At 60.7% G+C, this 55,602-nt stretch carries 55 protein-coding genes (1 of these 55 only partly in view); 27 read left to right on the forward strand and 28 right to left on the reverse strand.

The genetic code is table 11. The features are described from left to right. On the forward strand, positions 1-961 hold a 961-nt coding region (locus GVN17_RS21610), incomplete at its 5' end, for an NAD(P)/FAD-dependent oxidoreductase (protein ID WP_166597291.1). 140 nt (positions 962-1,101) lie between these two features. Here GVN17_RS21610 and GVN17_RS21615 read toward each other — a convergent pair. Next, positions 1,102-2,319, reverse strand: coding sequence for an MFS transporter (locus GVN17_RS21615; protein WP_166597292.1), 1,218 nt, complete (start codon positions 2,317-2,319; stop codon positions 1,102-1,104). Positions 2,320-2,547: 228 nt separating this feature from the next. Next, a complete protein-coding gene (locus tag GVN17_RS21620; RefSeq protein ID WP_218576350.1) occupies positions 2,548-3,957 on the reverse strand; it encodes an amidase in 1,410 nt (469 codons plus the stop codon). A 158-nt stretch (positions 3,958-4,115) separates the two neighbouring features. Here GVN17_RS21620 and GVN17_RS21625 point away from each other — a divergent pair, with 158 nt between their 5' ends. After that, positions 4,116-4,679: a TetR/AcrR family transcriptional regulator gene (locus GVN17_RS21625; protein ID WP_166597293.1), complete on the forward strand. Its 564-nt coding sequence runs from the start codon at positions 4,116-4,118 to the stop codon at positions 4,677-4,679. Positions 4,680-4,710: 31 nt separating this feature from the next. Here GVN17_RS21625 and GVN17_RS21630 read toward each other — a convergent pair whose 3' ends face one another. Both GVN17_RS21630 and GVN17_RS21635 read right to left on the reverse strand, forming a co-directional pair. Beyond that, positions 4,711-5,190 (reverse strand): LEA type 2 family protein, encoded by a 480-nt coding sequence (locus GVN17_RS21630; protein WP_166597294.1) that lies wholly within the window; start codon positions 5,188-5,190, stop codon positions 4,711-4,713. Between the two features lie 52 nt (positions 5,191-5,242). Next, positions 5,243-6,727: a nucleobase:cation symporter-2 family protein gene (locus tag GVN17_RS21635; RefSeq protein ID WP_166597295.1), complete on the reverse strand. Its 1,485-nt coding sequence runs from the start codon at positions 6,725-6,727 to the stop codon at positions 5,243-5,245. Between the two features lie 380 nt (positions 6,728-7,107). Between GVN17_RS21635 and GVN17_RS21640 the strand changes: the two genes are divergently transcribed. The 4 genes from GVN17_RS21640 to GVN17_RS21655 all read left to right on the forward strand — a co-directional run bounded on the left by GVN17_RS21640 (position 7,108) and on the right by GVN17_RS21655 (position 11,337). Beyond that, on the forward strand, positions 7,108-7,404 hold the full coding sequence (locus tag GVN17_RS21640; protein ID WP_166597296.1) for a helix-turn-helix transcriptional regulator: 297 nt from the start codon (positions 7,108-7,110) through the stop codon (positions 7,402-7,404). Positions 7,405-7,523: 119 nt separating this feature from the next. Beyond that, entirely contained in the window at positions 7,524-8,957 is a 1,434-nt protein-coding gene (locus GVN17_RS21645; RefSeq protein ID WP_166597297.1) for an NAD-dependent succinate-semialdehyde dehydrogenase, read from the forward strand. Between the two features lie 167 nt (positions 8,958-9,124). Then, a complete protein-coding gene (locus tag GVN17_RS21650; RefSeq protein ID WP_166597298.1) occupies positions 9,125-10,594 on the forward strand; it encodes an MFS transporter in 1,470 nt (489 codons plus the stop codon). 155 nt (positions 10,595-10,749) lie between these two features. Then, the gene (locus GVN17_RS21655; protein WP_166597299.1) at positions 10,750-11,337 is read left to right on the forward strand and encodes a LysE family translocator; all 588 of its coding nucleotides are present in this window, start codon (positions 10,750-10,752) and stop codon (positions 11,335-11,337) included. Here GVN17_RS21655 and GVN17_RS21660 read toward each other — a convergent pair whose 3' ends face one another. Both GVN17_RS21660 and GVN17_RS21665 read right to left on the reverse strand, forming a co-directional pair. Then, positions 11,338-12,162: an AraC family transcriptional regulator gene (locus tag GVN17_RS21660; RefSeq protein WP_166597300.1), complete on the reverse strand. Its 825-nt coding sequence runs from the start codon at positions 12,160-12,162 to the stop codon at positions 11,338-11,340. Positions 12,163-12,168: 6 nt separating this feature from the next. Next, a complete protein-coding gene (locus GVN17_RS21665) occupies positions 12,169-13,812 on the reverse strand; it encodes a phosphoethanolamine transferase (RefSeq protein ID WP_166597301.1) in 1,644 nt (547 codons plus the stop codon). 289 nt (positions 13,813-14,101) lie between these two features. On the opposite strand from GVN17_RS21665, the gene GVN17_RS21670 reads away from it, so the two are divergent. Continuing rightward, positions 14,102-14,713 carry a glutathione S-transferase N-terminal domain-containing protein gene (locus GVN17_RS21670; RefSeq protein ID WP_166597302.1) on the forward strand — a complete coding sequence of 204 codons (612 nt, stop codon included), beginning with the start codon at positions 14,102-14,104 and terminating at the stop codon, positions 14,711-14,713. A gap of 121 nt (positions 14,714-14,834) precedes the next feature. On the opposite strand, the gene GVN17_RS21675 is transcribed toward GVN17_RS21670, so the two are convergent. Continuing rightward, positions 14,835-16,763, reverse strand: coding sequence for a transglycosylase SLT domain-containing protein (locus tag GVN17_RS21675; protein WP_166597303.1), 1,929 nt, complete (start codon positions 16,761-16,763; stop codon positions 14,835-14,837). 442 nt (positions 16,764-17,205) lie between these two features. Here GVN17_RS21675 and GVN17_RS21680 point away from each other — a divergent pair, with 442 nt between their 5' ends. Further along, a complete protein-coding gene (locus GVN17_RS21680) occupies positions 17,206-19,125 on the forward strand; it encodes an ATP-binding cassette domain-containing protein (RefSeq protein WP_166597304.1) in 1,920 nt (639 codons plus the stop codon). A gap of 132 nt (positions 19,126-19,257) precedes the next feature. On the opposite strand, the gene GVN17_RS21685 is transcribed toward GVN17_RS21680, so the two are convergent. After that, positions 19,258-19,701, reverse strand: coding sequence for a universal stress protein (locus GVN17_RS21685; protein WP_166597305.1), 444 nt, complete (start codon positions 19,699-19,701; stop codon positions 19,258-19,260). Positions 19,702-19,811: 110 nt separating this feature from the next. Here GVN17_RS21685 and GVN17_RS21690 point away from each other — a divergent pair, with 110 nt between their 5' ends. The 7 genes from GVN17_RS21690 (at position 19,812) to GVN17_RS21720 (ending at position 28,202) form a co-directional block, all read left to right on the forward strand. Then, entirely contained in the window at positions 19,812-20,249 is a 438-nt protein-coding gene (locus GVN17_RS21690; RefSeq protein ID WP_166597306.1) for a hypothetical protein, read from the forward strand. Positions 20,250-20,823: 574 nt separating this feature from the next. Continuing rightward, complete coding sequence (gene fadB, locus GVN17_RS21695) at positions 20,824-22,971, forward strand: fatty acid oxidation complex subunit alpha FadB (protein WP_166597307.1); 2,148 nt, start codon at positions 20,824-20,826, stop codon at positions 22,969-22,971. Positions 22,972-22,994: 23 nt separating this feature from the next. After that, positions 22,995-24,170 (forward strand): acetyl-CoA C-acyltransferase FadA, encoded by a 1,176-nt coding sequence (gene fadA / locus GVN17_RS21700; protein ID WP_166597308.1) that lies wholly within the window; start codon positions 22,995-22,997, stop codon positions 24,168-24,170. Positions 24,171-24,273: 103 nt separating this feature from the next. Further along, on the forward strand, positions 24,274-24,510 hold the full coding sequence (locus GVN17_RS21705; RefSeq protein WP_166597309.1) for a DUF1653 domain-containing protein: 237 nt from the start codon (positions 24,274-24,276) through the stop codon (positions 24,508-24,510). Positions 24,511-24,620: 110 nt separating this feature from the next. Beyond that, a complete protein-coding gene (topA, locus tag GVN17_RS21710) occupies positions 24,621-27,224 on the forward strand; it encodes a type I DNA topoisomerase (RefSeq protein ID WP_166597310.1) in 2,604 nt (867 codons plus the stop codon). Positions 27,225-27,368: 144 nt separating this feature from the next. Then, positions 27,369-27,890 (forward strand): DUF6586 family protein, encoded by a 522-nt coding sequence (locus GVN17_RS21715; RefSeq protein ID WP_166597311.1) that lies wholly within the window; start codon positions 27,369-27,371, stop codon positions 27,888-27,890. A 75-nt stretch (positions 27,891-27,965) separates the two neighbouring features. Beyond that, positions 27,966-28,202 (forward strand): hypothetical protein, encoded by a 237-nt coding sequence (locus tag GVN17_RS21720; RefSeq protein WP_166597312.1) that lies wholly within the window; start codon positions 27,966-27,968, stop codon positions 28,200-28,202. Positions 28,203-28,320: 118 nt separating this feature from the next. Here the strand turns inward: GVN17_RS21720 and sulA are convergent, their stop codons facing one another. Beyond that, complete coding sequence (gene sulA, locus GVN17_RS21725) at positions 28,321-28,824, reverse strand: SOS-induced cell division inhibitor SulA (protein WP_166597313.1); 504 nt, start codon at positions 28,822-28,824, stop codon at positions 28,321-28,323. 11 nt (positions 28,825-28,835) lie between these two features. After that, positions 28,836-29,444: a transcriptional repressor LexA gene (lexA, locus tag GVN17_RS21730; RefSeq protein WP_166597314.1), complete on the reverse strand. Its 609-nt coding sequence runs from the start codon at positions 29,442-29,444 to the stop codon at positions 28,836-28,838. Between the two features lie 252 nt (positions 29,445-29,696). Between lexA and GVN17_RS21735 the strand changes: the two genes are divergently transcribed. The 3 genes from GVN17_RS21735 to GVN17_RS21745 all read left to right on the forward strand — a co-directional run bounded on the left by GVN17_RS21735 (position 29,697) and on the right by GVN17_RS21745 (position 32,257). Beyond that, positions 29,697-30,407: a TetR/AcrR family transcriptional regulator gene (locus GVN17_RS21735; protein ID WP_166597315.1), complete on the forward strand. Its 711-nt coding sequence runs from the start codon at positions 29,697-29,699 to the stop codon at positions 30,405-30,407. A gap of 101 nt (positions 30,408-30,508) precedes the next feature. Then, positions 30,509-31,507 carry a beta-N-acetylhexosaminidase gene (gene nagZ, locus GVN17_RS21740; RefSeq protein ID WP_178115756.1) on the forward strand — a complete coding sequence of 333 codons (999 nt, stop codon included), beginning with the start codon at positions 30,509-30,511 and terminating at the stop codon, positions 31,505-31,507. Between the two features lie 9 nt (positions 31,508-31,516). Further along, positions 31,517-32,257 (forward strand): S-methyl-5'-thioinosine phosphorylase, encoded by a 741-nt coding sequence (locus tag GVN17_RS21745; RefSeq protein WP_166597317.1) that lies wholly within the window; start codon positions 31,517-31,519, stop codon positions 32,255-32,257. A gap of 36 nt (positions 32,258-32,293) precedes the next feature. On the opposite strand, the gene GVN17_RS21750 is transcribed toward GVN17_RS21745, so the two are convergent. Continuing rightward, entirely contained in the window at positions 32,294-32,947 is a 654-nt protein-coding gene (locus GVN17_RS21750; protein ID WP_166597318.1) for an HAD-IA family hydrolase, read from the reverse strand. Between the two features lie 174 nt (positions 32,948-33,121). On the opposite strand from GVN17_RS21750, the gene GVN17_RS21755 reads away from it, so the two are divergent. Beyond that, positions 33,122-33,844: a tellurite resistance TerB family protein gene (locus GVN17_RS21755; RefSeq protein WP_166597319.1), complete on the forward strand. Its 723-nt coding sequence runs from the start codon at positions 33,122-33,124 to the stop codon at positions 33,842-33,844. Positions 33,845-33,856: 12 nt separating this feature from the next. On the opposite strand, the gene GVN17_RS21760 is transcribed toward GVN17_RS21755, so the two are convergent. The 8 genes from GVN17_RS21760 to GVN17_RS21795 all read right to left on the reverse strand — a co-directional run bounded on the left by GVN17_RS21760 (position 33,857) and on the right by GVN17_RS21795 (position 39,427). Further along, positions 33,857-34,069: a YXWGXW repeat-containing protein gene (locus GVN17_RS21760; protein ID WP_166597320.1), complete on the reverse strand. Its 213-nt coding sequence runs from the start codon at positions 34,067-34,069 to the stop codon at positions 33,857-33,859. Between the two features lie 88 nt (positions 34,070-34,157). Continuing rightward, complete coding sequence (locus GVN17_RS21765; protein WP_166597321.1) at positions 34,158-34,631, reverse strand: periplasmic heavy metal sensor; 474 nt, start codon at positions 34,629-34,631, stop codon at positions 34,158-34,160. Next, entirely contained in the window at positions 34,628-35,062 is a 435-nt protein-coding gene (locus tag GVN17_RS21770) for a hypothetical protein (RefSeq protein ID WP_166597322.1), read from the reverse strand. The genes GVN17_RS21765 and GVN17_RS21770 overlap by 4 nt, the downstream gene beginning before the upstream one ends. After that, on the reverse strand, positions 35,052-35,666 hold the full coding sequence (locus GVN17_RS21775; RefSeq protein WP_166597323.1) for an RNA polymerase sigma factor: 615 nt from the start codon (positions 35,664-35,666) through the stop codon (positions 35,052-35,054). Before GVN17_RS21775 ends, GVN17_RS21770 begins: the two co-directional genes overlap by 11 nt. Before the next feature lie 102 nt (positions 35,667-35,768). Continuing rightward, complete coding sequence (locus GVN17_RS21780) at positions 35,769-36,089, reverse strand: YXWGXW repeat-containing protein (protein WP_166597324.1); 321 nt, start codon at positions 36,087-36,089, stop codon at positions 35,769-35,771. A 332-nt stretch (positions 36,090-36,421) separates the two neighbouring features. Beyond that, a complete protein-coding gene (locus tag GVN17_RS21785; protein WP_166597325.1) occupies positions 36,422-37,366 on the reverse strand; it encodes an ABC transporter substrate-binding protein in 945 nt (314 codons plus the stop codon). A 325-nt stretch (positions 37,367-37,691) separates the two neighbouring features. Continuing rightward, positions 37,692-37,916 carry a DUF6555 family protein gene (locus GVN17_RS21790; protein ID WP_062382299.1) on the reverse strand — a complete coding sequence of 75 codons (225 nt, stop codon included), beginning with the start codon at positions 37,914-37,916 and terminating at the stop codon, positions 37,692-37,694. A gap of 365 nt (positions 37,917-38,281) precedes the next feature. After that, positions 38,282-39,427, reverse strand: coding sequence for an aldose epimerase family protein (locus GVN17_RS21795; RefSeq protein ID WP_166597326.1), 1,146 nt, complete (start codon positions 39,425-39,427; stop codon positions 38,282-38,284). 331 nt (positions 39,428-39,758) lie between these two features. Between GVN17_RS21795 and GVN17_RS21800 the strand changes: the two genes are divergently transcribed. From GVN17_RS21800 to araH, 5 genes are all read left to right on the forward strand, one after another. Further along, the gene (locus tag GVN17_RS21800) at positions 39,759-40,451 is read left to right on the forward strand and encodes a FadR/GntR family transcriptional regulator (RefSeq protein WP_166597327.1); all 693 of its coding nucleotides are present in this window, start codon (positions 39,759-39,761) and stop codon (positions 40,449-40,451) included. A gap of 53 nt (positions 40,452-40,504) precedes the next feature. Further along, positions 40,505-41,383, forward strand: coding sequence for an SMP-30/gluconolactonase/LRE family protein (locus GVN17_RS21805; protein WP_166597328.1), 879 nt, complete (start codon positions 40,505-40,507; stop codon positions 41,381-41,383). Between the two features lie 165 nt (positions 41,384-41,548). Beyond that, positions 41,549-42,553, forward strand: coding sequence for a substrate-binding domain-containing protein (locus GVN17_RS21810; RefSeq protein ID WP_166597329.1), 1,005 nt, complete (start codon positions 41,549-41,551; stop codon positions 42,551-42,553). Between the two features lie 97 nt (positions 42,554-42,650). Further along, positions 42,651-44,177, forward strand: coding sequence for an L-arabinose ABC transporter ATP-binding protein AraG (gene araG, locus GVN17_RS21815; protein WP_166597330.1), 1,527 nt, complete (start codon positions 42,651-42,653; stop codon positions 44,175-44,177). A 39-nt stretch (positions 44,178-44,216) separates the two neighbouring features. Then, positions 44,217-45,185, forward strand: coding sequence for an L-arabinose ABC transporter permease AraH (araH, locus tag GVN17_RS21820; RefSeq protein WP_166597331.1), 969 nt, complete (start codon positions 44,217-44,219; stop codon positions 45,183-45,185). Between the two features lie 115 nt (positions 45,186-45,300). Here araH and GVN17_RS21825 read toward each other — a convergent pair whose 3' ends face one another. The 7 genes from GVN17_RS21825 to GVN17_RS21855 all read right to left on the reverse strand — a co-directional run bounded on the left by GVN17_RS21825 (position 45,301) and on the right by GVN17_RS21855 (position 52,169). Continuing rightward, positions 45,301-46,605: an amidase gene (locus tag GVN17_RS21825; RefSeq protein WP_166597332.1), complete on the reverse strand. Its 1,305-nt coding sequence runs from the start codon at positions 46,603-46,605 to the stop codon at positions 45,301-45,303. Positions 46,606-46,673: 68 nt separating this feature from the next. Continuing rightward, positions 46,674-47,138, reverse strand: a complete 465-nt coding sequence (locus GVN17_RS21830) for a helix-turn-helix domain-containing protein (protein ID WP_166597333.1) — start codon at positions 47,136-47,138, stop codon at positions 46,674-46,676. Positions 47,139-47,482: 344 nt separating this feature from the next. Further along, positions 47,483-48,094, reverse strand: a complete 612-nt coding sequence (locus GVN17_RS21835) for a membrane integrity-associated transporter subunit PqiC (protein WP_166597334.1) — start codon at positions 48,092-48,094, stop codon at positions 47,483-47,485. Then, the gene (locus GVN17_RS21840) at positions 48,091-49,773 is read right to left on the reverse strand and encodes an intermembrane transport protein PqiB (protein WP_166597335.1); all 1,683 of its coding nucleotides are present in this window, start codon (positions 49,771-49,773) and stop codon (positions 48,091-48,093) included. The genes GVN17_RS21835 and GVN17_RS21840 overlap by 4 nt, the downstream gene beginning before the upstream one ends. Continuing rightward, complete coding sequence (locus GVN17_RS21845) at positions 49,766-50,380, reverse strand: paraquat-inducible protein A (RefSeq protein WP_166597336.1); 615 nt, start codon at positions 50,378-50,380, stop codon at positions 49,766-49,768. Before GVN17_RS21845 ends, GVN17_RS21840 begins: the two co-directional genes overlap by 8 nt. Beyond that, the gene (locus GVN17_RS21850) at positions 50,377-51,009 is read right to left on the reverse strand and encodes a paraquat-inducible protein A (RefSeq protein WP_166597414.1); all 633 of its coding nucleotides are present in this window, start codon (positions 51,007-51,009) and stop codon (positions 50,377-50,379) included. Before GVN17_RS21850 ends, GVN17_RS21845 begins: the two co-directional genes overlap by 4 nt. A gap of 281 nt (positions 51,010-51,290) precedes the next feature. Then, a complete protein-coding gene (locus tag GVN17_RS21855) occupies positions 51,291-52,169 on the reverse strand; it encodes a LysR family transcriptional regulator (protein ID WP_166597337.1) in 879 nt (292 codons plus the stop codon). 120 nt (positions 52,170-52,289) lie between these two features. Between GVN17_RS21855 and GVN17_RS21860 the strand changes: the two genes are divergently transcribed. Further along, complete coding sequence (locus GVN17_RS21860; protein WP_166597338.1) at positions 52,290-53,462, forward strand: mandelate racemase/muconate lactonizing enzyme family protein; 1,173 nt, start codon at positions 52,290-52,292, stop codon at positions 53,460-53,462. Positions 53,463-53,557: 95 nt separating this feature from the next. Here the strand turns inward: GVN17_RS21860 and GVN17_RS21865 are convergent, their stop codons facing one another. Then, positions 53,558-53,806, reverse strand: a complete 249-nt coding sequence (locus tag GVN17_RS21865; protein ID WP_166597339.1) for a hypothetical protein — start codon at positions 53,804-53,806, stop codon at positions 53,558-53,560. Positions 53,807-54,066: 260 nt separating this feature from the next. Between GVN17_RS21865 and GVN17_RS21870 the strand changes: the two genes are divergently transcribed. Beyond that, positions 54,067-54,420: a hypothetical protein gene (locus GVN17_RS21870; protein ID WP_166597340.1), complete on the forward strand. Its 354-nt coding sequence runs from the start codon at positions 54,067-54,069 to the stop codon at positions 54,418-54,420. A gap of 94 nt (positions 54,421-54,514) precedes the next feature. Further along, a complete protein-coding gene (locus GVN17_RS21875; protein WP_166597341.1) occupies positions 54,515-55,009 on the forward strand; it encodes a hypothetical protein in 495 nt (164 codons plus the stop codon). Positions 55,010-55,057: 48 nt separating this feature from the next. Here GVN17_RS21875 and GVN17_RS21880 read toward each other — a convergent pair whose 3' ends face one another. Then, a protein-coding gene (locus GVN17_RS21880) for an ABC transporter substrate-binding protein (protein WP_166597342.1) crosses the window boundary here: on the reverse strand, positions 55,058-55,602 show its 3' portion. It continues 205 nt past the right edge of the window; 545 of the gene's 750 nt are visible here — the last part of the coding sequence; its start codon lies beyond the right edge, outside the window; the stop codon is at positions 55,058-55,060.

Consider the following 55,602-nt stretch of genomic DNA (forward strand, 5'->3'; position numbering starts at 1 on the left):
CATCGCCACCGGTTCGACACCCGTGGAAGTGCCGACGCTGCCGTTCGCGGGAGCGGTCATTTCGTCCACCGAAGCGCTGTCGCTGGCAGAGATTCCCAAGCGGCTGGTGGTGGTGGGCGGTGGCTACATCGGTCTGGAACTGGGCACGGCCTACGTCAAGTTAGGGGCAAAGGTGACGGTGGTCGAGGCCACCGCGCGCATCCTGCCGCAATACGACAAGGACCTGACGGCGCCGGTGTCCGCGCGCCTGGCGGCACTGGGCGTTGAGGTCTTGACCGAATCCAGAGCGGTGGGGTTGACGGAGGGCGGCGGGCTTTTGGTGGACACTCCCACTGGCCAGCGGGCGCTGGAGGCCAACAAGATTCTGGTCACCGTGGGCCGCACGCCACGCACCACAGGCTGGGGGCTGGAAAAACTGTCGCTGCGCATGAACGGGCGATTCATCCAGATTGACGACACCTGCCGCACGTCCATGAACGGGGTGTACGCCATCGGCGACGTGACCGGCGAGCCGATGCTGGCGCACCGAGCCATGGCGCAAGGCGAAATGGTCGCGGAAATCGCCGCCGGGCACAAAACACAATGGGACCGCCGCTGCATCCCGGCGGTGTGTTTCACCGACCCGGAAATCGTCACGGTGGGCCTGTTGCCGGGTGAAGCGGTGGCGCAGGGGATCGACATCCTCAACGCCAGTTTTCCGTTTCAGGCCAATGGCCGTGCCATGACTACCGAACGCGAGGACGGCTTCATCCGCGTTGTGGCGCGGGCGGACAACCACCTGCTGCTGGGTCTACAAGGCGTGGGCGCGGGCATATCGGAATTGTCGGCAGCGTTCGCGCTGTTGATCGAAACCGGTGCGCGGCTGGAGGATGTGGCGGGGACGGTGCATGCGCACCCGACCCAGGGCGAGGCCTTGCAGGAGGCGTGCCTGCGGGCACTGGGCAAGGCGATTCATCTGTGATGGATTGATCGGGTAGGAGGGAGCGAGAGAACGCGCAGTCAGGGCCAGTCCGTGACTGCGCTTTTTTTGCCTGGTCAGGCCCTGCCCAGGCTCGGGAGGAAGCCCAGGCCCAGCGTCAATCAACCGAGCCGGTATAGGCTTCAGTCTGGATGGCGATGATGCCGCCAATGAACGACGCCGGTGATCAGGGCGACGATCAGCAGCGCCGTCAGATACACGAGGCTGGTGTCGAAAAGGCCGAAGTGCCCCACGCCGAAGCCGGCGATGATCGGCGGCAGGCTGAGCGACAGGTAGCAAGCCACGAAAATGGCCGCGAACAATTCTGCGCGCTCATGGGCATCGGCCAACGGCGCCAGGGTTTGCAGGACCGCCGAGAACCCGGCGCCCGAACCGATGCCCGCCACCACGGTGCCTACGAAGAACGGCAACACACCGCTCCATGACAGCGCGCCAATGAGGATCGCCAGCCCCATGACGATGCCCAGTGCTCCCAGCGCCGCGCACAACGACGGGGAAAACAGGCGGCCCATGACCGCAGCCGCCACGGCTGCCGGGCCACAGAGCGCCGCGACGGTCAGGCCATTGAGCCCGGCGCTGTCGACCTTAAACACGCCGTGCAGGATCGACGGTGCCAACGACATGTACAGCCCGCACAGCGCCCAGATCGAAAGCAACAATGGCACGCTTCGAACGTAGGCACTCCGGGCGCGAGGCGTCACCGACACGCGAGGCATCAACGACGCCAGGGCGCCCGCCCGCCGACTTGAGGTTTCCGGCACGCGGGCAACGCCCACTGCGGCCAGCGGAAACACCACCGCCAGTGCGACGAACACGGTCACTTCTGGATGGCCAATCCAGTACATCGACAGCCCGGTGATCAATGAGCCCGTCGCCAACCCGGCCAGAGGCGCGATGCTGCTGAACAAGGCACCCGCCTTTTTCTGATGAATGGGTGCGGCTTCGACCACGGCGGCGGACAACGCGCCGCTGGCAATCCCCGTCGCCAGGCCCTGAAGACAGCGGGCGAAGATCAATTGCTGGATGTCACCGGCGTAGGCGAACAGCACCATCGCCAGCGTCTGCAGCAGTAGCGCGCCGACGATTACCGGTTTGCGGCCAATGTGATCGGACAGCGAGCCCGCGCTGAGCAGGGCGACCAGCAGGGTGATGGCGTAGGCGGAAAACGCCACGGTCAACAGGCCGGACGAAAACCCCCACTGATGTTGGAATACGACGAACAGCGGTGAAGGGGTGCTGGCTGCAAAAAAGTAAGCGAACAGCACCGTGGCCAGCAAAGGAAATGCGAACGCCCTGGCAGGGCGGACGAGCGATGGAGAGGGGTTACCGAGGTCTGACATTCCGGTCTCCTGAGCAGTGGACAAGGTTTAGTTTTCGAACGCGAATGGAGGGGTGAGTCATCAGCGACAGGCATGATATTACACATTAAATATAAGGCGTGTGTTCAAGGCGCCTGTCAGGCGTGAAATGAAATTGCCTGGGAGCATCGAGTGCGTCCCAGGCGGTGGGCTTCAACGTGATTGCTGAAGGATGACGTTCACCTGCGCGTTATACGCGCAGCGCCTGAGTCACAGGCTCGGCCAGGTATCCCCCAGACCACCACGACGTTCGAGCAACGCACCCAGTTGCAGGATCACGTCTTCGTTCAACCAGCGAGAGACCAGTTGGACGCTGATCGGCAGGCGCTCGGAACTCAAGGCGAACGGCACCGACAGCGCGGGCAGGCCGGTCAGGTTGAACGCCGAAGTGGCGCTCATCACGTGCAGCCACGAGACGGTCTGACCGTTGACGATCAGTTCTTGCGCGCCATGCGGCGTGGCGGTCATCGGGGTCACCGGGCACAGCAGGACATCGTACTGATCGAACCACGCGGCGAACGCTGAACGCAGGGCTTCGGCCTTGCGCAAGGCGGCGTTGAAGTCAGTGAACGAAGGGTCCGGCGAATCGTAGATGCCTTGGCCTACAGCGTGCAGATCGTGTTCGCGACCTTTGGCCAGTTTGCGGATTTCCGGGGCCAGTTCGGCGTAGACCATCAGCATCAGCGGGGAGAGCGGATCGTCGAGGAACGGCAGCGTGACTTCCTCGACGTCGCACCCGAGGGCCGCAAGTTGTGACGCGGCGGCTTTCACGGCGGCGGTGATTTCAGGATCGACCGGGCCGAACGCCGCGTCCGATACCCAACCCACACGAATGGTTTGCCCGGAAATGCGCGCCGTATCGGCGATCGCGGTTTTCGCGTGCACGGCATAACCGTCAGCGCCATCAGGGCCTTTGAGCAGCGAGTAGGCGAGGGCTACGTCGCGCACGGTTCGGGCCATCGGACCGACGTGCCACCATTGCGAAGTGACGGTTGGGAAGTGACCGCTGTAAGGAATGCGGCCGTGGGTGGCTTTCAACGCCGCGATGCCGGTGAAGGCGGCCGGGCCACGGACCGAAATGGCGACGTCACTGCCAATGCCCAGCGGCGACATGCCCGCAGCGATGGCGGCGGATTCGCCACCGGACGAGCCGCCCGGCGTGCGGTCCAGATTCCACGGGTTGTTGGTGCGACCGGTGAGCAGGTTGTCGGATTCGGTCCAGGTGGAGAACTCCGGCAGATTGGTTTTCGCGAGGATGATGCCGCCTGCGCTTTTCAGACGGGCGACGGTGGAAGCGTCTTGAGTCGGCACGTTACCGGCGAAGAAACGCGAGCCGCGCTGGGTCAGGATGCCCGCGGTGTCCAGCGCGTCTTTAACGGTGAAGGGAACGCCATGAAGCGGGCCGGTGGCGTCACCGCGAGCGAGGGCTTTGTCCGCCTGATCCGCTGCGGCCAGTGCGCCTTCAACGTTGAGGGTCACGATGGCGTTGATTTTCGGGTTTACCGCTTCGATGCGATCAAGGTGCGCTTTCACGACCTCGACTGAAGACAGTTCACGATTGCGGATCAGGCTGGCGAGTTGTGTGGCGTCGGATGAAGTGATTTCATTTTTCACAGTCATGTTTCCCATGAGATTCAACAAGGATATGATCGCCGGGATATTCCTACCGATCACTTGGTAGGGCAGATGCTAGGCGTCATTACACAAGGCTGTCAAGCCTATACCTAGCAGTTGGTAGGCTTTTTTGTTAACGTGGCGGCTGATCAGTGGAGACGGCTATGAGCATCAATTCTCGTGAAGCAATTTTGGCGGCTGCCAGGCTCGCCGGGCAGGCGCACGGCTACAACGGCCTGAATTTCCGTGACCTGGCGACCGAAGTGGGGATCAAGGCCGCGAGCCTGTATCACCACTTTCCGAGCAAGGCGGACCTGGGCGTGGCGGTTGCCAGGCGTTATTGGGAAGACGCGGGCGCCGCGCTGGACGCGATGTACGCGGAGCTGGAAGACCCTGTCGAGTGCCTTCGCCGCTACCCCGGCACCTTCCGCGTGGCGCTGGAAACGGGGAACCGCATGTGCATGTGCAGCTTCATGGCGTCCGAATACGACGACCTGCCGCCGAATGTGCAGACCGAGGTGCAGGTGTTCGCAGACGTCAACGTGGCGTGGCTGAGCAAGATGCTGGTGTTGGCCGGTCTTGTGGATGAGGCCAGTGCCGAACGGCGAGCCTTTTCGATTTTCTCTGGCATTTCCGGTGCGCAGTTGAGCGCCCGGGGGCGGGCGGACATCTCGCTGTATGACGCCATCGTCGATGACTATCGGTCGATTGGATTGCTGCCGCGCTGAAGCCTGGGCTCAGCGCTCAATTGAGGAGCGCTTACCAGCTCCCGCTCGCCGGTTGCGGCAGGCTCAGCGTGCCGCTGTCGTAGAAGCGCATGGTCCCGAACAGGCCGCCTGCCAGTTTGCCGTGCAGTTCATACGGCAGATTGTCCAGACGCTGTTGTTCGGTCAGGCCCACCGCCTGGCGGAGCGCGGCGAAGGCCGATACGGTCACCGGTACAGTCAGCACACCTTCAGAAAACCGCGTGATCGTGCCTTTTTGGTCACTGACGCCGGACGCCAGCAGCTTGCCGTTAACATCGAGGTTCAGCGCCACGCCGTCATAGGGAATGTCGACGTCGTTGGGGTTTTGCAGGCGCAGTTTGACGGCGAAGCGAATTTCCAGGTCCTGACCCGGCAGCGGTTCGATGCCTACCACATTGATGTTCAGCGGATCGCGATTGGGAAACAGCGCGCAGGCGCTCAAGGCCAGAATCAGCAGGCAGGCGAACAGCGAACGGATTGGGCGTAGCGGCATTGGGGACTCCAGTGGCGAGGCAGAGCGGGAGAGGGCTCCCGCTCAGTTAAGCCTAGCGTTCCAACTGTGCGACCGCGTGTGGCGAGAGAGGTTCTGTCTCCGGGGCTTTTGACGGGTCTTGCAACACCTTCATCGTCGAGGCTTCCGGGTCGAACTCGGTGACCTCGTCTTCCCTATGTTCTTCCGGCAGAAAGATGTTGAGCAGGATCGCGCAGAAGGCGCCCACTGTGATCGGCGATTCGAAGATGTTGTGCAGCGCCTTTGGCAACTCGCGCAGGACTTCAGGCACCGCCGCCACACCCAGGCCCATCCCCAGTGAAATCGCCACGATCAGCATGTTGCGCCGATGCAGCCCGGCTTCGGACAGAATCTTGATCCCGGCCACTGCCACGGTGCCGAACATGATCAGCGTCGCGCCACCGAGCACCGGCTTTGGCATCAATTGCAGCACGGCGCCGATGATCGGGAACAGGCCCAGCAGCACCAGAATCCCGGCGATGAAAAACGCCACGTAACGGCTGGCCACGCCGGTCAGCTGGATCACGCCGTTGTTCTGGGCGAACGTCACCATCGGCAGGCTGTTGAACGTCGCGGCCATGGCCGAGTTGAGGCCGTCGGCCAGGAGACCCGATTTGATCCGGCGGATGTACACCGGGCCGCTCACAGGCTGCTGGGAAATCATCGAGTTGGCCGTCAGGTCGCCCGCCGCTTCCAACGGGGAGACCAGAAAGATCACCGCAATCGGGATGAATGCCAGCAGGTCGAAGGAAAAGCCGTACTTGAACGGCACCGGAATGCTCATCACCGGCACCTGCGGCATGTGCGCGAAATCAATCCGGCCCATGTACCACGCCACCAGAAAGCCCAGCGTCAGCCCGATGATGATCGCGCTCAGGCGCAGCAGCGGAATATTGAAACGGTTGAGGACCACAATCGTGACCAGCACCAGTGCGGCCAGTCCGAGGTTGGCGGCCGAGCCAAGGTCCGTGGCGCCGAAGCCGCCCGCCATGTCGGTCATTGCCACTTTGAGCAATGACAGGCCCATCAGTGTGATGATCGTGCCGGTCACCACCGGAGTGATCAGCTTGCGCAATTTGCCGATGAACTGGCTCAGCACCACCTCGACGAACGCGGCGCAGAAACACACGCCGAAGATGGTCGAGAGGATTTCGTCGGTGCCACCTCCGCGACTTTTCACCAGAAAACCGGCACTGAGGATCACGCTGAGAAAGGAGAAACTGGTGCCTTGCAAACACAACAAGCCCGAGCCGATGGGGCCGAAGCGTTTGGCCTGCACGAACGTGCCGAGGCCGGACACGAACAACGCCATGCTGATCAGGTAGGGCACTTCGCTGTCCAGACCCAGCACGCCGCCGACGATCAGGGTCGGGGTGATGATGCCGACGAAGCTGGCGAGCACGTGTTGCAGTGCGGCGAAGATCGCGGCCGTGAAGTGCGGGCGGTCGTTGAGCCCGTAAATCAGGTCGGTTTTTCTGGCGGTCGGGCGCGAAGGGGAACTGCTTTGAGGTGTGGTCATGGTTAGCCTGCCAATTGTTTTTATTCGGTCGTGGGCTTTGCAAGTGACGCAGTCCGAACCTGTACACAAAATCTGTCTAGCAGGTCAGGTTTTCGACTCTACAACATGTCCACATATCTAAAAACAATTATTACGAAAATTGTGTACAAAAAATTGGATTGAGTTGGCTGCATGACCTGTAAGAAAAGGGCGCGCAGAATGCCAGAAAATACTTCGCGGGTGTGCGCAACGCGCTTATTCTGTCGAGACTGAACCTTGATATGCTGTTTGGCGTCTCAACTGACACTTGTTTTTCATCGGGAGTCGGTCATGTCCGGGGCGACGACTCTCACAATAAGAAGTCTCGACAAGGAGGTTTCAACTGGGGTGTAACGATCTTCATGAGCACGGCACATCAATTGTCATTGACCGACCAACAAGTCGCACTGATTTCCAGGGCGCTCGCCGACCGTCGGCGTTATCAGATTCTGCTTCAGATCAGTGCCTCCACAGAGGCCGTGCCTTGCGCCGCGCTGCTCAAGGTCCACCCCGTCAGCGCGGCGACCGTGTCCCATCACACAAAAGAACTTGAGCGCGCGGGGCTGATTTCTACTGTGCGTGAAGGCAAGTACGCCAGTTTCGTGATGCAGCGCGAAGTGCTTCAGGCGTATGCGCAGCAGTTGATGCAACTCGGCTAGACCTTCCTCGTCAGACATCTTATGAATTCGCCTTGATCGTTCAAGGCATATGCCTGTAAGTTTGTCCGCCACGCTATTTCCATTGCCACGCCTCGTGATGGCGCATCCGGAGTTTTCTCATGTACCCAGACGTTCAGCTTTATATCGACGGCCAATGGCGCGCCAGTGAAAACGGTCGCACCCTCGCGGTCATCAACCCGGCCACCGGCGACACCCTGGGCACTGTCGCCCATGCCGACATTGCCGATCTGGACAAAGCCCTCGCCGCAGCCGAGCGCGGTTTCGAAACCTGGCGCAGCACCCCGGCCTATGACCGCTACAAAATCATGCAGAAAGCCGCGAACCTGTTGCGCGAGCGCGTTGACAATATCGCCAGCATCATGACCCAGGAACAGGGCAAACCACTGGCCGAAGCGCGCATGGAAACCCTGGCCGCTGCTGACATTATCGACTGGCTCGCTGAAGAAGGCCGCCGCGCCTATGGCCGTCTGGTGCCGTCGCGCAACGCGTCCGTCGAGCAGAAAGTCATCAAGGAGCCGGTGGGTCCGGTCGCGGCTTTCACTCCCTGGAACTTCCCGATCAACCAAGTCGTGCGCAAACTGTCCTCCGCGCTGGCGGCCGGTTGCTCGATCATCGTCAAGGCCCCTGAAGAAACCCCGGCATCGCCTGCCGAGCTGATCCGCGCCTTCATTGACGCAGGCGTGCCGGCAGGTGTGATCGGCTTGGTCTTTGGTGATCCGGCACAGATTTCCAGCTACCTGATCGCGCACCCGATCATCAAGAAAGTCACCTTCACCGGTTCCACCCCGGTGGGCAAGCAACTGGCCGCCCTGGCCGGTCAGCACATGAAGCGCGCCACCATGGAACTGGGCGGTCACGCCCCGGCGCTGGTGTTCGATGACGCGGACCTGGACCTCGCAGCCCGCACATTAGCAGGCGCCAAATTCCGTAACGCGGGCCAGGTGTGCGTGTCGCCTACGCGTATCCTCGTGCAGCGTGGCGTTTATGAGCAGTTCATCGAGAAGTTCGTGGGCCTGACCCATGAGGTGAAGGTGGGCAACGGTCTGGAACAGGGCGTGACCATGGGGCCGTTGGCCAACGAACGTCGTGCCCCGGCCCTGACCTCGCTGGTGAAGGATGCGGCTGACAAAGGCGCCAAACTGCACACCGGCGGCCAATCGGTCGACGGTCCGGGCTATTTCTTCCAGCCGACGGTGCTCAGCGGCCTGACCACCGAGATGCGCATCATGAACGAAGAGCCGTTCGGGCCAGTCGCGCTGATCGTGCCGTTCGACACCGTTGAAGACGCGGTAAAAGAATCCAACCGCGTGCCGTTTGGTCTGGCGTCGTATGCGTTCACCACCTCGATGAAAACCGCACACATCCTCAGCACCCGGATCGAGGCTGGCATGCTGTCGATCAACCATCAGGGCATCGGTCTGGTGGAAGTGCCGTTCGGCGGGATCAAGGATTCCGGCTACGGTTCGGAAGGCGGGACCGAGGCCATTGAGGCGTACCTGAACACCAAGCTGGTGACGGTGTTCAATCTGTGAGATTGCGCTGAACCAGGGAAGCCCACCATCTGGTGGGCTTTTTTGTGGGTGTCTCTCACAACGGTTACGGCAGGGGCCCGGCGCCGGTCCGGCAATTCGCTGAACTCCTGTCCGGCCCCCGAACTCTCACCCTCAGATCATCCCGATCTGTGGAGCAGGGATTCACCATGACCGTCGCGAGCGTCGATTCAGCAGCGGAGCAGGCCAAGGGCAGGGTGTTTGAAACCGACCTTCCGTCGCGTCTGGACCGCTTGCCGTGGGGCGGTTTCCACACATTGCTGGTGTTTGCCCTCGGCATCACCTGGCTGCTCGACGGTCTTGAGGTCACGCTGGCTGGGTCGGTATCAGGGGCGCTGAAAGAGAGCCCGGTGCTGCGCCTGAACAACGCCGACATTGGGTTGGCGGGTGGCGCCTACATCTGCGGCGCCGTCCTGGGGGCGCTGTTTTTTGGTTGGCTGACCGACCGCCTTGGGCGACGCAAGCTGTTCTTCATCACCCTGGCCCTCTACATCTGCGCCACGGCCGCCACGGCGTTTTCGTTCAGCCTGTGGAGCTTCATGCTGTTCCGGTTCCTGACCGGGATGGGCATCGGTGGCGAATACACGGCGATCAATTCGACCATCCAGGAATTCACCCCGGCGCGGTTTCGCGGCTGGGTCGATCTGACCATCAACGGCACCTTCTGGATCGGGGCGGCGCTCGGGGCGGGCGGCTCGATCATTTTGCTGGACCCTGGCTGGATCGGCGGCGACCTGGGCTGGCGCTTGTGCTTCGGCATCGGTGCGTTGCTCGGGCTGGTGATTTTGCTGATGCGCCTGTGGCTGCCAGAAAGCCCACGCTGGTTGCTGATCCATGGCCAGGCCGAAGAAGCAAAAGCCATCGTCGAAGGCATCGAAGCGCGCTTTCGTGAGCAAGGCCATGACCTGCCTGAGCCGAGTGGAAAAAAACTGCGCCTGCATGCGCGGGATCACACGCCGTTACGGGAAATCTTCGACACGCTGTTCAACACCTATCGCCAGCGCGCATTGGTCGGCCTGACGCTGCTGACCGCGCAGGCGTTTTTCTACAACGCGATCTTCTTTACCTATGCGTTGGTGCTGACCGAGTTTTATCAGGTGCCGTCAGCGTCGATTGGCTGGTACGTGTTGCCGCTGGCACTGGGGAATTTCTGCGGACCGTTGCTGCTGGGCAGGCTGTTTGACGTGGTAGGGCGGCGGGTCATGATCAGCCTGACGTATGCGGTGTCGGCCGTGCTGCTGAGCATCAGCGGCTACCTGTTCGAACAAGGCGTGCTCAACGTCACCCAGCAAGCCATTGCCTGGATGATCATCTTTTTCTTTGCCTCGGCAGCGGCCAGTTCGGCTTACCTCACTGTGGCCGAAACCTTCCCGCTGGAAATCCGTGCGCTGGCGATTGCGGTGTTCTATGCGTTCGGCACCGCGCTGGGCGGGATTGTCGGACCGACGCTGTTTGGCGAGTTAATCGACAGCCATGAGCGGGGGCCGGTGTTCATCGGTTACCTGATCGGCGCCGCGTTGATGTTGCTGGCGGCGGCGGTACAGGCGATCTGGGGCGTGGCGTCCGAGCGCAAATCGTTGGAAGACGTCGCTCGACCGTTGTCGCAGGCGAGTGATTAACCGCAGTAGACCCGCGCGTTTGATTCTGGCCGAAGGCCGTAGGAGTCGGACCTCACACGGGTGAGCATGGCAGGCACTGGTCAGTTTTCTTCAATACCGCCCCCAACCCCACCCGTTACTGTCTGCGCTCATTCATTGAACGGAGAAGGGCGGTAATGAACCTGATGATTTCCATGGCGGCGTTTGCCCTTGCGGCGTCAATTTCCCCCGGCCCAGTGAACGTCGTGGCGCTCAGTTCCGGGGCGCAGTTCGGTTTGGGGGCGAGTCTGCGGCACGTGCTGGGCGCGACGGTGGGCTTTGTCGTGCTGTTGGTGTTCACCGGGTTTGGCCTGCACGAAGTGCTTCGCCAATACCCCGTGCTGACCGATTTGATCCGTTGGGCCGGGATGGCGTTTCTGATCTACCTCGCCTGGAAACTGGCGATGGACGATGGTCACCTGAACCTCGACAAACCCACTCACGCCCCCTCGTTCTGGCACGGCGCCGCGATGCAATGGCTCAACCCCAAGGCCTGGCTCGCGGCAGTGGCGGGAATGGGGGCGTTCGTGGCGGACGGAGAGGCGCGGCTGATCGGGCTGTTTGCGCTGATCTACTTCGTGGTCTGCTACCTGTCCGTCGGCTGCTGGGCCTATGCCGGGGCGTTTCTCGGCCCTTGGCTGCGCAGCCCTCGACGGATTCGCCTGTTCAATCGGAGCATGTCGGCGCTGTTGGCCGGGTGTGCGGTGTCACTGCTGTACGTCTGATCACTGACGGTACTGACCCGGGGTCGCCGCCAGGTGTTTCTTGAACACCCGTTGAAAGTGCGCCTGATCAGCAAAGCCGCTCTGCTGGGCGATGTCGGCCAAGGTGTCGCCCTGACGCACTTGCGCCTGGGCGTGCTGGACGCGGCGGTTGATCAGATAGGCGTGGGGCGTCATGTGGTAATGCTGCTCGAAGGCGCGAATCAGATAGGCCTCTGACACGTTCGCCGCCTGGCAGATTTCCTCCAGCCGGATCGCCCGAAGAAAGTGCTGATTGATGTACTGCGCAGCGCGTTCCACCTTCAGATTGACCTTCTTCAACGGCACATCGGTCCCGCCCAGCCGTTGCTGCATCTGGGTGAAATACGCGACGGCGGCTTCGTGTTTCTCCAGCGAGTCCAGCGTCGGGTCGATCAAGGTCCGGTGCAGCGCCAACAACCCCGTGAACAGTACAGGATCGGCACTGGAAATGGCCGGAATCGCCCGAAACCCCTCGACCCCGCACGCCTGCTGCACCCGGCCCAACCACTGCGCATCGACGTAAAACATGATGTACGACCAAGGCTGGTCGTCGATCGGGTTGCAGGCATGCACGTCGCCAGGGTTCATCAACACAACGGTGCCGGTGCTGATGGTCTGGCAGGTCTTTTCGTGCAGGTACGTGCTGTGCCCGGAGGTGATCGCACCGATGGAAAACACGTCGTGGGAGTGCCGGGAATAGCAGACCTTACGGCCATCGGCGATGGAGCGGGCTTCGATGAAAGGCAATTGCGCGTCCCGCCAGAACACCGGAGTCGCTGAGGGGCTTACCGGGTTCTGGAGGGGCATGTCAGGTCATCCTTTGCTGTGTTTGCAGCTGTGGAATATATCCAGAGCCGGCTGGTATTCGGTGGTGTTGACGCCGAGCAAGCCTAGCACCGAATGAAACATGTAGTCATGGCTCAGGTCGGGCTGGTTCTGCTTGGCGGCGAGGCAGCTGCGATCGACGCCCGCGTCTTCCAGTGTGGCGTTGCCGAACCACATGACCATTGGCACGTGGGTCTGCGCGCTCGGGGCGATGGCGTAAGGGGCGGCATGGAGGTAGATGCCGTTTTCGCCCAGCGACTCGCCGTGGTCAGAGACGTAGATCATCGACGTGTCGACCTTGTCCTGATTGCGCTTGAGGAGCTCGATGGTCTGCGACAGGAAGTGGTCGGTGTAGAGAATCGTGTTGTCGTACACATTCTTCAGCTCGTCCGAGGTGCAACTGCCCAGTTGATTGGTGTGGCAGACCGGCGTGAAGCGCTCCAGGGATTTCGGGTAGCGGTCATAGTATTCCGGGCCGTGGCTGCCGTCGGAATGCAGGACGATGATCGCGTTGTCCTTGAGCGAGTCGATGTACGCCTGCAAGCCTACCAACAGCGATTCATCCAGGCAGTTCTGGCCGTCGCAGAAGGGGCTGGGCTGGTTTTTCGGAATGTCGCTGTGGGGCACGCGCAGGCAGGTGCCTTTGCAATCGCTGTTGTTGTCCAGCCACACCACCTTCAAACCCGCCCGTTGCAGCATGTCCAGCAGGCCCTCATAGATCTTGCCTTTCTTGTCGCTGTAATCGCTGCGCGGGAATTTGGAGAACATGCACGGCACCGAGACTGCCGTGGAGGTGCCGCAGGACGCCACCTGGGTGAAGTTGAGAATGTCCTGCTTCTTCAATTCCGGGTTGGTCTCGCGGGCGTAGCCGTTGAGCGAGAAATGGTCGGCGCGGGCGGTTTCGCCGACGACGAAAATCATCAGGCTTTTCTTCGGCCGCGCCTGCGCTTCGGGGCTGAGAACCGAGTCGGTGCCCACGGTCTGGATCTTGACCGTTTCCTTGATCGCCACGGTCTGCTTGGTCAGCTTGCCAATGGCGTAGATGTAGTTGGTCGGGTTGATAAAGTGGGTGAGCTTGTCTTCGTCACGAAAGATCGGGGCGTAGGTCGAGTAGAACGGCCCCACGGCGGCCGCGATCACCAGCACGCAGCCGATGCAGACCAGCACTTTGTTGATCAGCCCCGGCAGCACGCGGCGGTAGGTGACCGGGATCAGCCAGATCACCGCAATCGGCAACGCGCCAAGCAGGCCCAGATAAAGGAAGAGCCTGCCGCTGAGCAGCGCCTTCGCTTCGCCCGGGTTGGTTTCCAGCACGTTCTGCATCATCACCGTGTCGATGGTGATGCCGTAAGTGTTCATGAAATACGCGGCGGCCGCCGAACACATCGCCACCAGACTCAGCACCGGCTTGAGCGTCGGCCGGAAGGAGAACGGCGTCAGCAGCAGCGTGATCGCCGCCCACAGGAAAAACGCGAAAGAGACATAAAACGCGACGACCTTAATCCCTTGCAGCTGCGTCAGACCGACCAGTGCGTGCCAGGTGGCGAGGTTGTAAAACACCACAAGACACAGGGAAAACAACATGACCAGGCGGGTGGAGGTGACGACGGGCAGTTTTGAACGTATTTCCATATGACGAACGACTCGGAGCGGGTCTGGGGGTGCATTTCACGTCAAGCGATCCCTGCGACGTGCACGTCAGACAGGCCTGCCGAACAGGCAAGCGGGTTGATGGATAACGGGGATCGCGCGGAGTTTTTCAGAACGTTTGTGAAGACTTCGTGAATACAGCGTAGACGGCGTGTTACGAATTGAAATGTTTTCCCAGGCTGTACGTTGCGGCCTTGAGCGCTTCAGCTAGCCTGCGAAGGATCGTTGTCGAAACCCGTCAATCGGGAGGCACGCCTATAGGAGGCAGGGGATGAAGCTCATCGGAATGCTGGATTCGCCTTATGTGCGGCGGGTTGCGGTCAGCCTCAAACGAATGGGGATCGCGTTCGAGCATGAGTCGGTGTCGGTGTATCAGGGCATGGCGCGTTTCAGCGAGATCAATCCGGTGATCAAAGCGCCGACGTTCGTCACCGATGATGGGCAAGTGTTGATGGAGTCGAGCCTGATTCTGGACTACGTGGAGTTTTTGCAAGGGCCCGGCAAGGGATTAATGCCCTTGACGCTGGCAGAGCGGACGCAAACGTTACGGCTGACGGGGCTGGCGTTGGTGGCCTATGAAAAGGCGGTGCAGATTCATTACGAACGTAACCTGCGGCCTGCGGAGCGTCAGCATGGGCCGTGGCTGGAGCGGGTGAGTGGGCAGTTGAAGACCGCTTGCGGTGAGCTTGAACGGGAACTGATGGCGCGGCCGTTGAGCGCGGGACGGGATATCGGGCAGGACGGGATCAGTATCGCGGTGGGCTGGTCATTCATTCAGCTGGTCGTAGGCGATCAAGTGAGCGGCGAGGCGTTTCCGGTGCTGGCAGGGTTTAGTGCAGAAGCAGAAGCGCTGGAAATTTTTCGAACATTGCCGATGGTTTGAAACGGGTGCTCTGGCTCCGGGAGCGGCTTCGCCGACGTTGGGGGTCGCACGGGCCGTGACGTGATGGAGGGAGGATCAGTCACTGCCGAAACGCCTGATCCCCCCGCTTACACCCTATCCATCACAGGTCATCAAAAAACCGTTCATGCCAGTCCACCAAGGGCTGCGGTGCATTGAGCTTTTGACCGTAGATCACCGCATAGGACAGCACGTTCTGCACGTATTGGCGGGTTTCGTCGAACGGAATGCTCTCGACCCACACGTCGAACGCCAAGTGATTCGCACCTTTCAGCCATTGCCGCACGCGGCCCGGACCAGCGTTATAGGCCGCCGACGCCAGCACCCGGTTACCGTTGAACTGCCCATGAATCTGGCTCAGGTACGCCGCACCCAACTGAATGTTGGTGTCCGGGTCCAGTACCTGGGCGGGGGAGGCCAGCGGAATGCTGAACTTGCGCGCCGTCTCTTTCGCGGTGGCAGGCATGAGTTGCATCAGGCCACTGGCGCCAACGCCGGAGCGAGCATCGTCCATGAACGCGCTTTCCTGACGGGTGATCGCGAACACCCAACTGGCGTGCAGGCCCCGAACCTGCGCCTCACGCACGAGGGTGTCGCGGTGGGCCATCGGGAAGCGGATGTCCAGATCATCCCAATACTGCGCCTGACTGATGGTACGAATCGCCGGGAAGTACCAGCCCATGTCATACGCCAGCTTCGCTTGGGCGACCATCTCGTCGCGGCTGAAGTGACGCGTCACGTGGTACCACTCACGGCGTCCGTTGACGACTTCCCCACGCTGGTAGAACTCCAGCGCACGGCGCACGCCCGCCGTATTGCGGACCTTATTCAGGGTTGCCTGCGTCAGCGGCAGCGGCTTGTTGTTCAGCATGTACGGCGTCTGGGTACGGTCTGCGGCGAGGAAACCGTAGAAATCCCGCTCCTTCGCCACGGCTTTGTACATGGCGGGCAACAACGGACTGTTCGGCTGTGACAGCTCCAGCGAACGGGCCTGCCAGTAACGCCAGCGGTTGGTGGTCGCCAGGTCCTGCGGCAGACGACGGGTCAGCTCATAGGCGTCATTCCAGCGGCCCAGACGCAGCAACAAGCGCAGGCGCCATTCGGTGACGGTGTCGTCACGCAGGTCCGGGTCGTACTTGGTCATCAGCGGAAGGGCGCGATCGTCGTAGCTGCGGGCGAGGGTCAGGCCGATTTCCTTGGCGATCTGCACCTGTTCTTCGTGAGAAAAGCGCAGCATGGGCGAATAGCTGTCGAGCAATTCCATGGCCCGCTGCGGGTCCTGTTTTGCCAAGCGGCGCAGGCCCAGGCCGACCACGTCGGACATGGCTTCATCGGCCGGCATGAACTGGCCCTGATTGTTCACCATTTCCGGCTTCTGCGCCACGGCGATCAGCAAACGACCCTGAGGAGCGAGGGTGGTCATGCTGTTGACCAACTGGTTGGCCAATGAATAGTTACGCGTTTGCGCGGCCAGTTTGGCGCGCTGCCAGCGTTTCTGTTCGGTCAACTGGCCTTCGACGGCCCATTGGGTGAAGAACGTGTCGCACGCTGTCGGGAGCGTCTTACCGGTCATCCAGAGCTTTTCGGCGTTGGCGTAGCCTTCAGAGCGCATGTTGTGGCTGAGCTGGTAGGAGCCGTACAGGCAGTCCAGCTCGGTGAAATTGAGCTTGGGGTCGTAATATTTGACGAACGGTTGCCAGTCACCCCGCGAGGCGAGCAGTCGAAGCCAGCGCAGCTTCATGAAGTTGGCCTGTGGCAGGTCGCCATGCTCGGCCAGGAAACGCTCGACCTCGTCGTTGCTCGCGGTGTTGAGGCGGGCCGTGAGTTCGTCGTAGGCGAGGTACGGCTCAAGGGGATAATCCGCCAGGGCCGCGCCGTACATGCGATACGGCCCGGCATCGCCCTTGGCCAGCGCGCGTTTGGCCTGATCGTAATATTGACGTTGGGTGGTGATATCGACCGCTTGGACGGACTGGGCGGCGGTGGCCGACAGAAGCAGGCAGGACAAAAGGCTGAACAAACGACTGCGCATGAGACTTCCGTGCAGATGAACCGTGAAAAGTGCCGCTAGCTTAGCCTGTTGCCTGCGTGGGTTGAAGCGCGAAGGTGGTGGGGGTGAGGGGATGGAAACAAATGGTTGTAGTTTAAGGGGCTCGCTTGGGATTCTTACTCTGATGCCCTTCGGGCCTGATCGCGAGCAAGCTCACTCCTACATTTTTTGCAACGCGCCGCATTCTGTTGGACCGCGTTGTGAGCCTTTGGTGTTCCAGATCAATATCCCGTTAACCCAAAGGCTCCCAACTCGGTCCATCAGGCCATGGCACGTTTAAGCAAATGTAGGAGTGAGCTTGCTCGCGATAGGCCCGGAGGGCATCAAAATAACGATTGAAAACCAATTCCCACCCCATTATCGAATCCCGCCCAATCCCCTCACCATCTCAGGTAGAATGCGCCCCCGGTTTTTGGAGAAGCTCATGACCCTGCTCAAATTCAGCGATGTGTCCCTTGCGTTCGGCGCCATGCCGTTGTTGGACAAGGTGTCCTGGCAGATCGCCCGTGGAGAGCGGGTCTGCATCATCGGTCGCAATGGCACCGGTAAATCCAGCATGTTGAAGCTGGTCAAGGGCGTGCAATTGCCCGATGACGGCAGCGTCTGGCGTGCGCCGGGGCTGAAAATCGGCGAGTTGCCTCAGGAACTCCCCGTGGCCGACGGCCGCACCGTATTCGACGTCGTGGCGGAAGGCCTCGATGGTGTGGGTGCCTTGCTCGCCGAATACCACCACCTCAGCCAGAACATCGTCACCGCCGAAGACCTCGACAAGCTGATGCATGTGCAGTCGGACCTCGAAGCCCGTGATGGCTGGCGCCTGCAGCAACTGGTCGACAGCACACTCAGCCGCCTGCAACTGCCCGCCGACAAGACCCTCGCCGAACTCTCCGGTGGCTGGCGTCGTCGTGTGTTGCTCGCCCAGGCGTTGGTGTCCGAGCCCGATCTGCTGCTGCTCGACGAACCGACCAACCACCTGGACATCGGTGCGATTGCCTGGCTCGAAGAAGCGCTGAAGGAATTCCAGGGCGCCGTGCTGTTCATCACGCACGACCGTTCTTTCCTGCAAAACCTCGCCACTCGCATTCTGGAGCTGGACCGTGGCGGCCTGATCGACTGGAACGGCGACTACGCCAGCTTCCTCGTTCACAAGGAAGCCGCCCTGGCTGCCGAAGAGACCGCCAACGCGCTGTTCGACAAGCGCCTGGCTCAGGAAGAAGTGTGGATTCGTCAAGGCATCAAGGCCCGTCGTACCCGTAACGAAGGCCGTGTGCGTGCCTTGAAGGCCCTGCGCGTCGAACGCAGCGAGCGTCGCGACCGCACCGGCAAGGCCAACATCCAGCTGGACACCGCCGAGAAATCCGGCAAGCAGGTCATGGTGCTGGACAACGTCAGCTTCGCCCACCCCGGTGGCCCGATGCTGATCAAGGACTTCTCCATGGTCCTGCAGCGTGAAGACCGCATTGGTCTGCTCGGCGCCAACGGCACCGGCAAGACCACGCTGCTCAAGCTGATGCTCGACAATCTCCAGCCCACCAGCGGTTCGGTGGATGTGGGGACAAACCTGGAAGTCGCCTACTTCGACCAGCTGCGTCACCAGCTCGACCTGGAAAAAACCGTGGTCGACAACGTTGCGGAAGGCCGCGACTTCATCGACATCGACGGCCAAAGCCGCCACGTCCTCAGCTACCTCGGCGATTTCCTGTTCAGCCCTCAGCGTGCGCGCACGCCGGTCAAGGCGCTGTCCGGGGGCGAGCGCGCGCGTTTGCTGCTCGCCAAGCTGTTCAGCAAACCCGCCAACCTGCTGGTGCTCGACGAACCGACCAACGACCTGGACGTCGAGACCCTCGAACTGCTGGAAGAAGTGCTGCTGACCTTCAAAGGCACTGTGCTGATGGTCAGCCACGACCGGGCATTCCTCGACAACGTGGTCACCAGCACGCTGGTCTTCGAAGGCGAGGGCAAGGTTCGCGAGTTCGTCGGTGGCTATCAGGACTGGCTGCGTCAGGGCGGTTCGCCGCGTCTCTTGGGCGTGACGGAAAGCAAGTCCGGCAAGGCCGACCTGAATTCGGCCATCGTCGAGCCGGTTGCAGCCCCTGCACCTGTGCAGGAAGCCGCCCCCGCCGCGAAGAAAAAGCTCAGCTACAAACTGCAGCGTGAGCTGGAAGCGTTGCCGGGCGAGATCGACGCCAAAGAGCAGCAGATTGCTGCCGTTGAAGCCGAGATTGCCCATCCGGGCTTCTACCAGCGTCCGGCTGCCGAAACGGCCAAAGTGCTGGCGTCCCTGGAGCAACTGAACAAGGAACTGGACGGGTTGGTCGAGCGCTGGGCCGAGCTTGACGAGTGAGCGCCGAGCTGGACGAGTAGGCGCCGAGCTGGACGAGTAAGCGCTTAGCAGGAAGGGTAATCCTTCGGCAATCGGCAGCCACAAAAAAGCCCGACCCCTTCAACGGGCCGGGCTTTTGTTTGCGTCGCAGGATTACTCGGCGCGTTTGACCAGGCGGACCGCCAGTACGTCGCACGGCGCACCGTGCAGCACGTCATTGGCGGTTGAGCCCAACAGTAGCGACAGGCCGTGACGGCCGTGGCTGCCGACTACGATCAGGTCTACGTGATGTTCCTTGGCCAACTGGTGAATTTCCTGGCGCGGCTGGCCGTAGGTCAGATGACTGTCACCGGTTTTCACGTCAGGGTATTTCAACTTAAGTGCTTCAAGCTTTTCCTTGGCCTGATCGAATTGCTGTTGTTGCAGCTGCGAGAGGTCCATTGGCACATCGCCGCCAAAGGCCATGGCCATGGGTTCGACGATGTGCACCAGCGACAGCTTGGCGTTGGTGCCCAGCGCAAGCTTGATGGCACGCTTGATAACGGGATCGCACTCTTCAGTGAGGTCCACGGCTACCAAAATATGTTCATAGGACATGGGATGTTCCTTCTGAGGTCTGCGATGGTGTTGATTATGGCTCTTTTCACGCGCCTCATGGCACGCCTTCATGTTTTACCCGTCGCTCCCCGCGACAGGGGCATACACATATGACGGTGTGGATAGTGCTGTCAATCATTGCCGTCATATTAAGCCCTTTGGTATGGCTCAGACCATCGCGCTCCCAGAGCGGTCGCATGGCCATGCGGATGGAGGCACGGCGCATGGGACTGGCCATGCAGCTGATCCCACAGGAATGGCCCCATTGGCTGCCCGTCGAGCCCCCGAGCCCGTGCGCGCAGTATCACCGACCTCGCACGGCCCGCGAGCCGGATGTGTGGACGTACTGGCAGATGACCCCCGGTGAGTGGGTCAACCAATGGCGCGAGCCGTGTGAGGATGCCCGCTTGCAGGCGCACTTTCAGACGCTGCCCGCCGACGTCTACAAAGTCGAAGCTGGCAAGCAGCTGGTTGCCCTTTATTGGGCCGAGCGAGGCGAGTCGGAAGTGTTGCAGCGCATTGCTGCCGTGCTGAAAGCGTTGGCGTGACGGCGGCAGGGGCAAATCGCAGGCATTAAAAAGCCCGATAACAACATCGGGCTGGGGGTTGGCCAGGCAGGCCGTAATTCGTGGTGCTCTGCGGTGCAATACCGCAGAAGACGTGCCGATTCGTTTCACATCACTTCCGAAAAACGACCCGTCTTGATGCGCAGTGCACAGAATGTAGACCTTCTTGGTGCATTTGTCTGCGGTGGATCCCATTATTTTCCAGGATTTGCGTACCGGTCGTCGCTTCTCGCGTTTACTCCCCCAGCCTGTCCGTTGAACGCGATCATTACGCTGAATGCTGCCTTATCACCTGTGTCTTTTACCTGCGATTTGCCGGTTTTGTCCGCTGTCTGCTGAATTGACAATTGCTGGAATATGGCAGAAGGTAGGCGCACCCAAATCAAACGGGCGTATGAATTGAGCGTTTGCCGTAGGAATGCTCTGACAGACGCCCGAATCGTGTCGACGGGGTGCCTGGCGTTTGGTGTTCGCATTGACGGAAACGTCTTTGCCTGCCGCCGGATTTCAGCGTCTGACGCGTATTGTTCAGCTTCCATATCGTGGAGATCAGTTGATGATTTACGAAGGTAAAGCCATCACGGTTAAGGCTCTTGAAAGTGGCATCGTCGAATTGAAATTCGACCTCAAGGGTGAGTCCGTCAACAAGTTCAACCGCCTCACCCTCAATGACCTGCGCCAGGCCGTCGATGCCATCAAGGCTGACGGGTCGGTCAAGGGCGTTATCGTCACCAGCGGCAAGGACGTGTTCATCGTCGGCGCCGACATCACCGAATTCGTCGACAACTTCAAGCTGCCGGACGCCGAACTGGTCGCCGGTAACCTTGAAGCGAACAAAATCTTCAGTGACTTTGAAGACCTCAACGTGCCGACCCTGGCTGCCATCAACGGTATCGCTCTGGGTGGCGGCCTGGAAATGTGCCTGGCGGCGGATTTCCGCGTCATGTCCACCACGGCCAAGATCGGTCTGCCAGAGGTCAAACTCGGCATTTACCCGGGTTTCGGCGGCACCGTGCGCCTGCCACGTTTGATTGGTGTCGATAACGCCGTCGAATGGATCGCCTCCGGCAAAGACAACCGCGCCGAAGATGCCCTGAAAGTGGGCGCCGTGGACGCGATCGTCGAGCCGGGCAAACTGCAGGATGCCGCGCTGGACCTGATCAAGCGTGCCATTTCCGGCGAGTTCGACTTCAAGGCCAAGCGTCAACCGAAGCTGGACAAGCTCAAGCTCAACGCCATCGAACAAATGATGGCCTTCGAAACCGCCAAAGGTTTCGTCGCCGGTCAAGCGGGCCCTAACTACCCGGCCCCGGTCGAAGCCATCAAGACCATCCAGAAAGCCGCGAACTTCGGTCGCGACAAGGCGTTGGAAGTCGAAGCCACCGGTTTCGTGAAAATGGCCAAGACTTCGGCTGCCGAAAGTCTGATCGGCCTGTTCCTGAACGATCAGGAGCTGAAAAAGAAAGCCAAGATCTACGACGAAGTCGCCAAGGACGTGAAGCAGGCTGCCGTACTCGGCGCGGGCATCATGGGCGGCGGCATTGCCTACCAGTCGGCGCTGAAAGGCACGCCGATTCTGATGAAGGACATTCGTGAAGAGGCCATTCAACTGGGCCTGGACGAAGCGTCGAAGCTGCTGGGCAAGCGTGTCGAGAAAAACCGTCTGACCCCGGCGAAGATGGCCGAAGCGCTGAATGCGATTCGTCCGACGCTGTCCTACGGCGATTTCGGTCACGTCGACCTGGTCGTCGAAGCCGTCGTCGAGAACCCGAAAGTCAAACAGGCCGTACTGGCCGAAGTGGAAGCGCAGGTGGGTGAGAACACCATTCTGGCATCCAACACCTCGACCATTTCCATCAGCCTGCTGGCCAAGGCGCTCAAGCGTCCAGAAAACTTCGTTGGCATGCACTTCTTCAACCCGGTGCACATGATGCCGCTGGTGGAAGTCATCCGTGGCGAGAAGTCCAGTGAAGTCGCGGTCGCGACCACCGTGGCCTACGCCAAGAAAATGGGCAAAAACCCAATCGTGGTCAACGACTGCCCGGGCTTCCTGGTCAACCGCATCCTGTTCCCATACTTCGGCGGTTTCGCCAAGTTGGTCAGTGCCGGTGTGGATTTCGTGCGCATCGATAAAGTCATGGAAAAATTCGGCTGGCCAATGGGCCCGGCGTACCTGATGGACGTGGTCGGCATAGACACCGGCCACCACGGTCGCGACGTCATGGCCGAGGGTTTCCCGGATCGCATGAAGGATGATCGCCGTTCTGCCGTGGACGCGTTGTACGAAGCCAATCGCCTGGGCCAGAAGAACGGCAAGGGCTTCTACGTCTACGAGACCGACAAGAAGGGCAAGCCGAAGAAAGTCGTCGACGCCTCCGTGCTGGAAGTGCTCAAGCCGGTGATTTACGAGCAGCGTGAAGTCACCGACGAGGACATCATCAACTGGATGATGATCCCGCTGTGCCTCGAAACCGTGCGTTGCCTGGAAGACGGCATCGTCGACACCGCCGCCGAAGCCGACATGGGCTTGATCTACGGCATCGGTTTCCCTCCGTTCCGTGGCGGTGCGCTGCGTTACATCGACTCGATCGGTGTCGCTGAATTCGTTGCCCTGGCGGACCAATACGCTGATCTGGGCGCTTTGTACCACCCCACTGCGAAGCTGCGTGAAATGGCCAAGACCGGCCAGCGCTTCTTCGGCTAAGTGCCCAACGAACAGGTGAGAATATGAGCTTGAATCCGAGAGACGTCGTGATTGTCGACTTCGGTCGCACACCGATGGGCCGCTCCAAGGGTGGCATGCACCGCAATACCCGCGCCGAAGACATGTCGGCGCACCTGATCAGCAAACTGCTGGAGCGCAACAGCAAGGTCGACCCGGCAGAAGTCGAGGACGTGATCTGGGGCTGCGTCAACCAGACCCTGGAGCAGGGTTGGAACATCGCGCGCATGGCGTCGCTGATGACTCAGATTCCGCACACGTCGGCGGCACAAACCGTCAGCCGTCTGTGCGGCTCGTCGATGAGTGCGCTGCACACTGCGGCTCAGGCGATCATGAGCAACAACGGTGACGTCTTCGTCATCGGCGGGGTCGAGCACATGGGCCACGTCGGGATGATGCACGGCGTCGACCCGAACCCGCACATGTCGCTGTATGCCGCCAAGGCCTCGGGCATGATGGGCCTGACCGCTGAAATGCTCGGCAAGATGCACGGCATCACCCGTGAAGCCCAGGACGCGTTCGGCGTACGTTCGCACCGTCTGGCCCATCAAGCGACCGTGGAAGGCAACTTCAAGGACGAAATCATCCCGATGCAAGGGTATGACGAGAACGGTTTCCTGAAGATGTACGACTTCGACGAAACCATTCGCCCAGAGACCACGCTGGAAAGCCTGGCCGCCCTGAAGCCTGCGTTCAACCCGAAAGGCGGCACCGTGACAGCGGGTACGTCGTCGCAGATCACCGACGGCGCATCGTGCATGATCGTCATGTCCGGCCAGCGTGCGATGGACCTCGGCATTCAGCCGATGGCGGTGATCCGCTCCATGGCCGTGGCGGGTGTGGACCCGGCGATCATGGGTTACGGCCCGGTTCCAGCGACCCAGAAAGCGCTCAAGCGCGCGGGTCTGAGCATTGCTGACATCGACTACTTCGAACTCAACGAAGCCTTCGCCGCCCAAGCCTTGCCGGTACTGAAAGATTTGAAAGTGCTCGACAAGATGGACCAGAAGGTTAACCTGCACGGCGGCGCCATCGCCTTGGGTCACCCGTTTGGTTGCTCGGGGGCGCGGATTTCCGGCACCTTGCTCAATGTGATGAAGCAGAAGGGCGGCACCTTGGGTGTGGCCACGATGTGTATTGGTCTCGGCCAGGGCATCACAACGGTGTTCGAACGCGTTTAATCGGCATGAGTGTTCAAGCCGGGGCCACGTGCCCCGGCTTTTGTGTTTTTCAGGAAATGTTTTTTTTGAAGTTTTTTTCGCGTCCGTTCGAGAGGTCCACCGCATGCCGTTGAAGCCAGGTCTCTACCGTCATTACAAAGGCCCCGAGTACCGTGTATTCGGTGTCGCGAAGCATTCTGAGACCGAAGAAGAAGTCGTGTTCTATCAGGCGCTGTATGGTGAATACGGCCTCTGGGTTCGTCCTTTGACGATGTTTCTGGAGTCAGTCGAGGTTGACGGCGAGCACGTGCCACGCTTTGCTTTGGTCACGGCCGAACCTGACCTTTTTTCAAGGTCGTAAGGCGAGACCTTGCAGTAGCCTCTGCTTGACCTCACCTTGTAGCCACTATATATAGCGGGGCCTCGACGGCTCTGACGTCTTTTTTTCTCGCATTAGGAATTTTCCGATCCATGGGCAAATCGCTGGTCATTGTGGAATCCCCGGCTAAGGCCAAGACCATCAACAAGTATCTGGGCAGCCAGTACGTGGTGAAGTCGAGTATCGGCCATATCCGAGACCTGCCCACCAGCGGTTCGGCTAGCGCTGCGAAAGAACCTGCCGCCAAAAAGGGCAAGACAGCTTCCGAAGCGCCTGCATTGACGCCCAAGGAAAAGGCCAAGCGCCAGCTCGTGGCTCGCATGGGCGTCGATCCGGAGCATGGCTGGAAAGCCAAGTACGAGATCTTGCCTGGCAAGGAAAAGGTGATCGACGAGCTGCGCCGCCTGGCCAAAGATGCCGACACCATCTATCTCGCGACGGACTTGGACCGCGAAGGGGAAGCCATTGCCTGGCACCTGCGTGAAGCCATCGGCGGTGACGACGAGCGCTACAAGCGCGTGGTGTTCAACGAAATCACCAAGAAAGCCATTCAGGAAGCGTTCTCCAAGCCGGGCGAGCTGGACATCGACCGCGTCAATGCCCAGCAGGCCCGCCGTTTCCTCGACCGCGTCGTGGGTTACATGGTCTCGCCGCTGCTCTGGCAGAAGATTGCCCGTGGTCTGTCTGCCGGCCGCGTCCAGTCCGTGGCCGTGAAACTGGTCGTGGAGCGTGAGCGCGAAATCCGTGCGTTCAACCCGGAAGAATATTGGGAAGTGCATGCCGACCTCGGCACCGCGAAAGGCGCCAACGTGCGTTTCGAAGTGGCGCGGGAAAACGGCGAGGCCTTCAAGCCGCTGAACGAAGCGCAGGCCATGGCCGCGCTGGAAAAGCTCAAGGCGTCTGCCTACAAGATCGCCAAGCGTGAGGACAAACCGACCAGCAGCAAGCCGTCGGCGCCGTTCATCACGTCCACGCTGCAACAGGCCGCGAGCAACCGCTTGGGCTACGGCGTGAAGAAAACCATGATGATGGCCCAGCGTTTGTACGAAGCGGGTTACATCACGTACATGCGTACCGACTCGACCAACCTGTCGGCCGACGCCGTGGCCATGGCCCGCACCTACATTGAAACCGAGTTCGGCAAGAAGTACCTGCCGGACGCGCCGATCGTCTACAGCAGCAAGGAAGGCGCGCAAGAGGCTCACGAAGCGATTCGTCCTTCCGACGTCAACACTCATCCGAGCAAGCTGACGGGCATGGAACGCGATGCCGAGCGTCTGTACGAGCTGATCTGGCGCCAGTTCGTGGCCTGCCAGATGCCGCCTGCGCAATACCTGTCCACCACTGTCAGCGTGGCGGCGAGTGAGTTCGAGCTGCGCGCCAAGGGCCGCATCCTCAAATTCGACGGTTACACCCGTGTGCTGCCGCAGATGAGCAAGCCCGGTGATGACGACGTGCTGCCAGACATGGCTCAGGGCGACGTGATGAAGCTGATCAAGCTCGACCCGAGCCAGCATTTCACCAAGCCGCCTGCGCGCTATTCGGAAGCGAGCCTGGTCAAGGAGATGGAAAAACGCGGCATCGGTCGTCCGTCGACTTACGCGGCGATCATCTCGACGATTCAGGACCGTGGCTACGTGGCGCTGCACAACCGCCGCTTCTACTCCGAGAAGATGGGTGACATCGTCACTGAGCGCCTGTCCGAGAGCTTCTCCAACCTGATGGACTACGGCTTCACCGCCGGCATGGAAGAGAACCTCGATGATGTGGCCCAGGGCGAGCGTGACTGGAAAAACGTGCTCGACGAGTTCTATGGCGACTTCAAGAAGAAGCTGGAAGTGGCCGAAGCCACGGGCAGCGGCATGCGGGCCAACGAGCCGGTGATGACCGATATCCCGTGCAAGGTGTGCGGCCGTCCGATGCAGATTCGTACCGCGTCCACGGGCGTTTTCCTCGGTTGCTCGGGCTACAGCCTGCCGCCGAAAGAGCGCTGCAAGGCCACGGTCAACCTGACGCCGGGCGACGAAATCGCCGAAGACGACGAGGGTGAGTCGGAATCCCGCGTATTGCGTGGCAAGCACCGCTGCCCGATCTGCAGCACGGCGATGGATGCCTACCTGCTCGACGAGAAACGCAAACTGCACATCTGCGGCAACAACCCGGATTGCGCAGGCTACGAGATCGAAGAGGGCACCTACCGCATCAAGGGCTATGAAGGCCCGAGCGTCGAGTGCGACAAGTGTGGCGGCGAGATGCAGCTCAAGACCGGCCGTTTCGGCAAGTTCTTCGGCTGCACCAATTGCAAGAACACCCGCAAGCTCCTGAAAAGCGGCGAAGCGGCGCCGCCGAAAATGGACCCGGTGAAAATGCCGGAGCTGAAGTGCGAGAAGGTCGACGACACCTACATTCTGCGCGACGGCGCGTCGGGGCTGTTCCTGGCCGCCAGCCAGTTCCCGAAAAACCGCGAGACCCGAGCGCCGTTGGTGCTGGAAATCGTGCCGCACAAGTCCGAGATCGATCCGAAGTACCACTTCCTGTGCGAAGCCCCACAGAAAGACCCTGATGGCCGTCCGGCGGTGATTCGTTACAGCCGTAAGTCCAAGGAGCAGTATGTGCAGACTGAAGTGGAAGGCAAGCCGACCGGCTGGCGTGCCTTCTACGACGGCGGCAAGTGGAAGGTCGAAGACAAGCGTTGATCGCTCGCGTGTGAGCTGCTAACGCGGCTGGCAAGCGCCCGCGCTTTGCGTTAAAAGAATCCCTCGGTGGCCGGTCTGCGCATCGAGGGATTTTTTTCCCTGGCGGATTCGTTACAACACTTTATCGATGGGGAGACCACTGATATGGCTCACGAACTCTATACCCGCACCAACCAAAAGCTGTTCTTCGCAGGCTTGGCGCTCGAATCCATGGCCAAGGCGAAAGAAAGCCGCGCCATGAACGCCCAAGGGCTTGAACAGGCAGAACGCGAGTCGGCGATCTTTCATCTCTACGGTGCGCTGCTGGGTTTGTGCCATGAAATTGCGGGTTTCTATCGCCTGCCCAACGCCAGCACGGCCCGCGCCGAGGACTTGCTCACCCCTCAAGTGCTGGAAGCCATCGCAATCCCTGAAATGGGTGAGTTGGTGGAATTGGCTCAGCAGCGCGAAACCTGGCTGGCGCAACTGCTGGCGTCCTACAACGCGCTGTTTCAGCCGCCCCGTGCCCCGAAAAAACCCAAAGGCGATGTGACCCAGCCGTTGATCATTTCCGTGGGCGCCGAAGACGAAGTCGAGCCCGAACTGACTCGCGAAGAAATGGAGAGCTGGCGCCAACAGCTGAAAAGCCTGGCGATCCGATTCCGTGAAGGGCTGAGCGAGTGTTAAGGCATTGTGATCGGTGGGCTAGGGCCTGAGTCATCAGGCTGTTACAATGCCCGCCTTTCGTGGAGAACTGTCCTGATGCCAACCTCTTTTCTGGAAATTGTAGAACTGCCTGACGGCCGCATTGAGCTACGCCGCGCCGAAGATGAAGGGTCGCTGGTAACCTTGAACTTCTCTGAGGACGCCAAGGCATTTCTGCATGGCCAACACGTCGAAGTCGCCAAGGCGATGCTCAGCGTGGGCGTGCAAATGGCCGGTCGCCTGGCCGAAGGCGAACTGACCAAAGAAGAAGAGGGGCCTCGCGTCCTGCACTGATCCTGTTCTGGATCAGCCTCGTATTACCCTTTCTGCTGGCTTCTCTGTTTGACGAGAGGCCCGGCGCGTGCCTGTTTCCGACGGTTACGCCCGTACCGATCAGCTCAGGCGAATAGCCTCAGCCCAGGCGAATATTCAAACTCTGCGCATCCCCGACACGCGCTGCGCTGATCAATTGCTGGCGCGCGGTGCTCGGCAGCGGGTTGATCCAGCTCACAACGGTGTGGCTGCGGCCCAGTCGCAAGGCTTCCCGTGTCAGCTCCAGCGCGCTTTGCGTGCCTCTCGGGTGCATCAGGATAATGCGTTCCCGGTTCAGGCCCGCGTCTCGCAGCCAGGCTTGCGTCACGCTCGACGGTGGCGCGATCAGCGTCAGCCAGCGATCATTTCGGTCCTGGCTCAGGTCGCGCAAGATCGGCGCGAGGAGGTTCAGGCAGTTTCCGGCAGCGCCGCGCAACGACAATTCACTGAAGACTTCGGGTTCGTTGCTCCACGGTGCCTCGACGACGTCTTCGAGGACCGGAATCTGGAGCAGCGGCACGTCGAGCAGCGGCATGGCAGGGGCCATGAAGGCTTCGAACAGCGGCAGTTGTGCATGTTGTTGCGGTGTCTGTGGGAACTGCATAAACGTTCTCCTTAGCGACGAATCACGCCGACACTCAGCCCTTCGATGACCAAGTCCTGATCTTTCAGGTTGACTTCGATGGGGGCGAATTCAGGGTTTTCAGCGATCAGCCAGACTTTGTTGCCTTCCCGCTTGAAGCGTTTGACGGTCACCTCATCGCCGATCCGCGCCACGACGATCTGGCCGTTGCGGGCTTCGCGGGTGGTGTGAACGGCCAGCAGGTCGCCGTCGAGAATGCCGACGTCCTTCATGCTCATGCCGTGAACACGCAACAGATAGTCGGCACTCGGATGAAAGAAGGCGGGGTTGATGGCCAGGGATTCTTCGATGTGCTGCTGGGCGAGGATAGGGGCACCTGCGGCAACACGACCGATGATAGGCAGGCCACTGTCGTCTGCCTTGGCTTCGAAGCCAGGAATGCGAATGCCACGGGACGCGCCCGGGGTCATTTCAATGGCGCCTTTGCGGGCCAAGGCCTTGAGGTGTTCTTCAGCGGCGTTGGGGGATTTGAACCCCAGTTCCTGAGCGATTTCCGCACGGGTAGGCGGGTAGCCGTTGTCTTCCAGACAGCGTTTGATGAAGTCCAGGATTTCAGCTTGGCGTGACGTCAGTTTGATCATGTGAATCGCTCTGTCTTTTTATACAGTGACTGGGATTATATACAGTGATCGCGTCTTGGCAATCATCCTTTTCATGCGGCTTGGCCGACCGTCGCCGAGAGAACGGATCCGCCGGGCGGGAACGATGGCTTGGAGCCGCGATTTATATGATTAAATGCCGTGACTGATCAGACAGAAAACGAACAGCCGAGGGTTGACAGCCTGACGGCTGAAACGTATGTTTCAAACAAGTGTTTGTCAGGCGAAGAACCCATGGCTCAGTCGGAAACAGTTGAACGAATTCTGGATGCTGCGGAGCAGCTGTTTGCGGAGAAGGGGTTTGCCGAAACCTCGCTGCGGCTGATCACCAGCAAGGCATCGGTCAATCTGGCGGCGGTGAATTATCACTTCGGTTCCAAGAAGGCGCTGATTCAGGCGGTGTTCTCGCGCTTTCTAGGGCCGTTCTGCGCCAGCCTCGACAAGGAGCTGGAACGTCGGCAAGCCAAGCCCGAACACAAGCCCACCCTTGAGGAGTTGCTGGAAATTCTCGTCGAGCAAGCGCTGGTGGTGCAACCCCGAAGCGGCAATGATTTGTCGATTTTCATGCGCCTGCTGGGCTTGGCGTTCAGTCAGAGCCAAGGCCACCTGCGGCGTTATCTTGAAGACATGTACGGCAAGGTGTTCCGCCGCTACATGGTTCTGGTCAACGAAGCCGCCCCCCGTATTCCTCCCATCGAACTGTTCTGGCGCGTGCACTTCATGCTCGGCGCGGCCGCGTTCAGCATGTCCGGCATCAAAGCACTGCGGGCGATTGCCGAGACCGACTTCGGTGTCAACACCTCGATTGAGCAGGTCATGCGTTTGATGGTGCCGTTCCTGGCAGCTGGCATGCGTGCCGAAACCGGTGTCACCGACGCGGCGATGATCAGCGCGCAGCTCAAGCCTCGCAGCAAAAGTTCGGCCCCGGCGCCCGCCAAGGTCTGATTCCCCCTCACCGGGTGCCGTGCATTTGCATCGCACCCGACGATCCCGCACCATGCCCCATTGGGCAATGGTTGTTGAAGGATCTTTCTATGCATTCTGGCCTGCATGGCTCCCTGATGGTGGATATCGCCGGTACCTGGCTGACGTCCGAAGACCGTCAGTTTCTGCGTCAGCCCGAAGTGGGCGGCCTGATCATTTTCGCGCGCAACATCGAAAGTCCACGGCAGGTCCGTGAGCTGAGCGCGTCCATTCGTGCGATTCGTCCTGACCTGCTGCTGGCAGTCGATCAGGAAGGAGGGCGGGTTCAACGTCTGCGTCAGGGTTTCGTCCGTTTGCCTGCGATGCGGGCGATTGCTGACAACCCGAATGCCGAATTCCTGGCCGAGCAGTGCGGCTGGCTGATGGCGACCGAAGTGCTGGCGGTCGGACTCGACCTGAGTTTCGCACCGGTGCTGGACCTGGATTATCAGCGCAGTGCGGTGGTGGGCAGTCGGGCGTTCGAAGGCGATCCGGAGCGTGCAGCGCTGTTGGCTGGCGCTTTCATCAAGGGCATGAACGACGCGGGCATGGCGGCGACCGGCAAACATTTCCCCGGGCACGGTTGGGCGGAAGCGGACTCCCACGTCGCGATTCCCACCGACGAGCGCAGTCTTGAGACCCTGCGAGGCAGCGACCTGGTGCCGTTCGCTCGTCTGAGCAAACAGCTGGCGGCCGTGATGCCCGCCCACGTCATTTACCCGCAAATCGACAATCAGCCCGCTGGCTTTTCACGCCGCTGGTTGCAGGACATTCTGCGCGGCGAGCTGGGCTTTGACGGGGTGATTTTCAGCGATGACCTGTCCATGGCAGGTGCGCATGTAGTGGGCGACGCCGCGAGCCGCATCGAAGCGGCACTGACCGCAGGCTGTGACATGGGGCTGGTGTGCAACGACCGGGCGGCCGCCGAGCTGGCACTGAGCGCGGCCCAGCGGATGAAGATCACGCCACATGACCGGATCGGCCGCATGCGCGGTCAGGGCCTGGCCACGACCGAATACCGTCAACACCCACGCTGGCTCGCGGCGCTGACAGCGTTGCGTGCGGCTCAACTGATCGACTGAGGATTGGCCATGACGGTTTACGCGATCATCGGCGGCACAGGGCTGGCGCATCTGGAGGGCCTGACGATTCGTCAGTCTCTGGCCATGAGCACGCCCTATGGCGAGCCGTCGGGCGAGGTTCAGCTGGGCGAGTTTGGCGGGCGAGAAGTAATGTTTCTTGCCCGCCACGGCCATCCCCATCGTCTGCCACCGCACAAGGTCAACTACCGCGCCAACCTGTGGGCGTTGAAGCAGGCCGGGGCGCAGGCGATTCTGGCGGTCAACGCGGTGGGCGGTATTAACGCTGACATGGTCACGGGACATTTTTGCGTGCCCCATGATCTGGTGGACTACACCAGTGGTCGCGAGCACACCTATTTTGCCGATGATCTGGAGCGGGTCACCCACATCGATTTCACCCAGCCGTACAGCCAGGCGCTGCGCGAACGGTTGATCGATGCTTTGAAAACCGAAGGTGGCCCGTTCAGCGATTACGGCGTCTACGGCTGCACTCAGGGTCCCCGTCTGGAAACCGCCGCTGAAATCCTGCGGCTGGAGCGCGACGGCTGTGACATCGTCGGGATGACCGGCATGCCAGAGGCCGCGCTCGCGCGCGAGCTTGAGCTGAATTACGCCTGCCTTGCGCTGGTGGTTAACCCCGCAGCGGGCAAATCGTCCTCCGTGATCACCATGGCCGAGATTGATCAGGCCCTGCAAAACGGCATCGGCACGGTCAAGTCGGTGCTGGCGCGGGTTTTGAACGCGGCCTGATGCGGGATGAAGGTGGGCGCCCGCAATGGGCGCCTGTCATTGCGGCTTCAGTGTCAGCCATCCCTGATCGGTGATGGAGACGGTGTAGGCGTCGTAGCTGGTCAGGCCCGGATGCGGCGTCTCGATCACATGCTTGTGAGTTGCGGTGATCACCATGACCTTTGCTCCGGCGGCTTCTGCTGCGGCAATTCCGGCCGGCGCATCTTCAAACACCAGACAATCCTCGGGTTTCACCCCCAGTTTCTTCGCCGCCAGTTGAAAGCAGTCTGGCGCCGGTTTGCCGCGCTCAACGTCTTCGGCCGCAACCATGGTGTGTGGCAGCGGCAATCCTGCGGCCTGAATCCTGCGCTCCGCCAGTCGGCGTGGCGCAGACGTCACCACGGCCCAGCGGTCAGGCGGCAGTGCCGCGAGGAATTGGGCGGCGCCCTCGATGGACACCACGCCTTCAACGTCGTCGGTTTCCATCTGGGCGAGCCGTTCGGCCTCGCGTTCAGGGTCCACGCCCGGCAGGTTCAGCCGACGCAGGGTGTCGACGCAACGCACGCCGTGGATGGTGGACAGCAGTTCCTCGACATCCAGCCCTTTGCTCACGGCCCATTGGGTCCAGACCCGTTCCGCTGCGGCGATGGAATTGGTGAGCGTGCCGTCCATGTCGAACAGAAAGGCGGCGAATGTGTGGGTGTCCTGCATGCCTTGGCTCCTTCAAGCGTCGAGAAGGGGGCGATGCTAACACGCGTCTTTTGAGGCAATGGCGGTCCATAAATATTTTCTGAGGACGGTGTCGGCCAGACGGTCATGCCGGCCCGTCGTCTGAGGGCTATGGTTGGGATTCAGGCGTGACATGTCTCGGATGAGGAACTGCACATGAACACCAGCGATTTGCTGGAACAACTCTTGCGCGCCAGTCAGGGGTCGGCGACGCAGCAACGTGGCAACGAAACAGGGCAAGGCGGGCTGGGCGGATTACTGGGCGGTCTGTTGGGTGGCCGCTCAGGCGGTGCGAGCGCTGGCGGTGGGCTGGGCGGTCTGCTGGGCGGCTTGCTCGGCGGCGGAGGGCTGGCGGGCAGAACCGCCGGTGGCGCACAGACGCGGTCGGGTTCGAACAATTACGCGATGTTGGCGTCTCTCGGCATGATGGCGTTTCAGGCCTACCAGTCCTGGCAGCGGCAACAGGCATCCGCGCCACAGGAGGCACCGCGCACGGTTGATCAATTGGCCGGGCCGGAAGCTGAGGATCACAGCCATGCCATCCTGCGTGCCCTGATCGCAGCCGCCAAGGCTGACGGCACTATCGACGAGCACGAGCAGGACATGATCCGCAAGGAAATCGCCCGCCACGCCGACGACCCGCAGTTGCAACAGTGGCTGGACGCAGAAGTCGCCAAGCCATTGGACGCTGCCGAAGTCGCCCAGGCCGCTGATGGCGAGCCAGGAATGGCCGCTGAAATGTACCTGGCCAGTGTGCTACTGGTGGACGATCAACAAGACGCCGAGCGCAATTACCTTGACGAGCTCGCCGCCGCGCTCAGCATCGACCCTCAGCTCCAGCTGCACCTGGAGCAGCAAGCCAAAGGCGCACCGGCCTGAGCCCTATCAGGCTTAATACCTGCGCCAGTGACCCGGCACCCATAACCATTGATTGCCGGCCCAGCGATAGTGTCCGCCGACCCATTGCGCGCCGGGGGCGGGCATGACGGGTACGACTTCAACGGGTGGCGGCGGACGACGCGGGTGAGGGCGTTCGATGACGCAGCCTGAGAGTGACAGCGTCACGGCCAGGACCAACAGGGCAGCTTTGGTTTTACGCAGCATGTGAAATCCTTGATCCAGCGTGCCTTCGACTGATTGACGAGGCGTTCAAGGGTTTAACGCGGCTGGCAGGAAATTCCGTCGCTGTCTGTCAGTCTTTTGCTGTATTGGCCGCTTTGCCTTGACGGGGAGCCGACATGGCGTCCGCCAGCACTTGCCGCTGTTCGACGGGCAAACTCGCCGCGAAGTCAGCGAGGGTGGCATCCACGCGGGTGCGCAGCGTGATGTCGGCGGTTCGTGCACGATCCAGGTCCGCATCCAGTGCATCGCGGTCGAGGGACGGCGCTTTCAGGCGCTGGACGACGTCTCGGTGGGCATCTCGGCTGGCCATGATCAGCGATTGATTGTCGGCGCGGGTCTCGCGCAGCATCTGACGCAGTTGATGGCGGCGTTCCTGGGGCAGATGGGCGATCGCCTGACGCAAGCCATGTTGCACCACTGCGGGCGCTGGCCGTGGGTGCTGCGACCATTGATACAGACCGCCCACCACGCCGCCCACCAGAAACACATTGGCGAGCAGCGACACGATCAGCAGGCCTTTCAGGCGTTGCGGGGACTGGCTCATTCTTCGCTCTCTTCGGTATCAATGCCGATCATCAGCGCCGTGTCGCCCTGATCGAACACACTCGGCAGCAGCTCCTGCGAACCGGACAGCGGCAGGCTCAGGGACGCCACCAGCATGCCCGCCGCAACACCGGCTAGGCCGACGCCCACGAACCCAAGGCTCGACAGCCAGTCGGCATAGCGCTGCCAAAACGAGGGGCGCTCCACTCGCCGGGCTGAAGCCATGACGTCGTGCATCAATGCCGCGTCCGGAACCGTAGCTAGGTGAAGGTCAAGGCGATGGTCGAGCCATGCGGCCTGTTCCAGTGCGGCCTGCACGCTCTCATCGCCGTGGGCAATCAGCGCTCGCGCCGAGTCACGCTCATCGGCGGGCCAGTGTCTGAGGTCTGCCCCGTAGGCCTCGGCCAGATGAGCAAAGCGTTCAGGCGTCATGGCGTTTCTCTCCTTGAGGTAGACCCGGGCTGACGGCGGTGTGCGAATCGGCACCCTCAGCCTCGGTCAAATAACGGCGCAGGTTGCGCCTCGCTCGGGACAGCAGGCTTTCGAGTGCTTCAACGCTGATGTCCATGAGCGCCGCCGCTTCGATGTTCGACAGCTCCTGGTAATACTGCAACACGATGGCCTCGCGCTGGCGGTCCGGCAAGGCGGCAAGCGCTGCGCTCATCAAGGCGCTCTGCGCGTCGGTCTCCACCTGTTCGGCAGCGCCGGGCGAAGGATCGGTCATTTCCTGCAACAGCCTGTCATCGTCCAGCGGCTGTTCCTTGCGGCGCCGTAGCCGGTCGTAGCACAGGTTCAGCGTGACGCGGTGCAGCCAGGTGTCGAACCGCGCCTGTCCGCTGCGCCAACTGGCGGCCGCTTTCCAGAGCTTGATGAAGCTTTCCTGCGTCACGTCGCGGGCTTCGTCAGCATCGCCCAGTAAACGGCTGGCGAGTGCCAGCAGGCGCGGGAGCTTGCGCGACACCATCTCATTGACGGCTTCCGGTTCGTTGTTGCCGATGCGGGTCAACAGCTCGATGTCCGGATCAGTGTCTTTCAATACGGCGTGTCTCGACAGGTCGTGGGGCTGCCAATCCCAAGCGGGAGCGACGGGGAGGGCCTGAAATAGCCTGTCATCTCAGACCACAGCCCCGTCAGTGGTTCAGCGCAGCCAGCGACCTTCTATCCAATACCAGTTCGGGCCGCGGGCTTCCCAGTGTCCCGGCTGCCAGCGTCCGTTATGACGCATCGGTTGCCAGTGCCCCGGCACCCAGACGTAGCCGCGTCCCTGCCAGCGCCAGTGGCCCTGATCCCACGCATACCCAGGCCGGGCCACGGGAACGGGCTCCATGCGCACGGGCGGGGGCGCCTGACGAATGATGATTTCTTCACGGGCGTAGGTCGGAGTGCTGGCCAAGGCGGCGAGGGCGACCGGGAGGATCAAGGCATAGCGTAATTTCGCCAGAGATCGTGCTGCTCTCATGACAACTCCTTCAAACCTGTACCCGATGCGGGTGCAGTTGAAGGGTTAAACGGCGTGGGTGAGGAAATCCGTCGCACAAAAAACAGATTTTTTTGCTGTAACAAAAAGCAGTGCCCGGGACACGGTTGGCACCCCGTTTGAACGAGGAGCTACGCTCGGAAGCCCCTGAAAGTCAACGGCATTTCGTTCAAAAAGTTGTCCACGGAAAGCGTGAATATCTCTGTGGATAACTGGCTGTAAGCCCTTAAAGGCAAGGGCTTACTCGCAATGGTCGTTTAATGATCAGTTCTTTCAATGGCACTGATGCAGTGCGCCAATGGTCAGGTCACGCCTCAGTGAAAGGCGGCGCTAAACGACGTGTCGATTACGCTACGTGTCTCGAACGGCTTGGGCAGTGCGCCGGTTTGCACGAGGAAATCAGCGGTGCCTTGATAGTCTTTCGCCGCGCCATCGTCCACCGGTCCGACGCTCATGTCAGCCTGGCCGATCCAGTGGCGTGACACCGCCTGATCCAGATTGGCTTTCTTCGCCCACAGGTCCGCGTAGGCCTCCTTGTTGGCCTGCACCCATGCCCGGGCTTTCTGCAATCGACCGAGGAAGTCGCTGATCGCGGCGCGTTTCGGTTCGATGGCGTTGGCATTTGCCGCGATGCTCGACAGCCCCGGCATCAGGCCACGTGCCGTGATGATGGGACGCGCACCGGAAAATACCTGTTGCTGCGAGATGTACGGTTCCCACACCGGGAACGCATCGATGCTGCCTTGGGGCAAGGCTGCGGCGGCGTCAATCGGCATCAGTTTGACGAACTCCACGTAGTCTTTGGGCAGTCCGGCTTTTTCCAGCGCACGCAATGTCAGTTGCTGGCTCCAGGCACCGGGCCAGTAAGCGACCTTCTTGCCTTTCAGGTCCTGAATGGTTTTTGCCGGAGAGTCCTTGGGCACCAGCAGGGCAATGGTGTCGGGGTTCTGCCGGGACACGCCGATCAGCTTGACTGGAGCGCCTTTCGCGGCGAGGAAAATGAAGCCTGAGTCGCCGAGGAAACCCAAATCGAGGCCGCCCGCCTCCAGGCCTTCAGCCACCGGGGCGGCGGACTGGAAATGTTTCCATTCCACGGTGTAAGGCGCGTCCTTGAGGACGCCGGAAGCCTCCACCGAAGCGCGGACGTTGTAATAATTCTGATCGCCTACGACCAGAGTGACGGGCGTGGCGGCGTGGGCGAGCGGGGTCAGCAAGGCCAGGGATGCGAGGCTGCGACGCAGGAAACGGGACAGGGTCATTACGGTGTCTCGATGACGTCGATCAGGTGAGGTGGTGTCGACGTTGAAAGGGGAGGCATTCAGGATCGTCCTGAACGTGGACTGAGGATTGCAGGGGCTGTGCCATCACGGGGTGCCATCGTCGCCCGGCAGAATTGGCCGGTTCAGCGCTTTGGCGAGGCAGGGTGATTGGGGCGGAAAGGGATTCCGGGTCAAGGGCTGCATCATGAGCAGCAAGCTGTTGATTCGCTGTTGCCGGGTCAACATAGGCATGGGCGGACCCTTCAAAAAAAACCGCCGAAACCCGAAGGCCGGCGGCACCGATTTTCAGCGAATGGGGTGCGAATCAGGATTCCGCCCATTCCACGTCAGTCAACCCGAGTTGTTCAGCCTTGGGCTTGCTGACTTTCGGCACCTTGTCCGAACGGTATTTGGGTATTTGCCCGAATCCCGCGTCCACCGACGCCCAATGCCAGGCGGATGCGTTGTCCATGGCTTCGGCGCTGATGTAGAAGCTTTTGTACTTGCCATGCAGCAGGTAATCGATTCTGAAATGCTTGTACTGTGCCACGCTTGCAAACCTCCCTATCAGTCGCTCACATCTCGTTGAGTCAGATCTTTCGGGAAAATTCAGTCGGATTATTCCTTTCGTTACCAAACGGTTACGCGTGGTACAGAAGGGTGATTCGGAGCTTGCAGATGTGGACGAATGGATGGGTCGAAGGACATTTCAGCGTCGGCGCCGCGAATGTGCCGGTCGCAGATCCTGGCACCGCCAAGGTCGCTGTGGGAGATGCCGGAGGGACAACGGCAGCGAGGCGGTGGGTCAGCTTGCAGACGCGTGTCTGACCCACCACAATCGCTGCCGTCGTAACCTCCGGCGTCTCCCACAGGATTTGGACCAAACCTCAGGTCATGCAGTGTCTGACGTGAGGGCTATTTGCTGGAAAACCTGAACACCGTCGTCTGGGTGTACGCCTTGCCGGGATCGAGCCGTGTGGACGGGAAGTTCGGTTGGTTCGGAGAGTCCGGGAAGTGTTGGGTTTCGAGGGTGAAAGCGCCCCAGTGCGGGTAAATTTTGCCAGCCTTGCCTTTGACCGTGCCGTCGAGGAAGTTGCCGGTGTAGAGCTGCACGCCCGGTTCGGTGGTGAACAACTGCAGACGGCGGCCCGATTTCGGATCAACCACGTCGGCCGCCAGATTCGACAACTTGCCTTTGTTATCCAGCACCCAGTTGTGGTCGTAGCCGCCTTGAGTCGGTTCGGCGAATTTCAGTTGCTGGTTGTCCTCACGAATGCGCTTGCCAAAAGCGACCGGCTTGAGGAAGTCCAGCGGGGTGCCGGTCACGGTGGGCAGTTCGCCCGTCGGGATCAGCTTTTCAGTGACCGGTGTGTAATGACTGGCATGAACAATGGCGACCTGATCAAGCACGTCGCCATTGCCCGCACCTGCAAGGTTGAAGTAGCTGTGGTTGGTCAGGTTCAGCACCGTCGGTTTGTCGGTGGTGGCGTGGTACTGAATGCGCAGTTCGTTCTTTTCGTTGAGGCTGTAGGTCACTTCGGTTTTCAACGTCCCCGGAAAGCCCATCTCGCCGTCAGCCGAAACGTAGGTCAGCTTGACGCCCACCCAGCCCTTGTCCTTGATCTGCTCGGCTTTCCAGATTTGCTTGTCGAACCCTTTCGTTCCCCCGTGCAGGGCATTGGTCTTGTCGTTCTGCGGGACCTGGTAGCTTTTCCCATCGAGGTTGAATTTGCCGTCGGCCAGGCGGTTGCCGAAGCGGCCGATGGTGGCGCCGAAATACGCCGTCCCGTTGAGGTAGCCGTCGATGTCGTCGAAACCGAGGACCACGTCTTCGGTCTTGCCGTGTTTGTCCGGAATCAGCAGCGATTGCAGCGTGCCGCCGTAGGTCAGCACAGTGGCCTGCATGCCAAGGCTGTTGCGCAGCACGTATTTTTCGACGGAGGTGCCGTCTGGCAGTTTGCCGAATGCGCCGTGTTCGGCTGTGAGCCCGGCGCCTGCGTGGGCTTGAAGGGCAGAGACCAGCAGGGTCAGTCCGATAGCAGGGATAAGCGTCTTCCTCATTGCGTCATTCCTTTTTTGTTTTAGAAGCGGGGGAAAGTTGCGAGCTTCGAGCGGCGTGTGGCAAGCGGCAAGCAGGTTGACACGCCGATCAATTGAAGCCTGAAACGATAATTGGTATGACTACTTTGTCTGTGGTGACCTTGTCTTGGGTTTTATTGGATTAAAACGCTCGATTTTAAAATTAATTGTAATACTATTTACCGAGAGACAGGCTCAGGCCTGACGCTGAACAGGTTTAGCCCAGCTTTTTGCTCTTGTACAGCCGTTTGACAGTCAATCGTATGATGATTAGCCTCGATTTGCGGAAAGCACCGCAAGAAGGGGCGGATGGATGAGCAACAGTTTTCACGCGTCAACAGTGGACCGCCTGGGGGCCTGGATTGCTCAGGGCAGTGTGGCGCCGGGGCAGTCGTTGAAGGTCGAAGCGGCGTTGGGCGAGGAGTTTGGCGTCAGTCGAACGGTGATCCGCGAGGCCATCAAAACGCTGGTGGCCAAGGGCATGCTGGAAGTCGGGCCTAAGGTCGGCACGCGGGTGTTGCCGGTGCGCAGCTGGAACCTGTTTGACCCCCAGGTGGTCGGTTGGCTAGCGGCCAAGGGTTTGCCTGAAAGCTTCGTGCTGGACCTGCTGGATTTGCGTCGGGCCATCGAGCCGATGGCAGTGCGTTGGGCCTGTGAACGGGCCACGCCCGCACAGATCGCGGAGATCCAGGCGGCGTATCAGCAACTGGCGGCCAGCGTGGCGGACAAGGGCAATTACAACCACGCCGACCAGCGTTTTCACGAAGCAGTGCTGGCGGCCAGTCACAACCAGTTCATCGAACAGATGCTGCCAGCGTTGGGCGCCTTACTGGCGATTTCGTTCGAAGTGTCGTCGGCGGTGCCGGGTGAATTGGGTCGGACGCTGCCGTTGCACAAGGACTTGGCCGACGCCATTGCGACCCGTGATCCGGCGCGCGGCGTGTGGGCTTGCATGAGTTTGATTGAGAACGCCAACGAGGTGATTTCCCGCTCGCGGGCGACGTGACACAGGACGGCACCCCGAGCCTTCCTCACCAAAACAAGAACAGGACATTGCGTATGAAATGGCAGCCGGTCTCCGACCTGCGATTCAAACTGGCCGAAGGGCCGTTCTGGGACGACGCCCAGCAGAGCCTGTACTGGGTGGACATCGCCGGATTTCGGGCGTTGCGCTTGCATCAAGGGCAGGTGCGTCACTGGCAATTCAATGAGCCCGTCTCTGCGTTCATCCCGACCGTCAAAGGCGACGCGTTGGTCACTCTGGCCAGCGGCGTGTACCGCTTGAACCTCGATTCTCTTACCGAACACCCCGCCCTGAGATTGCTCTGTGTGGCCGATCCCGTCGAAGGCAATCGGGCGAATGAAGCACGCTGCGACAGTCAGGGCCGTCTGTGGCTGGGCAGCATGCAGAACAACCTCGATGCCGAAGGCGGTGACCTGCCTCTGGAGCGGCGTTCCGGCGGGATTTATCGCGTCGATGCCAACGCCCGCGTCACGCCGTTGCTCGACGGCCAGGGGATCGTCAACACCATGCTCTGGGCCGAAAGAGGCACTGCGCTGCTGACGGCGGACAGCCTTGACGGCGTCATTTACCGCTACCCGATTCAGGCGGATGGACGCTTGGGCGAACGTCGCATCTGGGCCGCTGAACATGAGCGCGGCGTGCCGGATGGCTCGGCCATGGATGCCGAGGGCTACGTGTGGAACGCCCGATGGGGCGGCCATTGCCTCATTCGATTCGCGCCCGACGGTAGCGTCGACCGGATCGTGGACCTGCCCGTGAGCCATCCCACCAGTTGCGTGTTTGGCGGCCCGGAGATGACCACGCTGTTCGTCACCAGCGCTCGTCCTTCCAGCGATGCCTTGGCGCTGGACGGGAGCGTATTGCAGGCCGAAACCGGCATCAAGGGGCTGGCATCGAACCGTTTTGCGGGTTGAGTCACGGGAACGCTATAGAGGTGTGACACTCGGTTACATAGACGCCATTGATAATATGATAAGACTGTAATCAGTCGATTCGGCCTGTCGCGTATTTCTCCTTCAGGCTGTCACGACACTCACTGCTGGACGCTGTAGCTAGTCAATAAAAATAAGGAGTTAGCTATGTTGAGTCGCCACGGGATTCGTTCCCTGTGCTGTGCCGCTGTTGCCACTGCCATCGTTGGAATGAGCAGCGGTGCGATGGCCGCCGATAAGGTCAAGATCGGTTTCCTCGTCAAGCAAGCCGAAGAGCCCTGGTTCCAGACCGAATGGCAGTTCGCCGAAAAGGCGGGCAAGGACCACGGCTTCGAAGTCATCAAGATCGCCGTACCGGACGGCGAAAAAACCCTCTCTGCCATCGACAACCTGGCCGCCAACGGCGCCAAGGGCTTTGTCATTTGCCCGCCTGACGTGTCCCTCGGCCCGGCCATCGTTGCCAAGGCCAAGGCCAACGACCTGAAGGTCATGGCCGTGGACGATCGTTTTGTCGACGCCAAAGGCAAGTTCATGGAAGACGTGCCGTACCTCGGCATGGCGGCCTTTGAGGTCGGCCAGAAACAGGGTGCGGCGATGGCCACCGAAGCGCAGAACCGCAAGTGGGACTGGAAAGAAACCTACGCGATCATCAACACCTATAACGAACTGGACACCGGCAAGAAGCGCACCGACGGTTCGGTCGACGCGTTGAAGAAAGCCGGTCTGCCGGAAGACCACATCCTCTTCACTCCGCAGAAAACCCTCGACGTGCCGGGCAGCATGGACGCCACCAACGCGGCCCTGCCAAAACTGCCGAGCGGGGCGAAAAACCTGATCGTCGGCGGCATGAACGACAACACTGTGTTGGGCGGCGTGCGCGCCACCGCAGGTGCGGGTTTCGCTCCGGCCAACGTGATTGGCATCGGCATCAACGGCACTGACGCCATCGATGAACTGAAGAAAAAGGAAAGCGGCTTCTTCGGTTCGATGCTGCCAAGCCCGGACAAGGAAGGCTACAACACCGCGCTGCAGATGTATGAATGGGTGTCCACCGGCAAGGAGCCGCCGAAATACACCGCCATGGACGACGTGACCCTGATCACCCGCGAGAACTTCAAGGACGTGCTGACCAAAATCGGCCTCTACAAGTAAATCGCGGCAGCCATCAGCGGCTTGGCGCCCTGCGTCAGGCTGACATCTGCAAGGCCTCGCTTCACCCCAATCGGGCGAAGCGGGGAGGAGGGGTTACATGCAACAGGCATCGGTTCAGCTACAGCCATCCGGCGGCAGTTTGCGCTTCAACGGGATCGGCAAAACCTTTCCCGGCGTGAAGGCGCTGTCGGACATCAATTTTGAAGCCCGCCCCGGCAGCGTTCACGCGCTGATGGGGGAGAACGGCGCGGGTAAATCGACGCTGTTGAAAATCCTCGGCGGTTCGTATCAGCCCAACAGTGGCGACCTGCAAATCGGCGATCAACACCTGGCCTTTAAATCCACCGCCGACAGCATCGCGGCGGGTGTCGCGGTGATTCACCAGGAACTGCACCTGGTGCCGGAAATGTCGGTGGCGGAAAACCTGCTGCTCGGCCACATGCCTAATCGCTGGGGCATGGTCAACCGGCGGGCAATGGTGCGTCGTGCGCGGGAACTGCTCAAAGGCCTGGCGGACGAAATCGACCCGAACACCCGACTCGGAGATCTCTCGCTGGGGCAACGGCAGTTGGTGGAAATCGCCAAGGCCATGTCGCGCAACGCCCACGTCATCGCCTTCGACGAACCCACCAGTAGCCTCTCGGCGCGGGAAATCGATCGCTTGATGGCGATCATCGTCAAGCTGCGGGACGAGGGCCGGGTAATTTTGTACGTGTCCCACCGCATGGAAGAGATCTTCCGCGTGTGCGACGCGGTGACGGTATTCAAGGACGGCCGTTTCGTGCGCACCTTCGAGGACATGGCCGATCTGGACCATGACCGGTTGGTGACGTGCATGGTCGGGCGCGACATTCAGGACATCTACAACTACCGCCCGCGCCAGCATCAGGGGCCGAGCCTGCGAGTGACCGGGCTGGAAGGGCCGGGCATTCAGGAGCCGGTGAGCTTCGCAGTGGAGAAAGGCGAAGTGCTGGGCTTTTTCGGTCTGGTGGGCGCGGGTCGCACCGAGCTGTTCCGCCTGCTTTCCGGGCTGACGCGGACCCAAACGGGCACCCTGCAACTCGACGGCAAACCGCTGAATCTGCGGTCGCCCCGAGACGCGATTGCGGCCGGGATTCTGTTGTGTCCCGAGGACCGCAAGAAGGAGGGCATCGTGCCTTTGTCCAGCGTGGCCGAGAACATCAACATCGGTGCGCGGCCTCGTCATGTGCACCTCGGATGTCTAATTCAGGGCCGCTGGGAGCGTGACAACGCCAAACAGCAGATCCGCGCGATGAACGTCAAAACGCCTTCGCCGGAACAGCAGATGCTGTTTCTGTCGGGCGGCAATCAGCAGAAGGCCATTCTGGGCCGCTGGCTGTCGATGCCGATGAAGGTGTTGCTGCTCGACGAGCCCACCCGTGGCATCGACATCGGCGCCAAATCCGAGATCTACGACATCATCCATAACCTCGCGGCCGACGGCATCGCAGTAATCGTGGTGTCCAGCGATTTGATGGAAGTCATGGGTATTTCCGACCGCATTCTGGTCATGAGCGAAGGCGCCATCACCGGCGAATTGTCTCGCGACGAGGCCAATGAACAACGGTTGTTGCAATTGGCACTGCCGCGTACCCGCGGCTGAAACCGGGTCACCCAAGTGAAAAATAAAAACGAGGTGCGTATGTCTACCGAAACCAGCCGTATGACGGCTCCCCGCCAGGGCATGAACCTGCGCCGATTCTTCGATGACTGGGCGATGCTCCTGGCGGCATTGGGCATTTTCGTGCTCTGTGCCTTGCTCATCGACAACTTCATGTCGCCCCTCAACATGCGCGGCCTGGGGCTGGCGATTTCCACGGTCGGCATCGCCGCCTGCACCATGCTGTTTTGCCTGGCGTCGGGGCATTTCGACTTGTCGGTCGGTTCGGTGCTGGCCTGTTCCGGGGTGATCGCCGGGATTGTGATTCGCGACACCGACAGCGTGTTTCTTGGCGTGTCGGCAGCGCTGGCGATGGGCTTGCTGGTGGGGCTGATCAACGGGATCGTCATCGCCAAACTGCGCATCAACGCGCTGATTACCACGCTGGCGACCATGCAGATCGTGCGCGGTCTGGCCTACATTTTTTCCAACGGCAAGGCCGTGGGCGTGGGGGACGAGGCGTTTTTCGTGTTCGGCAACGGCCAGTTGTTCGGCGTGCCGGTGCCGATCCTGATCACCATCGTGTGTTTCGTGTTCTTCGGCTGGCTGCTCAACTACACCACCTACGGCCGCAATTCGCTGGCCATCGGCGGCAATCAGGAAGCGGCGTTGCTGGCGGGCGTCCACGTTGACCGCACCAAGATCATTATCTTCGCGGTGCACGGCTTGATCGGCGCGCTGGCTGGGGTGGTGCTGGCGTCGCGGATGACCTCGGGTCAGCCGATGATCGGACAGGGCTTCGAACTGACGGTCATTTCGGCGTGCGTGCTGGGTGGCGTGTCCCTCAGCGGCGGCATCGGCATGATTCGCCACGTCATTGCCGGGGTGCTGATTCTGGCGATCATCGAAAACGCGATGAACCTGAAAAACATCGACACGTTCTACCAGTACGTCATTCGCGGCACCATCCTGCTGCTCGCGGTGATCATTGACCGGTTGAAACGGCGGTAACCCGAAGGGTCTTTAGGCGGGCCAGGATTTTATGGCCCCCCGATCCCACCGGGGCCGGGTTCATTCTGCAGTGACAGCGTCTGGCGACACGTTGAGCCAAACATCGAGTTGAGGGCTAACTTGCCAGGCTGCGCTCGATCCAGTGAGCAAACCCCAACGTCGCGGTGTCGCTCATCACCGGTCCGATCACCTGAATACCCAACGGCAACCCTTGAGGCCCGAAACCGACAGGCAGGTTCAGGCTCGGCAAGCCCAGCAGGCTCCAGATGCGTGAGAACAGCGGATCGCCCGTTCGCTCCAGTCCCAACTCCGCTTCGCCACAGGCACTGGGCGTCAGCAGCACGTCGTAGTCCGCGAAGCCGCGCCCCACCTGGTGCCGGGCCGAGGCCACGTGTGCCCGGTGCTGAAGGCTTTGTTCGAAACTGATCTGTCCGCCACGTTCCAGCATGGCCTGCAGCCGTTCGCTTAGCAGGTCCGGATGATTCAGTCGCTCATCGGCCAGTGCCTTGAACGCCTCGGCGGACATCACTTCGTCGTGCACGTCGGCCAGCGTCGCAACCGCATCGCTCAACGTCACGTCCACCACGTGGGCGCCTTGAGCCGTCAGCCGCTGAACCGCATCGTGGAACGCCGCTTGCGCCGCCGGGCTGGCCCTGTCCCAGAACGCGGTGCGGCACACCCCGATGCGCGGTTTACGATCAGTCGGCAACTGTCGCCATTGCGGGGCGTTCGCCATGACTGACGTGAGCAGTGCCACGTCTTCGACACAACGACCGAAGCCGCCCACGGTGTCGAGCGACTCGCTGAGGCTCTTGATGCCGGCCCGGGGGATCAATCCGAAGCTCGGTTTGAAACCGACGATGCCGCAATAGGCGGCTGGGCGGATCACTGAAGCGGCCGTTTGGGTGCCCAGCGCAAGGGGCACCATGTGTGCGCCAACCGCCGCGGCCGATCCGCTGGACGACCCGCCCGGTGTGTGCGCCGGGTTGTGGGGGTTGCCGGTGGGGCCCGGGGTGAAGGTTGCAAACTCGGTGGTCACGGTTTTGCCCAGCACGATGGCGCCCGCGTCGCGGCACAGCGCAACAGCCGCCGCATCGTGGGCGGGTCGATGCGCCTGATAAATCGGAGAACCGTAGGCGGACGGGAAATCACGGGTGTCGAACAGATCTTTCACGCCCAATGGCAGTCCATGCAAAGGGCCACGGATCGGGCCACCGTCCAACTGCCGTGCCAGCGCTCGGGCGCCGTCAGCATCATAGTGGCGCCAAGCCTGAAGTTCGGGCTCTCGCGCTTCGATCCTCTCAATGCAAGCGTCCAGTAAAGCGAGCGCGGTCAACTCCCGGCGTTGTAATAACCGAGCAGCGGCGCTGGCGGTCAAGCGGGTCAGATCAGGGGCGGTATGGGTCACAGCGAAGTCCATGGGGCGTCGTCGAATCGGTGAATCATGCGCTATGAAGTGCGGCGGTGTACACCGGAGCGGTCAAGGGCTCACGTCAGTTTCGAGGTGACGAAAATCAGCCTGACAGACGCCTGTGCCAACTCTTGCGCCTCGGTGCGGATGACTTCCAGTTCCTGTTTGACGGCACTGTCCTGAGTGCCATTGGAGCGCACTTCCACCAATAAAGCCATCTGATACAACGCGTCGATGAGTCCGTGAAGATTGCGGTGTAATTGTTCGGTCACTTTTTCCAGATGTTCGTTAGGTGCATGATCAGGCATAAACGGAGATGGCTTGGTGCTATCAAGTTCAAGAAGGCGTGAACCCGTCAGTACATAATTGATATCGATACCAGCACCTGAAATACGCAATAAATAATCGGCCTTTGGCGACCGTGCGCCGCTTTCATAATTACCTTGTGCATTGGTTTCAACGCCCCCAATCGCCCCCAAAGCGCTTTGCGAAAGTTTAAGTCGGGTGCGCTCTTGCCGAAGTCGCGGACCAATCCCTGTCATATGAACCTCCAGCGTCCATCCGCAGGTGGCCTTCGTCGGCCCGGCAGCGAGCGGGTGTACGCATAACACACGTGAAGTAAAATGGATGATTAATCAAAGCGCTCAATCATTTCATCGAAGTTTCGTAGAAAGTGTATGAATGATGTGATGACAATACAGAACATCCGATTGAAGTGGAAAGGGATCCAATCGGTTGTTAAAGATATTTTATGAAACGTACGTATGAGCTATTTTTATAAATAGCTGTACGTAATTGCTTTTCTGTATAAGTTGCGAGCGAAAGTAAGGGCCGCTGCGACGCCAGCGGCCTCCCGGACAGAAAGCCGCTTTAACAGTATGCTTGATCAGGAAGAGCAGCGGGCTGTCGTGTTTCGAGCCCATTCATTTGCGGTTTTGGCGATGGCATTGGCCAGGCTGGACACGGCTTTTTGATGGGCGATGACCAGATTTTCCATACCCGTCCCGGCAGGCTGGCGAATCACGCTGCTGCAGGTGAGGGTCTGGCGTTTGCTGCCGTCGGCACGCAGGCTCAAGTTCCAGACGACATCGATCAAGGCGTATTGATCCAGCACCGACTCGAAGCGACGCACGTCCGTTCGGACCGTCAGAACCGGCTGGTCGCTCTGTTTGGGCAAGCCGGCCAGATCGCGAGAACCGAAGCGGCGTTCCAGCTCCCCGGTCAGTGCGTCGTGAAACTCATCTCCCAACGGCGCGCCCCAACGCTCGTTTTCTAGAATGGCCAAGCTGCCGTTGCCCTGACGAACGACAAGCGGCGGCTGATCCACCTGAACGGCCATCAGCACCGGCTGCATCTCGAACTGAAAGGGGGCTGGTGTGACACCCGCTGAGCCCTGAGCAGCGGGGGCGATCAGGGTGTAGTAATGCGTCGGCGTCGACGAACAGGCGCCAAGGCTCAGCGCGCAGACGACGGCCAGCAGGTGAGTACGCACAGTCATTGGGCAGGCTCCGGAGCAATTTCACGGGAAGAGGACGAACCTTTGTACGAACCGGGTGCGGCATCGCCGGAGCGGCCACGAATCAGCGATTCGGGGTGGCGACTGAGGAAGTCGGTCAGCACCCGAACCGAGCGGGCGGTGCGCTGCACTTCATCCAGCGCCTGACCCAGTTGCTGCCGCGCAGGCGAGTCGTCCGACAGCGTGTCGTTGGCATTGCCGAGGGTTTTCTGCGCCTGTTGCAAAGTGCCGGTCATTTGCGGCAGCACCTGCCCGTTGACGGTTTTCATGGTTTTTTGCAGTTCGATCAGGCTGCCATTGAGGTTTTTCGCCAGATCGTCGATGGGGATCTTGCCCAGCTTGTCGACGAAGGCCTGAAGTTGCTCCTGCAATTTGTCGAAGCTGCCGCCCACGGTCGGGATTTCCAGCGGCCGTGCTTTCGGGTCATAGGCAATTCTTGGGGCTTTGGGATCAAAATCCATGGCCACGTACAACTGGCCGGTCAGCAGGTTGCCGGTGCGCACTTGCGCCCTCAGCCCGCGTTCGACGAAGCGTCCCAGAATCCGTGACGTCTGTTCTTCTTCGTCGCCACCACCGGCCTGTTCCTTGAGTTTGTCATTGGCCGCGCCGAGCCGCTGCGGGTAAATGACGGCGCCGACGACGCCGGGGAACGTTCCCGTCGCCGGGTCATAGTCCAGATCCACCGAAACCACCCGCCCGATGTTCACGCCGAGAAAGTCCACCGGGGCGTTGACCACCAAGCCTCTGAGCGACTGATTGAAGCGCATGCGGATGTATTTCGGCTCGCCGTCGGGAGGCGCAAGTGCAGTGGTCTGGTCCTCGAACAATTTGAATTCGGCGTTGGCGTTGGCGGGCTTGGCGTCCGGGCTGTACTTCGGTTCGCGGAAGGCGATGCCGCCGGAGATGATCGAGGTGAGCGATTGCGTCGACACTTTCAATCCTGCCGCGCCCAGGCTGACGTCCACCCCGCTGGCGTTCCAGAAGCGCGAATCCGTGAGCACATACTGATCGTTGGGTGAGCTGACGAAGATTTCGATGTCCACGCCCTTGCCGTCTTTTGCCAGCTCATAAGCCACCACCTGGCCCACTTGAATGCGCCGGAAGTAGATCGGCGAGCCGATGTCGAGTGAGCCGAGGTCGTCGGTGTGCAAAATGAAGCGCTTGCCTTTCTCGCCGAAGGTGACCGGTGGCGGGTTTTCAAGGCCGATGAAATTCTTCTCGGTCTTGTCCGAACTGCCCGCGTCGGCGCCGATGAAAGCCCCGGACAGCAGGGTGTCCACGCCAGACACACCATGTGCCCCGATGCGTGGGCGTACGACCCAGTATTGTGAGTCGGCGCGGGTGAACGGGGTGGCCGACTGATTGAGTTCGATGGTCGCCAGAATGTGCGTGCGGTCGTCGCTCAAGGCGATGTCGGTCACCGTGCCGATCACCACGTTCTTGTACTTGACCTGGGTTTTCTTGGCTTCCAGGCCTTCGGCGGTCAGAAAACTGACCACGACCTTCGGCCCGACGTTGAGAAAGTCGTGAATGACCATCGACAAGCCAATGACACCGGCGACGATCGGCACCAGCCAGACCAGCGAAATACGGGCTTTGCGGGCCTTGACCTGCGGTCGTGCAGGCTCCGGGGCCGACGGGGGGAGGGCGTTATCAGACATCTTCAACCTCTGCGTCCCAGATCAACCGGGGATCGAAACTCATGGCGGCCAGCATCGTCATCACCACCACCAAACCAAAGAACAGAATGCCCAGTCGCGGCTCGATGGTGCTGAGCCCACGAAACTGGACCAGTGCCGCCACCAGGGCGACCACCAGCACGTCGAGCATCGACCAGTAGCCGATCAGCTCGATGAAACGGTAAAGCCGGGAACGCTCACGCATGGCCCATTGGCTGCGGCGCTGGCAGGTGATCAACAGCATGCCCAGCACCAGAAACTTGATGCACGGCACCAGCACGCTGGCGATGAAAATCAGAATGGCGATGTCCCAGGAGCCACCCTCGGCGAACTCGATGACACCGCTCATGATGGTGTTTTCACTGGCACTGCCCAGCAGTGTCGTGAACATCACGGGCAGCGTATTGGCCGGGATGTAGAAAATCAGCCCCGCGATGAGAAAGGCCCAGGTGCGCGTCAGGCTGTTGGGTTTGCGCCGGTGCACCGCCGAATCGCAGCGTGGGCAGACCTCGGCGTCTTCCGGGCAGACGTAAGAGCAGACATGGCAGAGCGTGACCTGGCGTTCGCGGGCGTAGGGGATGCCGTTCATTCAGGCTCGACCCCCAAGTCGTCCCACAGCCTGCGGATGTCTTTGCCCGCGATCAGGACGATCAGCACCATGAGCATGGCCATGGCCCAAAGGCCGACGCCGGGATGAACGTCAAGCATCCCGCCGAGTTTGATGATCGCCACCAGAATGCCCAGCAGACAGACTTCCAGCATGCTCCAGGGGCGCAAGTGTTCCAGCGTGCGCATGCAGGTCTTGAAGCCGGGGGCGATTTCGTTGCGTCGCGCGTGCACCAGTACCCAGAACAGCAGTGCGATTTGAAGGGCGGGGGCGAGAATGATCGCCAGCCCGGCCACCATCGCGATCAAGGTGATCTGCCCCTGAGCCAGCGCTTCGACCGAACCCCAGAGGGTCACCTGGTTGTACAGGCCCTTCATGCTGATACTGATGACCGGAAACACGTTGGCGAAGATGAACATGATCCCCGCCGCAATGCTCAGCGCCAGCATCTGTTCGATGGTCATGCGGTGGCCACGGTTGAGAACCGCCGCACAGCGCAAGCAATACGCGGATTCCCCTTTGCTCAACGGCTGGGCGTGGTAGAGCGAATCGCAGTGTTCGCAGATGATCCATTGCTCGGGATCGGGCTGCGAAGGCGGGCTGCTGGTCATCGGCGCCGTCGTCGGGGAAATGGGCGTATTCACGTTAATTCGGTATCTAGCGGGGGCATGTGAGTCATTGACCACAATGCCAGCATGGCGTTCGGTGTGGTCGTGCGGTGTGGAAAAACAAGTGAATCAAAGCACGTTCGCCGGTGCACGGGGAGGCGAGGTGTTACGACCTATGTCGTCTGGAACCCGGCGATTGTAGCGCGACACGCCGCCTTCGTGCTGGCTGAAGTGAGTTTGCGCCACGGCTATTCAGGTCAGCGGGAGAGCGGGGTGATCAGAGGCTAGAGCTTCGCCCAGAAATCTTCGGCGAAATCGCTCAACGCCATGCTCGGTCTGAACAGGCGGATTTCCATCGGGATGTCCCAGTGTTCGTCCAGCGCCCGGCACAATTTCCCGTTGGTCATTTCCGGCTCGGCGAGGGTCCTGGGCAACCATGCGAAACCCTTTCCCTCCAGCGCCATTGACAGCAAAACCGCCGCCAGGTGAGAGCTGAACACGGTCTGCAAGTGAGGTGGCTGGGGTTCTTTGCGCAACCGTGCGGACACGATTCGGCCCAGCCCGGACTCGGCGGTGTACCCCAACAATGGCTGCGGGCCGCCCGATGTGGGCTCGGGGGAAAGTCCCAGAGCTCCCGCAGCGAGGGGAATCAGGACATCGCTGCCCACCACTTTGGAATAAAAGGACTCGGCCGGAAACAGCGGCGGGACCTCTGGGTGCTGGTGGCACAGCAAAAACTGCACTTCGCCGCCCAACAACATCTGCTCACACGCCCGCATGTTGTCCGAGTGCAGGCGAATGGCCTCGATAGGGCTGGTACGTTCTGCCGCTCTGACCCAGCCGGGAAAGAACGTGAACGAGAGCGAGTGGGTCGCGGCGAAGTGCAGCGAACGTGCCTGCTTTCCGGCGACTTCCCGCGCTTCCTGGCGCATCTGATACACGCGCCGGGTCATCTCCTGCGCGTTGGCGAGCACGTGCTGGCCCGCGTCGGTCAGGGTCGCGCCTTGGGTGGTGCGTTCGAACAGATCCACCCCGACCCACGTCTCCAACGCCCGAATCCTGCGGCTGAAGGCGGGTTGCGTCACGTGGCGCAATTCGGCAGCGCGGGAGAAGTTGCCGCTTTGGGCCAGCGCATTGAAGTCTTCCAGCCAAACCAGTTCCATCGTGATGCCGTCCGCGCATTGAGTGCCGCGTTTTTAGCATTGGCCGTCGCGAAAGGTCCAGCCCTAGAGTGAGGCCCAACACGCGCTGCACCTCTCACTGAAAACAATAGGAGTGACTTCATGCGTATCGTCAATATTCGCGAAAAGACGGTTTCCATTGCTTCGCCGATTGCCAATGCCTACATCGATTTTTCCAAAATGACCTGTTCGGTGGTGGCGGTGATCACCGACGTCATTCGCGATGGCAAGCCAGTGATTGGTTACGGCTTCAACTCCAACGGCCGTTATGGACAGGGTGCCCTGATGCGCGACCGTTTCCTGGCCCGTGTGCTGGAAGCCGACCCGGAATCGCTGATCGATCAGGAACATGACAACCTCGACCCGTTCGCCATCTGGAAAACCCTGATGACCAACGAAAAACCGGGCGGCCACGGCGAGCGCTCGGTAGCGGTGGGAACGATTGACATGGCGGTGTGGGACGCGGTCGCGAAGATCGAGGGCAAACCCTTGTATCGCCTGCTGGCCGACCGGTATCGCGATGGCGTGGCGGACGACAAAGTGTGGGTGTACGCGGCGGGGGGCTATTACTACCCCGGCAAGGACCAGACCAAGCTCAAGGCAGAGATGCAGAGCTATCTGGATCGCGGCTATGACGTGGTGAAAATGAAGATTGGCGCCGTGCCGCTGGCAGAAGACCTGCGCCGCATCGAAGCCGTGCTGGAGGTGGTAGGCGACGGCCAGCGCCTGGCCGTGGACGCCAACGGCCGTTTTGACCTGAAGACGGGTATTGCCTACGCCGAAGCGATCAAGCCCTACAACCTGTTCTGGTATGAAGAAGTGGGCGATCCGCTGGACTACGCGCTGCAAGCCGAGCTGGCCAACCACTACGAGCTGCCGATGGCGACGGGCGAAAACCTGTTCTCCCACCAAGACGCCCGCAACCTGCTGCGCCACGGTGGCATGCGTCCGGATCGCGATTTCCTGCAATTCGACTGCGCGTTGTCCTACGGCCTCGTGGAATACCTGCGCACGCTGGACGTCATGAAAGAGCTGGGCTGGTCCTCTCGCCGCGTCGTGCCCCACGGTGGGCACCAGATGTCGCTGAACATCGCCGCTGGCCTGCATCTTGGCGGCAATGAATCCTACCCGGATGTGTTCCAGCCGTTCGGGGGCTTTGCTGATGGCATTCGCGTGGAAAACAGTTACGTCGGTTTGCCAGACATTCCGGGCGTGGGCTTTGAAGCGAAATCGGCGCTGTACGCAGTCATGCGCGAGTTGGGCGAGGGCGCCTGATCAAAACTTTCGCGGTGCTTGATCGCTGGCGGAGTGTGCGGAGACGATTCACAGCCGGAGAAGCTAGGGCGTGAAGCCCTAGCGAATGACCGGTATCACTTTTTCTTTTTTGCGGGCTTGTCGGCTTTCTCTGACTTCTTGGCCTTTTCAGGCTTGCTGTCAGCCTTCTTGGCCGATTTTTTCGGCTCAGCGTCTTTCTTCTTGTCTTTCTTTTCGGAAGCTTTGGACAACGCTGAAGCCGCGGCCGATTTTTTCGCCGGCGTCGCTTTTTTATCCTTCAGGTCCTTGCTGGCTTTCGTCGCTTCGCCTTTGCTTTTCTTGTCATCTTTAGCCACGTTAACCACCTCTCGGAATGTGCCCGGATTGGCACAGGGCTTGTGGAAACCTCCCCAAGCTGTTCATTAGGCGGAGGCTTCCAGAACCGGTTCCATCTATTTGCGATGCCTGCGATCGTCGTCCCGTTTGACCCGCGTCGGAACGTCGCAGCTTTGGCGCGCCAACGTTGATTCACAGTGCCCGCACCCTACTCATCGATCCTTAACCCTGCTTCTCGGTCAGGTCCACGGTGATAGACTCTCGCCACTTCAACCGAGGAGCGACAGACGTGCGCAAGATGGCAATGATGGTGGCGGTGCTGATGCTGGCAGGGTGCGACGGTGGTAAACCGGCGACGCCCGCCAAGGTTCCGGCCACCGATTCGGTCGCGGAAGCCCCGACCCCGGCTTCATCGCGGTGGACCATTCGCGTTCATTTGAAAGAAGCCTTGAGCGACATGGCCTACTGGCTGGTCGAGCACCATTACCCGTCGTACGTGGTCAAGGTCGAAGGCAAGGAAGTGGTGATGATCGGCCCGTTCGATTCCCAGGCCGCTGCCGAAACTGCCAAGACCGATATCGACGCTGCGCTGGTCAAGGGCCATCGCCTGTCGCAACTGGAAGTCATCCCGCCTAAATCCTGATCGTGTGACGATCTGACGCGACACCCTGCCGTGGCTGTGCCACCCTTCCTTCACGCATCCGAATACTCGGGTGCGTGAACCGGGAATCGCCGTTATGGACGAGATTCAACGCCTCAGCGATCTGCTGGCGGCCAATCAACGCTACGAAGAACAGAAACAGCAACGTTTTCAGGACGATCTGGCGCAGTGGAATGCCAGCATCGAAGCGCTTTACGCGCAGGTCGGCACTTGGCTGAAGCCCTTGATCGACGCTGACCAGACGCGTTTCGAGTACGAACCTCACCTGGCTCAGGGCAAGGGTTATCCGGACGAGAACTCACCGTTCATGACCCGGCGCATGAGCTTTTTTCTGGGCAATCATGAGGTGGCGTTCGTGCCGGACGCCATGGGTGCCAAGGGCCAGGTCAGCGTGTCATTGGCGGGGGTGAGCCTGCACGGGCAAGAAAAATACAGCCTGCAACTGGACCCGCTGCGTCGTGACTGGCTGTTGAAGAAAACCGTAGGGGTCAAGGACTCGGAGCCGGTGGCGTTCACGGCCGATCATTTCGGCAAACTGCTGCAGGCGGTGCTGCCGCAGCGGCAGGGGTGATTGAGAACGGCCTGGGAACGGGGGGCGCCAAAGCGTGACGGGCACCCTTTACGGTGCCAGCGCCTTCGCCACGCTCCCGTCTGCTTTCAACTGAGCGAAGGCCTGGGTCACGCGCTGGACCGTGTCAGGCGGGGTTTTCAGGCTGAGGGCGACGTAGAGGCTCTGGGAAAGGTCGTCGATGGTGTACACGTTTTCCAGCAGGTCGAAGGAGACGTTCAGGTCGCGGCACTGGTCGCGGGCTTCTCGCTCGGGCATGGGCACCAGTGCAACCTGGCCGCTGAGCAGCTTGCGCAGGTTGTCGAGGTTGTTGGCGGAGACCACCATTCTGCTGAAATGCTGGCTTTCCAGGTATTGCTGGCGGGCGTCGTCACGGACGACGCCAATGGTGAATTTCTTCGCGTCTTGCAGCGTACCGACGGCGACGTCTTTTCGCTCACGCAGTTTGAAGAACACCTGAATCACCGGTTCGAGCTCGCCCACCCAGTGAAACTGCGTCTCGCGCCCGGCGTTGCGGATCATGGGGTAAATCACCACGTTCGGTTCCAGCCGCGCCATGTCGTACGCCCGCGCCCAGGGGTACAGGGCCATGTGGT

It is taken from the genome of Pseudomonas sp. SLFW (assembly GCF_009905615.1).
In the GTDB taxonomy this organism is placed as follows: domain Bacteria; phylum Pseudomonadota; class Gammaproteobacteria; order Pseudomonadales; family Pseudomonadaceae; genus Aquipseudomonas; species Aquipseudomonas bambusae.

What these genes read in the sequence shown, in the direction of transcription:
- GVN17_RS21615 (WP_166597292.1), bottom strand. Translation starts at nt 2,319, where the DNA reads ATGTCAGACCTCGGTAACCCCTCTCCATCGCTCGTCCGCCCTGCCAGG.
- GVN17_RS21620 (WP_218576350.1), bottom strand. Translation starts at nt 3,957, where the DNA reads ATGACTGTGAAAAATGAAATCACTTCATCCGACGCCACACAACTCGCC.
- GVN17_RS21625 (WP_166597293.1), top strand. Translation starts at nt 4,116, where the DNA reads ATGAGCATCAATTCTCGTGAAGCAATTTTGGCGGCTGCCAGGCTCGCC.
- GVN17_RS21630 (WP_166597294.1), bottom strand. Translation starts at nt 5,190, where the DNA reads ATGCCGCTACGCCCAATCCGTTCGCTGTTCGCCTGCCTGCTGATTCTG.
- GVN17_RS21635 (WP_166597295.1), bottom strand. Translation starts at nt 6,727, where the DNA reads ATGACCACACCTCAAAGCAGTTCCCCTTCGCGCCCGACCGCCAGAAAA.
- GVN17_RS21640 (WP_166597296.1), top strand. Translation starts at nt 7,108, where the DNA reads ATGAGCACGGCACATCAATTGTCATTGACCGACCAACAAGTCGCACTG.
- GVN17_RS21645 (WP_166597297.1), top strand. Translation starts at nt 7,524, where the DNA reads ATGTACCCAGACGTTCAGCTTTATATCGACGGCCAATGGCGCGCCAGT.
- GVN17_RS21650 (WP_166597298.1), top strand. Translation starts at nt 9,125, where the DNA reads ATGACCGTCGCGAGCGTCGATTCAGCAGCGGAGCAGGCCAAGGGCAGG.
- GVN17_RS21655 (WP_166597299.1), top strand. Translation starts at nt 10,750, where the DNA reads ATGAACCTGATGATTTCCATGGCGGCGTTTGCCCTTGCGGCGTCAATT.
- GVN17_RS21660 (WP_166597300.1), bottom strand. Translation starts at nt 12,162, where the DNA reads ATGCCCCTCCAGAACCCGGTAAGCCCCTCAGCGACTCCGGTGTTCTGG.
- GVN17_RS21665 (WP_166597301.1), bottom strand. Translation starts at nt 13,812, where the DNA reads ATGGAAATACGTTCAAAACTGCCCGTCGTCACCTCCACCCGCCTGGTC.
- GVN17_RS21670 (WP_166597302.1), top strand. Translation starts at nt 14,102, where the DNA reads ATGAAGCTCATCGGAATGCTGGATTCGCCTTATGTGCGGCGGGTTGCG.
- GVN17_RS21675 (WP_166597303.1), bottom strand. Translation starts at nt 16,763, where the DNA reads ATGCGCAGTCGTTTGTTCAGCCTTTTGTCCTGCCTGCTTCTGTCGGCC.
- GVN17_RS21680 (WP_166597304.1), top strand. Translation starts at nt 17,206, where the DNA reads ATGACCCTGCTCAAATTCAGCGATGTGTCCCTTGCGTTCGGCGCCATG.
- GVN17_RS21685 (WP_166597305.1), bottom strand. Translation starts at nt 19,701, where the DNA reads ATGTCCTATGAACATATTTTGGTAGCCGTGGACCTCACTGAAGAGTGC.
- GVN17_RS21690 (WP_166597306.1), top strand. Translation starts at nt 19,812, where the DNA reads ATGACGGTGTGGATAGTGCTGTCAATCATTGCCGTCATATTAAGCCCT.
- fadB (WP_166597307.1), top strand. Translation starts at nt 20,824, where the DNA reads ATGATTTACGAAGGTAAAGCCATCACGGTTAAGGCTCTTGAAAGTGGC.
- fadA (WP_166597308.1), top strand. Translation starts at nt 22,995, where the DNA reads ATGAGCTTGAATCCGAGAGACGTCGTGATTGTCGACTTCGGTCGCACA.
- GVN17_RS21705 (WP_166597309.1), top strand. Translation starts at nt 24,274, where the DNA reads ATGCCGTTGAAGCCAGGTCTCTACCGTCATTACAAAGGCCCCGAGTAC.
- topA (WP_166597310.1), top strand. Translation starts at nt 24,621, where the DNA reads ATGGGCAAATCGCTGGTCATTGTGGAATCCCCGGCTAAGGCCAAGACC.
- GVN17_RS21715 (WP_166597311.1), top strand. Translation starts at nt 27,369, where the DNA reads ATGGCTCACGAACTCTATACCCGCACCAACCAAAAGCTGTTCTTCGCA.
- GVN17_RS21720 (WP_166597312.1), top strand. Translation starts at nt 27,966, where the DNA reads ATGCCAACCTCTTTTCTGGAAATTGTAGAACTGCCTGACGGCCGCATT.
- sulA (WP_166597313.1), bottom strand. Translation starts at nt 28,824, where the DNA reads ATGCAGTTCCCACAGACACCGCAACAACATGCACAACTGCCGCTGTTC.
- lexA (WP_166597314.1), bottom strand. Translation starts at nt 29,444, where the DNA reads ATGATCAAACTGACGTCACGCCAAGCTGAAATCCTGGACTTCATCAAA.
- GVN17_RS21735 (WP_166597315.1), top strand. Translation starts at nt 29,697, where the DNA reads ATGGCTCAGTCGGAAACAGTTGAACGAATTCTGGATGCTGCGGAGCAG.
- GVN17_RS21745 (WP_166597317.1), top strand. Translation starts at nt 31,517, where the DNA reads ATGACGGTTTACGCGATCATCGGCGGCACAGGGCTGGCGCATCTGGAG.
- GVN17_RS21750 (WP_166597318.1), bottom strand. Translation starts at nt 32,947, where the DNA reads ATGCAGGACACCCACACATTCGCCGCCTTTCTGTTCGACATGGACGGC.
- GVN17_RS21755 (WP_166597319.1), top strand. Translation starts at nt 33,122, where the DNA reads ATGAACACCAGCGATTTGCTGGAACAACTCTTGCGCGCCAGTCAGGGG.
- GVN17_RS21760 (WP_166597320.1), bottom strand. Translation starts at nt 34,069, where the DNA reads ATGCTGCGTAAAACCAAAGCTGCCCTGTTGGTCCTGGCCGTGACGCTG.
- GVN17_RS21765 (WP_166597321.1), bottom strand. Translation starts at nt 34,631, where the DNA reads ATGAGCCAGTCCCCGCAACGCCTGAAAGGCCTGCTGATCGTGTCGCTG.
- GVN17_RS21770 (WP_166597322.1), bottom strand. Translation starts at nt 35,062, where the DNA reads ATGACGCCTGAACGCTTTGCTCATCTGGCCGAGGCCTACGGGGCAGAC.
- GVN17_RS21780 (WP_166597324.1), bottom strand. Translation starts at nt 36,089, where the DNA reads ATGAGAGCAGCACGATCTCTGGCGAAATTACGCTATGCCTTGATCCTC.
- GVN17_RS21785 (WP_166597325.1), bottom strand. Translation starts at nt 37,366, where the DNA reads ATGACCCTGTCCCGTTTCCTGCGTCGCAGCCTCGCATCCCTGGCCTTG.
- GVN17_RS21795 (WP_166597326.1), bottom strand. Translation starts at nt 39,427, where the DNA reads ATGAGGAAGACGCTTATCCCTGCTATCGGACTGACCCTGCTGGTCTCT.
- GVN17_RS21800 (WP_166597327.1), top strand. Translation starts at nt 39,759, where the DNA reads ATGAGCAACAGTTTTCACGCGTCAACAGTGGACCGCCTGGGGGCCTGG.
- GVN17_RS21805 (WP_166597328.1), top strand. Translation starts at nt 40,505, where the DNA reads ATGAAATGGCAGCCGGTCTCCGACCTGCGATTCAAACTGGCCGAAGGG.
- GVN17_RS21810 (WP_166597329.1), top strand. Translation starts at nt 41,549, where the DNA reads ATGTTGAGTCGCCACGGGATTCGTTCCCTGTGCTGTGCCGCTGTTGCC.
- araG (WP_166597330.1), top strand. Translation starts at nt 42,651, where the DNA reads ATGCAACAGGCATCGGTTCAGCTACAGCCATCCGGCGGCAGTTTGCGC.
- araH (WP_166597331.1), top strand. Translation starts at nt 44,217, where the DNA reads ATGTCTACCGAAACCAGCCGTATGACGGCTCCCCGCCAGGGCATGAAC.
- GVN17_RS21825 (WP_166597332.1), bottom strand. Translation starts at nt 46,605, where the DNA reads ATGGACTTCGCTGTGACCCATACCGCCCCTGATCTGACCCGCTTGACC.
- GVN17_RS21830 (WP_166597333.1), bottom strand. Translation starts at nt 47,138, where the DNA reads ATGACAGGGATTGGTCCGCGACTTCGGCAAGAGCGCACCCGACTTAAA.
- GVN17_RS21835 (WP_166597334.1), bottom strand. Translation starts at nt 48,094, where the DNA reads ATGACTGTGCGTACTCACCTGCTGGCCGTCGTCTGCGCGCTGAGCCTT.
- GVN17_RS21840 (WP_166597335.1), bottom strand. Translation starts at nt 49,773, where the DNA reads ATGTCTGATAACGCCCTCCCCCCGTCGGCCCCGGAGCCTGCACGACCG.
- GVN17_RS21845 (WP_166597336.1), bottom strand. Translation starts at nt 50,380, where the DNA reads ATGAACGGCATCCCCTACGCCCGCGAACGCCAGGTCACGCTCTGCCAT.
- GVN17_RS21850 (WP_166597414.1), bottom strand. Translation starts at nt 51,009, where the DNA reads ATGACCAGCAGCCCGCCTTCGCAGCCCGATCCCGAGCAATGGATCATC.
- GVN17_RS21855 (WP_166597337.1), bottom strand. Translation starts at nt 52,169, where the DNA reads ATGGAACTGGTTTGGCTGGAAGACTTCAATGCGCTGGCCCAAAGCGGC.
- GVN17_RS21860 (WP_166597338.1), top strand. Translation starts at nt 52,290, where the DNA reads ATGCGTATCGTCAATATTCGCGAAAAGACGGTTTCCATTGCTTCGCCG.
- GVN17_RS21875 (WP_166597341.1), top strand. Translation starts at nt 54,515, where the DNA reads ATGGACGAGATTCAACGCCTCAGCGATCTGCTGGCGGCCAATCAACGC.